This window comes from Nocardia sp. NPDC046763, from assembly GCF_040645495.1.
GTDB lineage: Bacteria > Actinomycetota > Actinomycetes > Mycobacteriales > Mycobacteriaceae > Nocardia.
Genome location: NZ_JBEYYI010000006.1, coordinates 226,964 through 283,183, shown reverse-complemented (window position 1 = coordinate 283,183; position 56,220 = coordinate 226,964). Strand labels below are relative to the sequence as shown.

Below are 56,220 nucleotides of genomic sequence, written 5' to 3'. Positions count from 1 at the left end.
TCGTCGCGCCCTCCGGCAGATCCGAGGAGCGGGCGATCGGCAACCACGCGCCGGTATTGGGGGACAGCGGGGCCTGCTTCGCGGCGGGCGGGGAGCCCGGCTGCCCGTGCCCGATCAGGGTCCGATCCACCACCGCCCCGACCGTGGCGGCGGCCGCAGCCGCGGAGGTGCCGATCAGCAGGTTCCGGCGGCGGTAACCGTTCGTCGAGTGCAAGGGAGTCGGCTCATCGTCCATCTCGGCCGCGAGCCGGCGCTGCAGACTGCTCAGGAACTCCTCGCTGGGCGCGTCACTGCCCAGGCGCGCGGCCCGCAGTTCGATGGCCGTGCGCATCTCCTCGGCCTCGGCCTCATCGGGCCGGAAGCCCGTGGACTTCTTGCCGGCCAGTAGTTCGTCGACGAACCGCCGCACTTCCCGCCCGCTCACCGCACACCTCGCTCATTCAGCTGGGACGCCATCTGCAACGCCCGATGCTGCAACACCTTCGCATTCGCCACCGTCACTCCGAGGCTCTGCGCCGACTCCCGGACCGAAAGTCCCTGGAGAAAGCGCAGTTCCAGAATGCGGCGGTAGCGGTCCGGGAGTTCGGCCAGCACCGCCTTGGCGCGGGCCTCCGCCCCGGAGTCGTGGAACTCCTCGGGCGGTTCATCGGGGATATCGCCCTCGATGGCGGTGATCTCCCGGCCCATCCGCGCCTTCCAGTGCGCGGCCAGCACCGTGCGCGCGGTGGCGCGCAGGTAGGCCCGCACCTCGGGTGCGCTCGCCGTGATGCGCAGCGGTTTGAGCGCTGCCGTGAATACCTCGGCGGTGAGATCCTCGGCGTCGGCCCGGTTGCCGACCTTGCCGAACATCAACGCGTACACCCAGGTGACATTGTCCCGGTACACCGCTTCCCAGCTGGCGTAGCTGTCACCGGACACCAGCCGCAACTCCCGACCCGAGCTCGAGCTCGTGACAGGCTGCGTCCGGTGCTCGGATTCGACCCGTCGCACCATGAACCGCCGCTTCCTGCATCCAACGAATACATCGACGCGTGTTCACGTCTGTCAGTAGATAGCGGCCGGGGTTACAGCGGAGACGTTTCAGCGGTATCGGAACGAATTCGTCCCGGGTGGATCCGGCCGGATCCACCCGGGACGAGGCTGACCGCGCCGTCACCGCACGGGTCGCAGCAGATCGCCCCGCAGCACGCCGTGCACGGTCTTGGCGGTGACCACGGCCCACGCGGCGACCAGCAGGGCGTACAGGCCCACGGCGGTGACGGCGAACAGGTCGGCGCCGGTGTGCTGGTAGAGGGCGGTGCTGCCGGTGACACAGCAGCCGAGCGGGAAGGTGAAGCCCCACCAGGTCAGGTTGAACGGCATGGAGGTGCGGGCGTGCCGGGTGACGGCAATGGCCAGTGCCAGCCACAGCATGGCGAATCCCCAGGTGGGAACGCCGTAGAGGACGGCGAAGACATCGAGCCCGGCGGCGATGCGCTCATCCACGACGCCGGGGGCGACATTGGCCAGGCTGCCCGCGGCGGTCACCGACTGGCCCAGGGGACCGAGAACCAGCCAGACGGTGGCGACCATCCCGGCCGGCAGCAGGCCGTGATGCAGCAGCCGCGACCAGATCAGGGTGATGGTGACCAGCGAGGCGATCAGGCTCAGTCCGAACATGGCCAGACAGGCCACGAACAGGGTCAGCCGCAGCTGCCCGGCCGGAGCGTGCGGCACCAGCAGTGCGCCCAGCGCGGCGGACACCATCGGCGGCACCACGGGCATCAACCAGCCGCCGAAGGCCGAGTCGGGATCGAAAGTGTGCCGGGTGATCATCCGGTAGGGAATGGCGGCGGCGGTCATCAGGCCGAAAACCGTTCCGGCCGACCACAACACCCAGTCGACGGTCACGGCGGCGGTCAGCCCGATGACGTCCTTGCCGAGCATCAGGGTGCCCGCGCCGACGGTGAGCAGGGCCATGGGCAGCGCGCCGTAGAACTGCATCATGATCGGGTGCAGCCCGTGCCCGCGCGCTTCCTCGGGATACCGCCGCCAGTGCAGGACCCATGCTCCGGCCAGCACGGTCAGCAGCAGCGCGGCCAGCGCCCACACCACGGTGCCGGCGGCCCGCAAGCCCGGGAACTGCAACGGCAGCGTCGCGGCGGCATTGCCGATGATGCCGGTACCCATCACCACGGCGAACCAGTTCGGCGCCAGGTACCGCAGCGGCTCCCGCTGACCCGCCCGCGCCGCGGTGGAGGCGTCCACCCGCGCGGCGGAAGCAGCATCGGCGGTCCTGCGAAAGGTCACTGTGGTCATGCCTCAACCCTCGCGTGACCGGCTTTCCCCCGGTAGCGCCCACAATCCGATGCATCCATAGACCTGTTCTATGCCCCACAGGTCGGGCCTATGACCCTCGCCGGCCGTTCCGGTGTGGACGACCGCGACCCGGTGGCCGCCCCATCGACCGGACCTGCGCCTCGCCGGAGGTGCCACTGCTGAGACGGGATCGCACAACCTCAGCGTGCAGCTACGGCGGTCAGGCGGTGGGCGGTGCGGATTTACGCAGGACGTCGAGGAAGGCGCGCATCCACTGCGGATGGTCGGGCCACGCGCGCCCGGTGATCAGATTGCCGTCGACATGGTCCGGGCTGTCGACCCATTGCCCTCCGGCCGCCACCACATCGGGTTCGAGCGCCGGGTAGCTGCTCGAGGACCGATCCCGCAGCACCCCCGCTGCGGCCAGGATCAGCGGTCCATGACACAGCGCCGCGATCGGCTTGTCCGTTTCCGCGAAGTGCTGGACGATCCGCCGACAGTCCCGATCCCCGCGCAAGTACTCCGGTGCCCGCCCACCCGGAATCACCAGCGCCGCATACCGACTCGGATCAACCTCCGCGAACGCCAGGTCGGCGGGCCAGGTCCGCCCCAGCTTCTCGGTGTAGGTGTCGAACCCCTCGGTGAAGTCATGAACCACGAACTGCAGCCGTTTCCGAGCTGGAGCCGCGATATCGACCTCGTACCCCTCTTCCAGCAGTCGCTGATAGGGATACATCACCTCGAGGTCCTCGGCGGCATCCCCGGTGATCAAGAGCACCTTCGTCATGGCGCACCTCCCAGAGAATGGTATCGACACCGTTGATCCCCCAGCCCTCTTTTCGCGACACGAGGTGGTGTACGGGATCTGGCTGATCGGTATCGACATGAACCGGAGATGCCCGGGAAGTGCGCTGATAATTAGCTACCGTGCGAGCATGGCCTTTTCGGGTTCTCACACGGACAGGAGCGGCAATCATGCCCGATAGTGTTCCCGGTCTATCGATGTCGCGACGTGGATTGTTCGGCGCCGCAGCCGGATTGGCGGCCACCGCCGCGCTGGCGGCGTGCAGCAGCTCGAAGAATTCCTCCTCCTCGTCCACCACGACCAGCGCGGGCGGTAGCGATCCGAAGTCGATCGCGACCGACGCCTACATCTTCGGCTACCCACTGGTCCTCATGGACGCCACCCGCGCGACCGCCGCGCCGACCAACACCCTGCTGCGTTTCGACAGGACACCCAGCCCCGACGACAAGACCGTCGTCACCCCGAACGTCGACACCCTCTACAGCCAGACCTGGCTGGATCTGCGCGCCGAGCCGATGGTGTTGCAGATTCCGGTCATGCCCGACCGCTACTGGCTGGCCCAGATGATGGACGCCTGGACCAACACCGTCCACAACCCCTCCAGCGTGCACCCGCAGATATCCGGCGGCGGTCGGTCCGGCCCGTTCACCTATGCCGTCACAGGCCCCGGCTGGAACGGGCAGCTCCCCGATGGACTCACCCGCCTGGACATGCCCACCGGCACGACATGGATCATCATCCGTTTCGCTCTCAACAGCCCGAACGACCACGACGCGGTCGTCGCCCTGCAGAACCAGATCAAGCTCATGCCACTGAGCGCATGGACCGCCAACCCGGACACTCCCACGCCCAACGGTGTACCGGGCAATCCGACCGACAGCCCCACCGCGCAGGTCCAAAAGATGGACGGCGCAGCCTTTTTCGCCAAGCTCAATGAGCTGATGGCCGCCGATGCCCCCGCACCCGCCGACGCCGACGCGCTCGCCCGGTTCGCCACCCTGGGTATCAAGCCCGGCGGCTCGGTCACCGGCATCGACGCCGACACCCTGAACGCCGCGGTCCACGACGCCCAGCAGCGGATCCACGACTACGAGAACCCGGGTGCGAAGGAGGTCAACGGCTGGAGCTATGCCACCGACCTCGGCGCCTACGGCACCGATTACCCGTTGCGTGCCAACACGGCATTGACGGCACTCGGCGCGAATCTGCCCGCCGACGCGATCTATCCCATGATGGCCGATGTCCCCGCCGAGTCCGGCGGCGCCCCCCGCACCTACCGATGCCACTTTCCGGCAGGCCAGCTGCCGCCCGCGGACGCGTTCTGGTCGCTGACCGCCTATACCGCCGACCATTTCCTGGTCCCCAACCCGGACAACATCTACTCCGTCGGCCATCAGCCCGCCGCCACCCCGAACCCCGATGGTTCGGTGGATCTCGTCCTGCAGGCCGCGGAGCCCGGACCCGAAGTCCCCCGGGGCAACTGGCTGCCGATCCCATCTTCCGGGACGTTCAATCTCGCCATGCGCCTGTACGCACCGCGCGACAATGCCGCCAATGGAAGCTGGCAGCCGCCCGTGCTCACCCCGGCCAGCTGAACCAGCGAGCATGCGGGGATGAGCGCAGGCCAGGAGTCTCGTTCATGCCGGCCTCGCGCACAGTCGGGCCACCGAGGCGCGAGACCCGTTGCGATGGCGGGGAATCGCGCCGCGCAGCCCGTGGTGTCGCCGGGGAGTTCAGCCGACAATCGAGGCGCGGCGATCCGGCGGCGCCGGCCGCAGGTGACGGACGACTGCCAGGTCGGTGGGCTGGGCGTGGCGGGTGTCGTAGCGGTCGAAGACCGCGGCCAATTCCGGTGACCAGCGGGCGAATTCGGCGCGGATGGGCCCGTCGGTCTCCAATTGGCACACCACGCCCAGCGCGGTCAGAAAACAGCGCGCGAAAGGGGTGAAGTACGCGGGCATGTCCAGTTGCCGGTGGACATTGGACAACCGCGGTGCCAGCACCGAGCGGACGTGGCCGCGCAGCCAGGCGGTGGTCAGCCGGAAGGTCGGCACGGTGAGCGGTTCGCCGACCGCGTCGAGACCCTCGGCCAGGGCGGCCACGTCGTAGTTGCGTCCGGGCCGCACGAATCCGTGTCGCCGCACTGCCGCGTCCAATTCCGCTATGCCGCCGTTGAACGCGGCCTCCATCACCCCGCCCACCAGTTCCTCGAAGCCCGGGGGCGGCCAGGGCGTGCAGGCCCCGAAATCCACCACGCCCAGCCGCCCGTCGGGCAGCACCCGGAAGTTGCCCGGGTGCGGGTCGCAGTACAGCAGGCCGGTGCGCGACCAGGTCGACAGCAGGAAGCGGATGATGAGCATCCCGACCCGGCTGCGCTCCTCGGGCGTACCGGATTCGATGATCCGCGAAACCGGTGTGCCGGTGAGCCATTCGGTCACGATCACATCGCCACGCTGCGTGATCACGCCGGGCACCACGAAATCCGGATCGTCCGCGTACGCCTCGGCGAAACGCCGTTGATGGTCGGCCTCGGCCGCATAGTCGAGTTCGTCGGCCACGCAGGTGCAGATGGCCTCGGTCACCGCGGGCACGTCCGCGCCGGGCGCGAACACCGTGGCCAGCACCGAAAGTCGGCGCAGCTGTTCCAGATCGGCGAGCACCGCCTGGTGCGCGCCCTGATACATGACCTTGACCGCCACCGGCCGCCCGTCGCGCCACACCGCGCGATGCACCTGTCCGATGGAGGCCGCCGCGGCCCGCCGATCGTCGAATTCGGTGAAGTGCCAGCGCCAGTTCTCGCCCATGCCCGCGGCCATGGCCTCGTACACGGTGCCGGGCAGCATGATGGGCACCGCATCCTGCAGCTGGGTGAGCGCGGTCCGGTACGGCGATGCGATCTCCGAGGGCAGCGCGAGTTCGTAGAGCGAGAGCAGCTGCCCGAGTTTGGTGGCGCAGCCCTTCAATTCGCCGAGCACCTCGAAAATGTGCTGGGCGGTGCGCATTCGGATGTCGAAGTCCACCTCGGCCGCGGATCGGCCGAGGGCCCGCTTGCCGACCCCGGCGGCCTGCCGGCCCGCGAATGCGACCGGAAGGCTGGCGATTCGCGCATTGCGGACCGCGCCGCGAACCGGCGGCCTGCCCCCGTCGCCCCCCGACCGTTCCCCGATACGCCGAATCGACATTGCTCACCTCGTCGTGTGCGCGGCACCGCGCCGGCGTCCGGTGTGGCCCTCACCAGGTCCGATGAGTGGCCCGCCACGGCGCATGCACGTGCAGTTTGGCACACGAAAGTCTAAACTGTCTGGGACGTATCCGAAAGTTGTCGAAAGGTGACAGGATGGGTGCCCAGACGGTCGTGTCCGATGTCGCGGACGAGCTCGCTCGCCGCGTCGCGACCGGTGAGTACGCGCCCGGTGATCTGATGCCATCGGTCCGCCAGGTCGCCGAGGAATTCGATATGAACCGGGCCACAGCGCAATTGGTGCTGGGCCGTCTGGAGTCCTACGGCTTCGTGGACGCGCATCGCGGCCGCGGTTTCACTGTCCGGGATGTGCGCCGCGCGGGCGGGGTGGATGTGTATCGGCGGTTGTTCCGGCTGTCCATGCACGTGCCCGGGGTGGCGGTGGAGATGTTCGGCAATATTGTGGCGGCCGAGCGCGCCATCGTGCTGGAGGCACTGCTCGACTACACCGCCGCCGTGCACGGCATCGAGCCCGCGGTGCTGACCGCCGCGGTCGATGAACTCGAAACCCAGGCCCGCAGCGCCGAACCCGATCACACCCGCATGCTCGAGCTCGAGGCCGGCCTGGTGCGCCTGGTGCTCACCGATCTGGGCCACACCATGCAGCGCGCGGTGCTCAATTCGGTGGGGGAGATGCTGTTCGAGGTGCCGAAGGCGGTGGAGGCGTACTTCGCGGTCTCCGCCGATCTGCACGTACTGGTGTGGCGGGCGCTGCTGGCGGTGTGGGAATCCACGGCCGGTCCGTCCCAGGCGCAGCTGGCGCTGTTCGAGGATCTGTTCGCCATGTACCACGAGAAGGTGCTGGCCAGATTCGACGAATTGCTGGGTATGGGCCTGGATTCCGCAGTGCACCGGCAGAGCGCGTCCGCCTGATCAGACGGCGGTCGCCATGGCCGCCGCCACGAGCGCACCGATGATGGCCAGCGCTAGCACCGCCAGGATCACCCGGTTGCCTTTGGTGGGTGGCTCGGCGGGCGGATGGACGGTCATGGATCTGTCTCCTCATCGATATGGGTTGTGGAGGCCATCGTATTCCGGCGGCTCCCAATATGTTTGGAGTCCTCGACGTTGAGGCACGATCGCGGCCGCTTTTCGGGCCGCACCGAGGAAAACATGGTGGTCGATGACGAACCGCACCACAAGCTACGAGGACGGCGAAGGCGCGGACGCTCCCGCGCGGAGTGGACCGGCGCACCGCCCTGCCGCGGCGATCGCTCCCACTGCGACGACGACGATAACGATGATGGTGGCGAGCATGATGGACTCTCTTCCCGGGGATTGTCCCAGACGAAATAGCGACGGGATCTGGTCCCGGCTGGTCCACTCCGCTGGCGGAACTGCGCGGTCCCGCGTTACCAGGTACATTGTCTCAGACGGAAATTCGAGGAGGAGAACGACCGTATGACCGAGGCGCTGCCCGACCGGCCGACCGTGACCAGCCCGCCCCTGCTCGCCCGCCGCTGGACCATCGACGACATCCCCGACCAGACCGGCCGGACCGCCGTGGTCACCGGCGCCAACAGCGGACTCGGCCTGCGCACCGCGGAAGCCCTGGCCGCCAAGGGCGCCCACGTACTGCTCGCCTGCCGCAACGAGCTCAAGGCCGCAACGGCGCTGGAGCAGGTGAGCGCCGCGGCCACCGGCACCGAACCCGAAGTGCTGCCGCTGGATCTGGCCGACCTGGCCTCCATCCGCCGCGCCGCCGACCACCTCGACGTACGTGGCACACCCATCGACATCCTGGTCAACAATGCGGGCGTAATGGCCCTGCCGCGGCATCAGCGCACCGCCGACGGCTTCGACGCGCAGTTCGGCACCAATCACCTGGGCCACTACGCATTGACCGGACTACTGCTGCCCCAGTTGCTGCGCGCGCCCGAAGCTCGCGTGGTGACCGTGTCGTCCATCGCCGCCTGGGGCGGCCTGATCAACTGGCTCGATCCGAATTGGCGTGTGGTGTACAGCCGTTGGCTGGCCTACAGCCAATCCAAACTCGCCAACCTCCTGTTCACCGCCGAATTGCAGCGTAGGGCCCGCGCGGCCGGGTCGACGCTGACCGCAGTGGCCGCGCATCCGGGTCTGTCGGCGACGAATCTCTACGATTCCGGTCCGGAAAAAGGTGTGGCGGCGGCTTTCGCGGCCATCCAGCAGCGAATGCTGTTCTCGCTGGGGCAATCCGACGCCAAGGGCGCCCTGCCGCAACTGTATGCGGCGACCATGCCCGGCCTGGCCGGCAACTCCTACTGCGGCCCGGCCTTCGAGGCCTTCGGGTATCCCCGTCGCACCCTACGAAATCCCCTCGCCTACAGCAGATTCCAGGCCCGCAAGCTCTGGGAGCTCAGCGCCGAGCTGACCGGCGTCGACTACCGGTGGGCCTGAGGGGCGGCCGGGGCTAGGACGGGTAGACCGCGATCTCGATGAGATTCCCGTCGAGATCGCGGCAGTAGTGCGAGACCATCTCGCCCAGCGCGCCGATCTTGACCACCGGGCCGTTGACGATCTCGACCCCGCACGCGGTCAGGTGCTCCGCGACCGCCTCGGGCGCGGCCGTGGTCACGAAGCAGAGGTCCTGTGCCCCAGCGGCTTCGGTGGCCCCGGTGGTCCAGTTCGGGTCGGTGTCCAGCGCGCCGACCGGCCGGAGATTGATCTTCTGATTCCCGAAGGTGAGCGCGAGCCGCCCGGCGGGGCCGAACCGCTCCACGCTCATGCCCAGCACGCGGGCATACCAGTCGGCTGTCGCCACCGGGTCGAGACAGTTGATGACCACATGATCGAAACGGTCCACGGTGAATGCCATATTCGCATTCTCCGTGGGTTCCGGAACAAGATCAACGGCGGCGCAACAGCATTCCGCGAATGTACGCCGCCTGACCGGAATGCTGGATGTCGTCGTCGACCACGCTGATCAAGCGGACTCCCAGGGTGACCGGCGGATCCCAGCGGGTGTCGACGATGCGGGGGAGATCGGCGTCGGTGAGCGTGGACACGTACCCGATGGTCTGGTCGTGCACCGCGTCGAAGTAGCCGAGCAGCAGGTCGGCGGAAACGCCGTCCAGCCGCGCCACTTCGGCGGAACTGTGCGCGTATCCGGTGGCGGAATCGTCGAAGGGCAGGTCGAATCGCTTCACCCAACCCTGGGCCGTCCATACCTGTTCGAGGCCCGCCACGTCCGCGATGTGATCGTCCTGCACGCGGGTCAGATGCCAGATCAGCCAGGCGATGGAATTGGAATCCCCGTCCGGCCGCGCGGCCAGTTCGACCGGGGTGAGCCCGGCCACCGCGCCGTGCACGTTCTCCTTGATCCGCCCGAATGCGTCCACCAGCAAGTCAGCGCTCGTCATGCCCTCATCCAATCACCACGGGCCGGAGGTTATTCCGAGGCGCGCGCCCAGTCCGGAACCCAAGTGCCGGGACGGTCCACGACCGCGCCGGCCAGATGGCCGTGCAGCGCGGCCAGGGTGGGATGAGGGTCCGCGGTGCGCTGGAGCAGGGAGTGCGGATAGACGGGCGTGGGGTCACGCAGCGGCACCCGCCGTAGACCGTGGGTGTCCGGCCAGAGGAAACGGGTGTCCTCGCCGACCAGCGTCGCGACCTCCGGGGAATCGGCGACCGCGTCCAGGAGCGGCTCCAGGCCGAAATTCGGGCCGACCGAATCGATGGTGAGATCGAAGGCCGCGGCGAGTGACGTGTAATAGGCGGACCATTCGGTACCGCTCACCAGGCTCGGCATCCAGATGCGATGGCCGGCCAGATCTTCCGGCGACAAGGTCCGCGCCTTGGCCAGCCGGTGGGCCGGGCCGACGAGCAGCTCCAGCGGCTCGTCGAAGATCGGCGTGGCCTGCAGGCCCTCGGGCAGCGCGTGCCCCGGCGCGGGCACACAGCGGAACGCGGCGTCGACCGAGCCTTCCAGCAGCGCCTCCATGGCCGCGCCGGCGTGCGGGAGCCGCACCACGTCCAGTTCGAAATCGGGATGGGCGCGGTGGAAGTCGCGCAGCAGCCCGGCCGGGGCGAGCTGGCGACCCACCACATCCACGCGCAGCGCCCGCCGGCCCGGGCTCACCGAGGCCAGGGCGCGTTCGGCGCTGTGGAGCAGGGTGCGGGCATGAGGAAGGAAGGCCTGCCCGTCGAGGGTCAGGCGGGCGCCGCGCGCCGTGCGGGTGAACAACCGGGCGCCCAACATCTTCTCCAGGGCCGCAATGCGTTTCGAGACCGCCTGCTGGCTGATGGACAGATCCGTGGCGGCGTCCTGGAAACGTTCCGCGTCCGCCACCGCGACGAAGGTGCGCACGGCCTCGAGATCCATGCGACGAGAGTATGCGCACAACGTCCGGTTGTGGCTCGCGGGCGGCTCGGTTGTTTGATCCCGAGGTCGCGGGTCTGCTTCGATCTTGCCGGACAACGACGGCGGGACAGCACGAGGCGGGCGGTATGACGGGCAGACGGTCACTGGGACGCGGGTTCGGCTGGTTGTGGACGGCCTTCGCGGTGAGCACGGCGGGATCGTGGCTGGCCTTCGACGCCTTCCCCTTGATCGCGGTGCTGGTCCTGCACGCCGGGCCCGGGCAGGTGTCGCTACTGGCGGCCGCCGGACTGGCGGTGGGCGCGGTGGTGGCGATACCGCTGGGACCGTGGATGGAATTCCGACGCAAACGGCCGGTCATGATCGCCACCGATGTGGCGCGCTTCGCGGTGGTGCTGAGCGTGCCGCTGGCATTCGTGGCGGGCGTGCTGAGTTTCGCACAGCTGGTGGTGGTTTCGGTGATCGTCGCGGCCTCGGACATCGCATTCCGGGCGGCGTCGGGGGCATACCTGAAAACCCTGCTGCCCAAGGAGGACCTGCTCCTGGCGAACGGGCGATTCGAATCGACCATGTGGACGGCGAGCGTGCTGGGACCGCCGCTCGGGGGAGCGGCGATCGGGATCTTCGGACCGGTGGTCACCGTGGCGGCCAATGCCGTCAGCTTCCTGTTGTCCGCGTTGGGAATTCGGGCCATCGGCGGCGGTGAGCCGCAGCCCGCGCCGAGCGGAAGCGGCGGCTTCCGGATGGGCGATCTGGTCGAGGGCTGGCGATACATCCTGACCCACCGCGTGCTGCGGCCGCTGTTCGTCAACACGGTCCTGGTCAACGGCCTGATCCTGGCGACCTCACCGCTGTTGGCCGTCATCATGCTGCGCGATCTCGGCTTCGCGCCCTGGCAGTACGGGCTCGCGTTCGGCATTCCCTGCCTCGGTGGCCTGATCGGCTCGCGGCTGGCGGCACCGCTGGTCGGCCGGTTCGGTCAGCGCCGGGTGCTGGTCGCCGCCGGGATCCTGCGTGCCTGCTGGGTGCCCGCCCTCGCCGGCATCGGCCCCGGGCTCGCCGGCCTGCTGGTGGTGATCGTGGTGGAATTCGGCCTCATCACCTGCTGCGGAGTCTTCAACCCGGTCTATGCGACCTTCCGCCTCGAACACGCCGTACCCGACCGCACCACGCGCATGCTCTCGGCCTGGTCGATCACCAGCAACATGAATACCGCGGCAATGACGGCCCTCTGGGGCCTACTCGCCGCCCTCACCGGCCCCCGCACGGCCATCGCTCTCGCCGGCCTACTCATGCTCGCCACAATTCCGCTGTTGCGCCCCAAGCGTTTTCCCGACCTCCCCGTCGCCGAGCCCGTGGCCGCCGCTACAAGCTGAAGGCGATCGCGCGCAGCACGAGGACCGCGATGAACACCACGGTGAAGGCGAGATCGATCGAGACGCCGCCGAGCCGGACCGGCTTCAGGACCTTGCGTACCGGCGCGATCACCGGCTCGGTGAGGCGATGGACGATGTCCCGAGCCTTCCGCAGGGCCGGTGGGGTGTCGCCGAGCACACCGATCCAGTCGATGATGAGGCGGGCTATCAGCAGCAGCATGAACAGCGTCAGAGCGAGCCCGAGCAGGGAACCGAGCAATGACATGGCGAACTCCTTCGTAGTGGCCGCCCTCAGGCTGATCAACGCCGCAACGTCGTCGAAAGTGCCCTCATCGTCGACCATGATCGGAAGGTTCGGCGGCGGGCTCGCCGCAGCCGTGCGAGAATCTGGGCTGCTGCTCGCCCAGCTCACCCCGAGATCGCACAAGGAGTCGCCGTGAGCAAGAAGTATCTGGCCGGTCTGCCCCTGGCCGTCGCCGCGATGTCATCGGCCCTGGCGTCTGTCGATGCCGCGCCCGCCCAGGCCGCCGTCCCGACCTACACATGTACCGCGCAGACGTGGGCGGGAGACCAACTGCCCGCGGTGACGGTCCAGGCCAAACACGGGAAGTATCAGGCGCAGGGCGTCGCGCAGACCACGTGGGGCGGGGTCGCCAAGTTCGCGACCATCGACTGCAAGATCGACAACTGATGCCGCGAGATCGGTGACTGATTCCGGGCCGCGCTCAAATGGCGCGGCGATGGTTCAGATAGGCGAAGGAAGCGAGGCCCAGCGGGATCTGGCACCAGAAGGTGAGGAGCCGGAATCCCAGGGCCGCGCCGACCGCCACCCCACCGGTCAGGCCCGCGACGGCGGTGAGACCTGCCGCAATGGTGATCTCCTTGGTGGCGACCCCGTTGGGGGAGGGCAGCAGCGGGGCCAGCGCCACGGTCACCAGTTCCACCACGAAAGTGTCGTGCAGACTGAGGTTCGCGCCGACCGCGTGCAGCACCGCCCACAGCGCCACCACCATGAGCAGCGGCTGGATCAGCGCACAGATCCATAGGGCGGCCGCACGGCGGGGACGGACAGCGGTGGCCGCCACCGATTTCCAGGCCAGTTCGGCATCCGAGCACGCGTGCCGCATGCGGGCCGGTAGCTGCCGCCAGCCGCCGTGCGCCTGCATCCGGCGGTTCATGGCCCGGCCGGTCACCGCCAGAACGATGCCTCCCATGAGTACGGCGATGATCATGATCGCGGCGGTGTGCCAGAGATTTCCCCCGATCAGGTGGTGCCACCACGCCGAAGCGCGGGTACCCAGGTCGTGCCACGGGGGTTGCGCGCCATTGCGGCTCATCAGGCCCGGCGCGGCCAGCGCCGCGATCACCACCAGCGGAACCCGCACCATCAGCGCGGCGAATCCCATCAGCGCGATGGACGCCACCGCGCCGGTATGACTGAGTCCGGTGCGGCGCAGAAACCGCATCCGCAGCAGCAGTGAGGCCGCGGGCACCAGGCCGATGGCGGGTACCGCGAGCTGGAGGGCGAACAGCTGCCGGGCGGAGGTGTCGGCGGGTATCGAACCGCGCAGCATGAAAACCGAGGTGGGCCAGAGGGCGAGGGTGGCGAGTGCGGCCAGGAGCAGCCAGCGCGGGTCGGCTCCGGCGAGGGCGTGGACTCCGGTCAGGACCGCATTGCGCTGCCAGACCGCCGCGGCCATCACCAGCGCGGTGAAGACGATGGTGGGTAGTGCCTTTCTCGCAGATGCGGGAACGGCCGCCATCTGCCCTCCTCAGGTATCGCAGATATCTTTTTCGCCGGTGAATCGCATTTGCGCAGATCAACATTAATGCGGTCGGTGGCGCGTGGATTCGCGTTGCCCGATTGGTCCGTGGCGTGTTGCCGGGGATCCGCCTCCTGATCACGGCGCTGCCGGATCCGGCGTTTCCTATCGGACTGGTTGTTCTGCTGGCGTTGGGTGTAGCCGGCACCTGGCGGGCGAGGACTACCTGGTCCGGACCGCAGTCGCGGACCATCGGTGATTCGAACCGAAGGCAATGGGATTGCCGGGTTCATTGAACACGATTTTAAGATCGAAAACGAGTCCGGTGTCGTAGACGGAGAAAATCTGGCCTGCCCACCGGTGTCGGTCACCCGGATGCTGGCAATCGACAGAACGGTCGTCTTCCAAGAGCGCCACGGCGATTCGCCGCGGATCCGGGTAGGCTCGCTGGCAATGGGGAGAGCCGAGATCAAATCGTAGGGCAGGTACACGCCGTGGCGAATTCCATGACCGCGAGCGAAGTGCTTGCCGAACTCGAACCGGTGGCGGAAGCGAATCTCAACCGCCACCTCTCGCTGGCCAAGGAGTGGCACCCGCACGACTATGTGCCCTGGGACGAGGGGCGCAACTTCGCCGCCCTGGGCGGAATCGACTGGGAACCCGGGCAATCCCGGCTCAGCGAGGCGGCGCGGGCCGCCATGATCACCAACCTGCTCACCGAGGACAATCTGCCCTCCTACCACCGGCTCATCTCCGAATCGTTCACCCGCGAGCGCGCCTGGGGTACCTGGGTGGATCGCTGGACCGCCGAGGAGAACCGGCACGGGATCGCCATCCGCGACTACCTGGTGGTCACCCGCGGCGTCGATCCGGTGGCGCTCGAGCACGCCCGCATGATCTGCGTCGGGACCGGCGTCGACAACCCCACCGGCACCGGTGACCACGCCGTTCTGCACGGCGTCGCCTACGTGACGTTCCAGGAGCTGGCCACCCGTGTCTCCCACCGCAATACGGGCAAGGCCTGTCGCGATCCCGTGGCCGACCGCCTGCTCGCCCGTATCGCCACCGACGAGAACCTGCACATGGTCTTCTACCGCAATATCTGCGGCGCGGCCCTGGACCTGGTCCCCGACGACGCACTGGCGGCGATCACCGCGGTCATCGAGAACTTCCGCATGCCGGGCGCCGGCATGCCCGACTTCCGCCGCAACAGCGTCCTGATCGCCAAGCACGGCATCTACGATCTGCGCCAGCACCTCGACGAGGTGATCCTCCCGGTGCTACGCATATGGAATATCTTCGAGCGCACCGACTTCACCGCGCGTGGCGAGCAGATCCGTGACAGTCTGGCCACGTACCTGGACAAACTCGGCAAGGATGTGGTCCGGTTCGAAGAGCAGCGCGATCGCGCGCTTGCCCGTGATGCCGCCCGCCGGGCCGCCGCCACCTGACCCACACCACATGTGAACAGCCACCGCGCTGTCCACAGCCCCCGCATTTTCGCCGAGCCCTCCCGCCCCGCCGCAGCTAGGGTGTGGTCCACACGAAGGGGGAGACATGACAGACATGCTGCGCGCCGACATCACGGCGCTTCGAATCATGGCGGCGGGCATCCACTCCGAAGCCGCGGCCATCTCGGCCATCGACCCGGTCGACCTGATCGCGAAAGTCGGTCGGGCCATGCCGAATTCCGCGATCGGCGCGGCGGCCGTCACCGTCGGCGATCCACTCCTCGCCGCCCTCCGTAGGCTGGCCACCCACCTCCGCACCTTCGCCGACACCACTGCCCACACCGCAACCACCTATGAGGCCAGCGAACTAGCCCTCCGAACCCAGCTGGACGGCTACCTGCACGACGCTTCCTGACCGGCCCCACCCGGTCCGGCACCCGCACGAACAACGAACTCGCCTCCTGCTGAACGGTATTCGCCGTTGGCGCCTACCGATGCGGCGTTCGTCGCCGAGGGGTGACCAGTGACGTGCCGCGCGGGCCGGGTGCCCGGTGCGGGGACGCTTGCGCATGTGACCGTCCGGGTATCGCGCCGTGCGCCCGGTTTCGCGAGCGGCCGCGGACGGTGCGGGATGGTGATACCGCGGGACATCACAAGCCATTGGGCGGACACCGTGTGCTTCGCCGGCCGTCGGAATGGGGGCTCGGCCCGGCCATCGTGTGATCCGGGTGCGTCGGTCGTGCGGCAGTGCGGATTTCGCGAAATCGGAACGGATTGCGTGGGGAGGCGCGATGGTACGGGCGGGGTTTTCGCAAGTGCGGGGGTGGGAGCCGGGAGCTGCGATCCGCGCCAGTTCGGGTGTGGCGGTGGCTGATTCGGCGTTCTCCGGGGCCATGACACGGGTGGGGCGCCTGGCCGATGTCACGGTTGGCGGGTGGCAGGGGGCGGCGGGGACGGTGGCCGCGCTGCGGGCATGGGAGTCGCAGCTGGTCGCGAACCATCTCGGTGCGGCACTGCTCGATATCGCCGACGCGTTCGCCGAGGCGGGCGCGCTCGAGCGGGTGTGCGCGCTGGTCGGGCAGCTCGCCGACGAGGCCCGGGCCACCGGCTGCCGGATCGCGGAGGACGGCACGGTCCGCGGGCCACGCTCCGATACCGGGAACCCGGCGCTGGACTTGATCTTCCAGGCGGGTTTCGACGCGAAGGCGGAGCAGGTGCGGGCCCGGCTGGTGCCCCTGCTGGATCTCGCGGGGGAGATCGACGAGCGGGTCGGGGCCCGCCTCGGCGCGGTGGCGGAGGCGCTGGCCGGGTTGGCCGCGGATCCGACGGGTGGCGGGCCGAGCACGCGGGTCGCCGGGATTCTCGACGGGACCGCGAGACTTCCGGAAGATCCGAAAGCGCTCTGTGCGCTGTGGAAGTCGCTCGCGCCCGCGGATCAGGACGCGCTGTTCGCTGCCGATCCGTTGCTCGGGGACCGCGACGGGATGCCGGCGTTGGCCCGCGACCACTACAACCGGATCGCCTTACGACGGTTGCGAGCCGAGGCCGCGGCGGAGGATCGGCGGCTGGCCGACCGGCACCGGGACTGGACGCGTCACGAGAACCTGCCGACCACCAGCGCGGGCTGGATTCGGTTGCGGGAGTGGGAAGCCGCGCGGGAGGAGGTGCGGACGCGCGACGCCGGGTACGCGGCGCTCGCCGAGCGAGCAGCGGACGCGGGCTCGGGGCGACTTGTGCTGGCGGTGGACCGGAACGGGCACGGCGCGATCGCACTGAACAATCCGGACACCGCGGTGAATGTCGCGACGTTCGTTCCCGGTACCGGATCGTCGCTGACCGATATCGGTATCGGGGTGGACCGCGTGCAGGCGCTGCTCGATGCGGCGGAGCGGGCCGATCCGGCCGCGCGGACGTCGGTCATCGCGTGGTACGGGTACGACGCACCGCCGGATCTGGCCCAGGCGGCGCGCGATCGCCGGGCTCGGGCGGGCGCGCCCGCGCTGGATCGGTTCGAGAGTGGCCTGCGGGCCGGCCACCCGGGGCTCGCGGCCCATCAGACGGTCGTCGGGCACAGCTACGGGAGCACTCTCATCGGAGCGGCGGCCAGTGGAGCGAACTCCTTGGCGGCCGACGATGTGGTGTTCGTGGGAAGTCCTGGGGTCGGTGTTGATGATGTTTCGAAATTGCGTTTGTCGGGTATTCCCGCGGGCCACAACGGTGCGCATGTCTATGCCACTGCCGACCCCGCCGATCCGGTGCCCAGGTTCGGACAGTTTCTCCATGGGGTCGATCCGGTCGATCGCGAATTTCGCGCAACGGTTTTCACTTCTTCGGGGGCCTCTATCGATCTTCCCGTGTTGCGGGCCCTGCCGTTCGATGTCGTGTCACACGGAAACTACTGGGAGCCTGCGAATCCGGGCCTGCGGCATCAGGGGGAAATCATCGCCGGACGCTATGGCAAATGATCCCGAACGGGCGGTTCGTTGCGTCGTGATAGCCGTTACTACTGGTTGCGGATTCGTTGCGGGAGTGCCTGTACCACGGCTCTGGGCGGCCGACCAAACTGGTTTGAAACGGTCTGGTTCATGCTAGGGTTCCGTGAGGTTGGAATGGGAAGTCGGAGACAAATGCGCACTGAGAACATCAATAGGAAGTTCAAACTGCACGACGAGCGCAGGATCGCAGCCCAACTTCCGGAGCAACTTCTTGGTTTAGATGTCGTGGGTTTTGGGAAGTTAGAAGAGTTTCCGGGTGAGTTGCTGAACTCCTTCGGGGAATTCGCGAAGGGTTCCGTGCCCCCGGAGTCCCGCATCTATCGCAATGCCCAGCCCAATCTCATCGACGCCTGGCTGCTGGAGCTGCTGCGCGGTGCGCGCATCGGAGACCGCTTCTACCTCCGCACCGGGCTGGAATACTTCCCCTGGGCCGACTGCCGCGTCCTCGACCACCGCTGGCTGGAGTCGCTGCGCCGCGTCATGGGCACCAACCAGGGATACATTGCGCACGACAAGAACTCGGCCGTCATGACGATCGGCACGCAGTACGAGGTGCTCGGCTTCGCCGCCGGCTCCGGCCTGCCGAGCGAGGCCGAGGCCGCGCCGGTCGAGGACGTCCCGACCCGCCGTATCGTCCACGCCCCCGCCGGATCGCCGGATCAGGGGACCACGGCGCTGAGCGGCGACCTGCGGGCCCGCCGTCTGGCCGCGCTGAACTCCGACGCGCCCGTCGCCCGCGATCTGGACCCGGCCGCCGCCCTGGCCTCCATGCCGGATCTGCCCGCGACGCCGGCCCAGGACAAACCGGCCCCCCAGATCGTGGATGTGCTCCCGGTGCCCGCGCCGGAGGCGGTCGCCGCCCCCGGGCCCGCGGCGCTCGAACCTGCTGCTGCGTTCGCGGCACCCGAGACCATCGCCCCGAAGGGCGCCGCGCCCGGGGGTGCCGAGCCGGTCGCCCCCCAGTCGATGCCCGGGCGCGACGAGGCGCCCACCCAGCTCATCTCTCGCATCGTGGTGCCCACCGAAACCGACTGATTGCTCGCACGACCCACGGTCTCGATCCGAACTCGCCGTACGACCGTGGGTCCGAAGCGAACCGGCAGGGCCCGGCTTACGTTGTTCTGATACGCCGGGCTTCGTTCGCCGAGTTCGAAAGAGCCGATATATGTCGACATTCAATGGGCTGCCCGCCCATGTCCTGCTGGTGCATGTGATTGTCGTGCTGGTCCCGCTGACCGCGGGGCTGCTGATCCTGTGCGCACTGTGGCCCGCGGCCCGCAGCCGGTTGATCTGGCCGACGTCCGTGCTGGCAGTGCTGGTGACGGCATTGACGCCGGTGACCGTGGATGCGGGGGAGTGGTTCCAGCGGCAGCTCGGTAATCCCCCGGTGGTGGACGAGCACGCGCGGCTCGGCCATCAGATGCTGTATTTCGTTGCGCCGCTGCTGGTTTCGGCCGTGCTGCTGGTCTTCGTACAGCTGCGGCGCGGACGTGAGAAGCCGGTGGGCCGGGCGGTGCTGGCGGTGATCGCACTACTGGTGATCGCGAGCGGCGCGGCGGCCGGGTGGCAGACCTACCGGGTCGGGGACTCGGGGGCGCACGCGGTGTGGAACGGCGTGCTCAACCACTGACGGAGACGACTGTCGTGACCCGGCGGCCGGTCTGCGGGGCGGTCACCGGGCCACGGCAGTGCGGGCACGGTCAGATCTTGCGGATGACCGTGACGACCTTGCCGAGAATCTGGGCGTCATTGCCCGGAATCGGCTCGAACAGGGGGTTGTGCGGCATCAGCCACACCTGGGAACCGGTGCGCTTGAAGGTCTTCACGGTGGCCTCGCCGTCGATCATGGCGGCCACGATGTCCCCGTTGTCGGCCACGTTCTGCTGACGCACGACCACCCAGTCGCCGTCGCAGATGGCGGCGTCGATCATGGACTGACCGACGACCTTCAGCAGGAACAGCGAACCCTCGCCGACCAGTTCGCGCGGCAGCGGGAAGACATCCTCCACCGCCTGCTCGGCCAGGATCGGGCCACCGGCGGCGATCCGGCCCAGCACCGGAACGTAGGTCGGGATGGGGTGCTCGCCGGAGGCGTCGGCCTCGGTATTGACCGCGCGCAGCTGCGACACGCCGGCGGTGGCGCGCATCGCCGTCTCGTCCAGGCCCCGGACGTCCACGGCGCGTGGGCGATTGGGGTCGCGACGTAGATAGCCCTTGCGCTCGAGCGCCCGGAGCTGGTGTGCCACCGAGGAAGTCGAGGTGAGGCCGACGGCATCGCCGATCTCGCGAATGCTGGGCGGATAGCCGCGGTCGTGCACCGAGGTGCGGATGACCTCCAGCACCCTGCGCTGGCGCGCGGTCAGATCGGCGCCGACACCGGACGATTCGGACAGGGGGCCATCACCGTCGGGACCAAGGGGTCCGTTCTCACCATCCGCGCCGCCGTGTTCGCTCACCGCCGCCGTCCTCCGTTCACTGCTGTCGCTCACCGGAATTCGTTCCCGGATGCGGTCCGTGGTGCGTCCGGGGAACTCGTGTCTCGACTGTAGTCCGTGTGACGCGTGTGATCAAACATCTGTTCGACGCATGTCGGGGAAATCAGTGACATTGTCGGTGGGCCGTGGTAGAAATTCGAACATCAGTTCTTCGAACACATGATCGAGTCAGTTGTCCAGCATCATTCGGTCCGCCCTACTTTGGAGGTTTCTTCGATGCGCGCCGTGGTCAGCGAAATCGACACTCTGGGAAGCGATCTGGGATTCGGCAGTATCCCCTGGGAGCTGCGTTCCGATCGGTTCCGGCCCCGGACGCCCGCGGCTGCGGGCCGTCCCGCCGTGGACCGCCGCCCCTGCCGCGCACGGGTCCGGCCCGTCGCCGGCGCAGGTGTTCGACGCGACCATGTCGTTGTGCGATACGCGGCCCGGCGCGCCCGGGGCGCGCATCCGCTGGATCGGGTGCAGCGCGCCCAGATCGGTCTCGCGGCCCTCGCCGTCGCCGCGCTGATGAGCGCACTGGCCGTGGCCGGTCTGATCGCCCTGGCCCACTTGCGTTCCGGCGACTTCGATTCGCAGACCGCCCCGCCCTCGGTCCAGATGGTCCAGCCGCCGGTGCGATAGCGAGCTCGCTGCTGCGGTAGTTGCCCGGTCATAGCCGCTATTCGGGATAGAGCTCGACGGCCATGAGCGTGGCCGAAAATGCAGATTGAAAACTGAAACGTGTTGCTAGCGTCCCCCTGGATGTGACAGAGGCTACATCCGCGCGGTCGGTGCTCCGGCCCGCGCGCACAGCGACAGGGGGGCGTCAATGCCGAGAGTTCGAGGGCTGATCCGGGCGGCCGGTGTCCTCACCTGCCTGATGATCGGGCTGGTGACCGCACCGGCCGCGCATGCGGAGTCCGCCTATGCCGAGTATCTGGATCTGCCGTCGGTCGATGGTGACGGCGCGGGCGGCGGCGGATTGAATCCCGTACTGCCCCTGGATCCGGACACCCTGCGCGCCGCGCTCGACGACGCGCGCGCCGCGGGTGTCGAACCGCGGCACTACGCGACCCTGCTGCATCAGTACTGGCTGGTCACCGCGACCCGGAATGCCGATATCGATCTGGCGGCCTGGGATCCCGGGCTCGGCGTCGCGGCCAATACCCGGACCTTCACCCAGGTCTACGTGAACTACCTGCGGCTCAACAACGCTCACCCGGACTACTGGTGGACCGGTCTGGCCGGGCTGGCCGGCGGGTCGTTCGCGTCGGGCTTCTTCGACATGGGCGATGTGTCGGCCATTCTCACCGTGCCGGGCATCCATCAGCTCGGTGACTCGGTGGCCGATCTGCTGCGCGGCACCCCGCCGCAGCTGCTCGATATCCTGTCCGCCGACATCCGCACCCTCGGCACCGCGGGCGAGCGGCTCACCGCCGACGATCTGGCCTGGTACCAGACCCGGCTGATGATCATGCAGAAGCACATCTTCATCGACCAGGTGCCCATGCACGAGGCCTACGCGGCCGCGGGCCTGGCCGGTGTCGAGGAGATGTACCGGGCCGGCGTGCTCGACGAGAACGCCATGACCGCCTGGCGCGAGCTCGACGCGGGCACCCCCGACGGCCTGGCCGACGCCGCGCTGCGCATGACCGACCGGGAACAGAACCAGATCATCGCCGACCAGTGGGACGTCACCTCGCACGGCCGCGGCGACATGGGCCGGGTCATGACCTACGTGAGCACGATCGCGGGCAAGGCCGCCGTTCCCGGCGTGCGCGCGCCCGGCGTCTTCGCGCCCACCACCCTCACCGCGGGCGCGATGTCCTTGCGCGCCCCGCTGCCCGACTTCAACTGGGCCGACCGCGACACGCGGTGGAGCTACATCACCCACGATCTGCTGCCGCGCTACCTGGAGCTGTGCGCGAATCCGGCCGCCGCGAGACCGGTTCTGGCCGTACCGTTCCCGGTCACGCTGGCCAATGGACGGCTCGTGCAGCGGTTGCCGGATCTGCTGGCCGACCTCACTTCGCAGTGGCGGGTGACCACCTGATTCGGGCCTGTGGACACGGGCGGACGCCGCCGATCGGGTCCGCCACGGTATCCTCGAGATTGCTCGAGGTTGCTGTGGAAGCCCAGGCGTCGACGAAGGATCCCGGATGCATTGTCCGTACTGTCGTCATCCCGATTCGAGGGTGGTCGACTCGCGTGAGGCCGAGGAAGGCACCGCCATCAGGAGGCGACGTGCCTGCCCGGAGTGTGGGCGCAGGTTCACGACGGTCGAAACGGCGATCCTGTCGGTCGTGAAACGTAGCGGTGTCACCGAGCCGTTCAGCCGCGAGAAGGTCATCCGCGGTGTCAGCCGCGCCTGCCAGGGCCGCGAGGTCGATTCCGACGCGCTGAACCTGCTCGCTCAGCAGGTGGAGGATGCGGTGCGCGCCAAGGGTTCCCCCGAGGTGCCCAGCCACGAGGTCGGCCTCGCCATCCTCGGCCCGCTGCGCGACCTCGACGAGGTCGCCTACCTCCGCTTCGCCTCGGTCTACCGATCCTTCAGCTCCGCCGAGGATTTCGAACGCGAGATCGCCGACCTGCGCAAGCACCGCGCCGATCACACCGTGGGTGTGGCGACCAAGTAACCGGGCGGCCGCTATCGGTCCCCCTCGATTTCCGGTCCGGCTCCGAGCAATTCGGAGCCGGACCGCTTCGTTTCCGGCGTCTCATGCCTTGCCGCCGCCGGGCGATGCGCTGGCCCGCAACCGTTTCCGAGAAGGCATGTGACCGGTGCATGCGCGCGGAGGTAGCGCGTCGTCAGCGCTTTTGCTGGGGTGGGCGGCGGGCGATGTCGATCGCCTTCTCGATGCGCTTCGCCGACACGGGGTAGGGCGTGCCGAGTTGCTGGGCGAACAGGCTGACGCGGAGTTCCTCGATCATCCACCAGATTTCGACGATGTCGCGGCCGCCCCGGCGGGACTCGGGGAGATTGCTGACCAGGCGATCGTAGGCGGCGTGGACGCGGTCGAGTTCGGCCAGGCCAGCGCGGTCGCGGTTGGCGGACGCGGGGAGCGCCTCCAGGCGCAGGCGGGCGGCTTCCAGATAGCGGGGGAGTTCCCGCAGCCGCCCGCTGCCCCATTCGGCGATGAATCCGGGGAAGATCAGATCGTCGAGCTGGTGCGTGACATCGTCGGTGGCGTCGCGGTCGCGGGATTCGGCGAGGGCGGCGCGCAGCCGGTGCGCCTCGGCGAGGACCGGGACGACCGAGCGGACGATGGTCGCGACGGCCGTGGTGAACTGCGGGCGGACCTTCTCCACCAGCGCCTGGAATTGCTCGGGGCTGCGCACCGGTCCGCCGTTGGCTGCGATGAGTTCGTCGGCGGCGCAGGCGCGGCAGTCCTCGACCAGGGCGTCGAGGGTGCCGTACGGATTCTGGCTCAGCGCAAGGCGATCGGTGGGCGGCAGGCCCGCGGTGACGGCGCGGGTATTGGTGGTGATCGCCCCCAGCAGCAGGGCACGGGTGCCGGTGCGCATGGCGGTGGCCTGGGCGGCGGGGGAGCTGAGGACGCGCACCGCCACGCCGTCCGGTTCGGCGACCAGGGCCGGATAGCCGGTAATGGTCTGGCCGCTGACCTGGCGCTTCACCGAGGACGGCAGGGTGCCCAGGGATTCGGAGGTCCACACCGTGGACGGGGCTCGCTCGGCGGCATTGTTGGCGCGCGCCACCGACTTCGAGACCTGTTCCGCCAGGGTGGATTTCAGCTCGGCCAGGCTCTTGCTGCGGGCCACGACGGCGCCCGTCGGGTCGGTGGCGGCGAAGGTCATGCGCAGGTGGTCGGGCAGGCCCGCCGGATCGAGTATGGCGGCGGCGATGGTCACCGAGCCGAGCTGCGACAGCTCCCGGGCCAGCCCGGTGCGCAGTGGTTCGGCACGCGGGGTGAGGCGGTCCAGGGCGGCCTTGGCGAAGTCGGGTGCGGGAACCACGGTGCGGCGCAGTTGTTTCGGCAGCGTCTTGATGAACGCGGCGGCCAGTTCCTCGCGCATGCCCGGGACCAGCCAGTCGAAGCCGACCGAGCGCACGTGCGCAAGCTGGGCGATCGGAATGTGCACGGTGACACCGTCGTCGGCCTGACCGGGCTCGAATTGGTAGGTGAGCGGGAAGGTCAGTTCGCCCTGCCGCCAGCTGTCGGGGTAAGCGGTCGGATCCAGCAGCGCCGCATCCTCGTTCACCACCGTGGAGGCGGTGAAGTCCAGCAGGTTCGGATCGGTGCGCTGGGTCTTGCGCCACCAGCTGTCGAAGTGCCGCACCGACACGATGTCCGACGGAATGCGCTGGTCGTAGAAGTCGAACAGCACCTGATCGTCGACCAGGATGTCGCGCCGTCGCGCCCGATGCTCCAGATCCGCGACGTCGTCGAGCAATTCGCGGTTCCGCGCAAAGAAGTCGTGCTGGGTCTGCCACTCGCCCTGCACCAGCGCGTGCCGGATGAACAGCTCCCGAGACAACTCCGGATCGATCCGCCCGAAGTCCACCCGCCGCTGCGTTACCAGCGGAATGCCGTACAGCGTCACCCGCTCGTAGGCCGCCGCCGCACCCCGTTTCGCCGACCAATGCGGTTCGGAATATGTGCGTTTCACCAGGTCCCCGGCCAGCCGCTCGGCCCACTCGGGTTCGATCCGGGCCGCCGTCCGCCCCCACAACCGCGAGGTCTCCACCAGCTCGGCCGCCATCACCCAGCGCGGCGGCTTCTTGGCCAGCGACGATCCCGGGAAGATCATGAACTTGGCATTGCGCGCCCCCAGGAACTCCCGGGTCTCCGCCTCCCGCACGCCGATATGCGACAGCATGCCCGCCAGCAGCGCCTGATGAATCGACGTCACATCCCACGGCAGCGAGTCGTTGTCCAACCCCGCTTTCGCCGCGAGAGTCTCGGCCAACTCCGTCCTGCTGCTGTCCGATGCCGAACCGCGTGTGCTGCCGCGCCCACCCTGAGAGCGGCTCGCACGGCCCGAGTCGTTGCCGTCCGCTGCGGGTGCGGCGCGGTTGGACGCGTCGCTCTGCCGGGGCTGCCCGCCGCGGTCGGAAGAATTGCCGCGGTTCGAGTTACGACCCTGCCCCGGGTCGCCGGCGTGCGCAGCGCCGCTACCTCGCCGGTTTCGTCCGGTATGACCGTCGCGAGCGTCATTGGTGGCCGTATGGTCGCCCGATCCGGTTCCAGCTCTGCTCTCGATGCGATCGGCGCGGCTCGCACTCCGGCTGCGGCGGTTGCGCGAGGCGTCGTCGGAAGGCGCTGCGGTGCGGTCGAATTGGGCGTCCGAGCCCTCGGTGTTCCAGCCGAGGCCGCGGGTGATGGTGCGGAGTTGGCCGTGCAGGTCCTGCCATTCGCGAATGCGGAGGTAGTGCAGGAACTCGTCGCGGCACAGACGGCGGAACTGGTTGGAGGACAGGGCATTCCGCTGTTCGCGGAGGTAATCCCAGAGGCGCAGGTAGGCCAGGAAGTCGGAGCCCTCGATAGTGAAGCGTGCGTGTTTGGTGTCGGCGGCCTGCTGGTGTTCGACGGGACGTTCGCGGACGTCCTGGATGGACAGGGCCGCGACGATGATGAGGACCTCGGCGAGGCAGCCGCCCCGGTTCGCCTCGACCAGCATGCGGGCCATGCGCGGATCAACCGGGATCTGCGCCATTTCGCGGCCGATGGGGGTGAGGATCAGACCGGCGTCGGGAATGTCCTTGCGCGTACCGGCTTCGGCCTCCGCCCGGGCCAGCGCGCCGAGCTCCTCGAGCAGCGCGATGCCGTCGCGAATGGCGCGGGCGTCGGGGGCTTCGACGAACGGGAAGCTCTCGATATCGCCGAGACCGAGCGCGGTCATCTGGAGAATGACGGCGGCCAGGTTGGTGCGCAGGATCTCGGGTTCGGTGAACTGCGACCGGGATTCGAAGTCGTCCTCGGAATACAGCCGGATGGCGATACCGTCCGCGACACGGCCGCAGCGACCGGACCGCTGCCGCGCCGACGCCTGCGAGATGGACTCGATGGGCAGCCGCTGCACCTTCGTACGCATGGAGTAGCGCGAAATGCGTGCGGTGCCAGGGTCGATCACGTACCGGATGCCTGGCACCGTGAGCGAGGTCTCGGCCACATTGGTGGCGAGCACCACGCGCCGGCCGGTGTGCGACTCGAACACCCGGTGCTGCTCGGCCGCCGACAGCCGCGCGTACAGCGGCAGAATCTCGGTGCGCGGCAGCCGCATATCCCGCAGCGAGTCCGCGGTATCGCGGATCTCGCGCTCGCCGGAGAGGAAGACCAGGATGTCGCCGTCGCCCTCGGCCTGCAGTTCCCGCACCGCGTCGCCGATGGCGTCGGTGGGGTCCCGGTCGACGATCCGGGTGTCCTCGTCGTCGGGGTCCTCGGAGGTGACCGGCAGCTCGAGCGACAGCGGGCGGTATCGGACCTCCACCGGATACGACCGCCCCGACACCTCGACAATCGGTGCGGGAGTGCCGTTCTCGTCGGAGAAGTGCCGGGCGAACAGCTCCGGGTCGATGGTTGCGGAGGTGATGACGATCTTCAGATCCGGCCGCTTCGGCAGCAGCTGCTTGAGATACCCGAGCAGGAAGTCGATATTGAGGCTGCGCTCGTGCGCCTCGTCGATGATGATCGTGTCGTAGCGGCGCAGCAGCCGGTCGCGCTGGATCTCGGCGAGCAGGATGCCGTCGGTCATGAGCTTGACCAGCGTGCGGTCCGACGCCTGATCGGTGAAGCGGACCGTGTAGCCGACCACATCGCCCAGTTCGGTGCCGAGTTCCTCGGCGATGCGCTCGGCCACGGTGCGGGCGGCCAGTCGCCGCGGCTGGGTGTGGCCGACCGTGCCGCGGATCCCGCGCCCGAGCTCGAGGCAGATCTTGGGGATCTGGGTGGTCTTGCCGGAGCCGGTCTCACCGGCCACGATCACGACCTGGTGGGCGGCGATGGCCGCGGCGATGTCGTCGCGGCGCGCGGACACCGGTAGCTGCTCGGGATACCGGATGGTCGGGACGGCGGCGCGGCGGGCATCCACCCGGCGCTGCGCGGCGTCGATATCTGCTTCGAGGTCGGTGAGATCGCCGCCGCGGGCCTTGTCGAGCCTGCGACGTAACCGGTGCTCGTCGCGGATCGAGAGATCGGCCAGGCGGGAACGAAGCTCGCGAGAGGTGGCGGCGGTCCTGGTCATTGCATCGTCAACGATAGCGAAGAGTCGGTCCGGGCCGGTCGGCGCGGTGTCCGGCGCCCCGATGTCGCGCTTGCCGGAAGTGTGCCGCACCGGCATATCGTCCGCATTCGGGTGGTTCGGCATGCGACCACCGGGCCATGGTCGTCAGAGGCCGAACGCCCGTGCGGATCCGGGTCCTGCGCATCGTTTTCGAAATCCTGGGCTCGGTGGCGCTGGTCTGGATTCCGCTGCGCAACGTGGGCAACCCGAACTATTCGTATCTCAACTTCCATCGATGTGCGGCTGACCGGGCGGTGGATCAACGACAGCCCGCACCGGGTGATCCCGATCCTGCTGATCGCGGACTGGTTGCTGGTGGCCGCCGGGCCCCGAGCCCACCGCTCGGCTCATCCTGGGCTGGCTGGCCCACCCGCTGGCCTACGGCGCGTACGCGCTGCCCGGCGCTGGTGAGCGTGGCCGTGGTCTTTCGTCATCCTGGGCGTGATCGTGGCGGCGCTGAACGGCCTGGTACCCGGTGCCGTCGGCCGCTGACTCCGGCTCAGACCGCCCGGGTCATGAAGACACTGTGCGGGTCCGGCGTGTACTCCGCGAACGGCCCGCACTGCTCGAATCCGTAGCGCTCGTACAACCGCACCGCGGGCCGATAGAACTCCGACGCCCCGGTCTCCAGGCTCAACCGCGCGTATCCGCGCGCGGCGGCCTCGGCGAGGATGTGCCGCAACAACTGTGACCCCACCCCGCGCCCCTGGTGGCCCGTCGCGGTCCGCATGGACTTGATCTCGCCGTGCACCGGATCCAGCTCCTCGAGTGCCCCGCACCCGGCCAGTTCCGTGCCCTCCCACGCCGACCAGAAGGTGATCTCCGGTTTGCGCAGCGCGGTCAGATCGAGCGCGTGCATGCTGTCTTCGGGCGAGTTCGCCAGCATCTCGGCAACGTGGGCCTCGAGCAGTCCGATCACCTCGTCCCCCCGCAGATCGTCGATCACAATGCGCATGACGCCAGGCTATCCGCCGATCTCGACAGCGTGACGGTATGGGGCGCGCCGCCGGTTCCGGGGACTGACCGCCCGCGCCAACCCGCCGACGTACCGTGCCGTCCGTTCCGGTGTGATGCGTGTGTACTCCCGGGACCGGTGAGACTCGGTGTGGTCGGGCGGGTTTCGTGATCATTTCGGGTTATCCGGCCCGGCGGTTCGGGCCGTCGTGGGGCGAACCGCAACGGCACGATTCCGAGGGTGCTACCGCGGGGCGTCGGATACGTGCACGCCGACTCGAAGCGTGAAGACGGCCCGGAAGCCGCAAGGCTCCGGGCCGTTGCCATTCGGCCGGCCTCACATACCGCGCAGCACCTGAAAACCCGCGTGCTGCACCACGACCGGAATGCGCCGCGCCGCCTGCAGATGCCTGATCCGGGCGGCGTCCGGGAGTTCGTCCCAGGGCAGCGGTTCGGCGTCGTCGTGGTCTTCGGGGCCCGGGGGTTCGGCAGCGCGGCGGGCGATGCGATCGGTGATCCAGCGCTGGTATTCGAGGCAGGCCAGCGCCCGGACCTCCGTGTCGGTGAGGGCCGCGCTCTGCTCCGGGTCGAAGGCGGGCACCATGAAACAGCCGATGGCAGCGAGGTTTTCGCCGATCCGGCGGGCCTGCACGCGATGCGAGGCGCGCTGCCGCTCCGGCAGTTGGTCCCAGCCGCGCAGGGCGTGGGCGTCGGGCGGGACCTCGCCTGTGGTCATGGCGGCATGCACGCGGGCCTGATGCTCGAGGCGCTCGCGGGTCTCGTGCACCGCCTGCGCGAGCAGTTCGGTGACCTGGGCGGTGACGTAGCCGGTGAGGCTGTCGAGCACCCGATCCTGCGCATCCAGCCGCGCCTCCATCCGCCGGCATTCGTGCAGGATGGCCTGGGCGTCGAGGTAGGTCTGCTGGGATCGGCGGTCGCCGGTGCGGCCCAGCACGTCCTGGCCGACCATGATCACGATCATGAACACCAGCTGGGCCAGGGTGGACAGGAACGACATGAACGCGAACGGGTAGGGGTCGATGCGCTGGATTCCGGTCTCCGCCAGCAGGATCCACACCGCCTGGGAGCCGAGTGCCAGATAGAACCCCCACACGCTGCCGAGTTTCACGGTCAGCCAGGCCGCGATCCGGCCGTTCACGCCGACCGCCTGATCGGCGGCCTGCGGCGGATTCTGCACCCGGTGGCGCTCGATCCAGGGATGCTCGGTGGTCTCGAGCAGGCTCAGCCCGCGGCTGAGCACCCGGTCCTGACGGTCCAGGTGCGCCTGCAGATCGGCCACCTGATTGAAGATCGCCTCGGCGTTCTCGTAGGTCTGCACCGACCGGCGGTCGGCCGCGCCGCTGAGCACGCGCTGACCGACCAGAATGACCAGGCACAACACCAGCTGCGTGACATTGTTCAGAAACAGCAGGAACGGAAAGGGATACGGGTCGACGTGCCGCAGCGGACCCCAGACGGCCAGGGCCATGTACACGGTGAACACCGCCAGCACCGTGTACAGCGCGGGCATCGACCCCACCCATCGGGTCAGCACCGCCGCGACGGCGTCGTTCACGCCGACCCGTTCGTCGGCGATCGTCACCGGTGCGGCACGCATCTCCTCGACACGGCTGTCGATGGTCACGTCGTCGGTTCCTCCCACCCGCAATCCTGTGGCCGCCACTGTAGTTCGGGCGGGCGGGAAACTCGAAAGGGCCATTCCGGATGAGGAGTTCCGGAATGGCCCCGATCGGGGAGGGTCAGCGTTCGTGGGTTTCCTCCAGGACGGTCCGCCCGACCCGCGCGTACCGGGCGGGGGAGCGACGTTTCAGATATTCGGCGAAACCGAAGCCGCCCACGGCGATTGCGGCGACCAGCCACGGGGTGGCCTTCAAGACCAGGGAGCTGGATTCGGCGCCCGCGGCGGTACCCATATTGAGAACCAGCAACCCGACCACGCCGGCCATCGCGAGGCCGCCCAGCAGCGGAGCCACCACGGTGCGGAACCAGTGCCGGCTCTCGGGGTGATGGGTGCGGAAGTAATTGAGCACCGCGAAGGAGCAGGCGGCCTGGACCACCAGGATGGCCATGGTGCCGAGAATCGCCAGCAGCGTGTAGGTGCCGGAATAGGGATCCTTGCCCGCGATTCCGAAGCCCGCGACCAGCGCGCAGGCGATGACCGTCTGGACCACGCCCGCGATGTGCGGTGACCCGTGCCGGGGATGGGTGCGGCCGACGGTGCGCTCCAGCACGGGGAAGACGCCCTCCCGGCCGAGTGCGTAGAGGTAGCGGGCGGCGCAGTTGTGGAATGCCATGCCGCAGGCCAGGGATCCGGTCATCATGAGCCACTGCATGGCGCTCACCGCCCAATGCCCGACATAGGTCTGGGTGGGGTGGAAGAAGAGGTCCATCGGGTTGTCGGAGGCCGCCAGCGCCGCCGATTCGCCGATGCCGTTGCCGGACATGGCCATCCACGACACGAGGACATAGAACACCCCGACGCCGATGACCGCGATCATGGTGGCCTTGGGGATGATCCGCTTGGGATCACGGGATTCCTCGCCGTACATGGCCGTCGACTCGAATCCGACCCACGACCAGAACGCGAAGAACAGGCCCAGCCCTGCCGACGGCCCGGTGAAGGCATTGACCGGATTCAGCGGCGCGAACGAGAACCCGTGCGGCCCACCGCCGTGCAGCGCCACCGCGATACCCATGATGGCCAGCACCGCGCACTCGGTGCCCAGCAGCACGACCAGGAACTTCTCCGCGACAGCCACCCCGAACCAGGTGCCCAGGGCATTGATCGCCAGCATGACGATCGCGAACACCCACCAGGGCACGTGCACGTCGAACTGTGCCGCAACGGTATTCGTGCCGAAGCTGGAGAAGATCCCGACCAGCGACCCCTCGAACACCATGTACGCGAAGGTGGCCAGCAGTCCCGCCGCCAGCCCGGCGGAGCGGCCCAGTCCGAACGAGATGAACCCGTAGAACGCGCCGGTCGCGGTGATGTGCTTGGACATGGTGGTGAAGCCCACCGAGAACACCGCGAGCACCACCATGGCGATCAGGAACGCGGCGGGCGTGCCCGTCCCGGTCCCGGCCGAGATCATGAACGGCACATTGCCGGTCATGGCGGTGATCGGCGCGGCGGTGGCGATGGCCATGAACACCACCCCGAGCAAACCCACGGCATTGGCTTTGAGGCGGTGCACCCCGTCGGGTGGATTGGCGCCGGGCGGCGCGGCGGTGGCGCGTTCGATCTGCTGCGTCATGGATCCGTCTCTCTGCTGCGCCCGCCCCGGAATCACCGGGTGGCGGGGTCTTTTCCGATGGCGCGGAACGCTATAGACGGTCTGTAACAACGACGGGCGTGTGACGGTGACCGTCGGCGGGAAAGCCGCAGGACTTTTCTCTCGCCTCGAGACAAGCCGTTGTTACCTACGTTTACGCCCGTGCAATACGGATCGGCGACGCTGTGGCAACCCGTTGTCAGGGAACCGGACCAGAGAGAGGCGCACTCATGAGATCTGCCGCGCCGAGTCGGCCCCCGGTGTCCGGACGTTCGCCGGTGCGCGGATTGACCCGGCGCGAACTGCCTTTCGTGCCGGTGTTCGCGCAGTCGGTCGCGGCCATCGCCCCATCGGGGACGGCCGTGGTCACCCCGGCGTTCGTGATCGGCGCGGCCGGCGGCGGGGCGAGCGTGGCCGCGTTCCTGGCGGCGGCGCTGCTGGCCTGGGGTGTGGCGCTGGTGATCCGGCCGATGGCGCAGCGGCTCGCGGTGACGGGCGGGCTGTACACGTATGTGGCCAAGGGACTCGGCCCCGCTGTGGCCGTGCCGGTCGGCTGGTCGGCGATCGCCGGGTACGCGAGCGTCAGCGTGGCGGGGCTGATCGCGGTAGGCACGTATCTCGACCAGGTCGCGGTGACCGCCGGACTCGGCGGATTCGGCGGGACCGCAACGATTGTCGCGCTGCTGCTGATCGCGGCTGCGGCCGCGGCGGTGCTCATGGTGCGGGGGATTCGGCTGTCCGCCTCGGTGACCCTGCTGATCGAATGCCTCTCGGTGGTCACGGTCCTGGCCCTGATGGGCTACCTGCTGACCCGCGACGGCGTCGGCGCGCAGGCCGGCCGCGCCTTCGAATGGCACGGCGGCACCGGCGGTCTCGCCATGAGCGCGGTGGTGGCCATCAGCGCGTTCGTCGGGTTCGAGAGTGCGACAACGCTGTCCGCCGAGGCCTATCGGCCCTTCCGATCGGTGCCGCGCACGCTGGCGTGGACGCCGGTCGCCGCCGCGGTCATCTATCTGATCACGGTGTCCGCGCAGGCGGTGGCGCTGGCTGCCGCGCCACCGGGCCTCGCTGCCGGTTCCACGCCGGTGACCGACCTGGTGTTGCAGGACAATTCGCGATTTCTGAGCGCGGTGCTGGATCTCGGGGTGGCGTCGTCGTTCTTCGCGTGCACAGTCGCCTCGATCAATGCCCTGGTCCGCGTGCTGTTCACCATGGGGCGCGAGGGCATCGCCCCGGCCGCGGCCGGTCGCACGCACCCGCGTTTCCACACGCCCGCGCCCGCGATCGTCGCGGCGGTCGGCGCGGTGACAGCCTGCGCGGTCTGGTATCTGCTGTCGGGAGCCGAACCGCAGGACGGGATTCGGAGCTTCCTCACCCTGAGCGCGCTCGGCTACCTGGGCTCGTATCTGCCCGCCTGCCTGGCCACCCCGGCGCTGCTGCGCCGCATCGGCGAACCCAGCCGCGGCATGGCACTGCTCGGCACGGTCACCGCGACCCTGCTCGGGATCCTCATGGTCGCCGCCGCGGTATCGGCCCGCAACGACAATGTCACCGTGGTGATCGCCTACGCCGCGGTGCTGACGGCCGCCGCGCTCTTCACCGTCGCGCTGCGGGTCTGTGCGCCGGATCGGCTGCGCGGCCTCGGCATCTACGACGAACCGCAGCGCGCGGACCTGCTGCCCACCGCGACCTTCCGGTAGGCGCGATGAAGGACTCCCGCCGCACCACCACCGTCTCCAACTCCATCGCCATTCTCGAGGCGGTCGCCGACTGCGGGGTGGGTGTCACCGCCAAGGAGATCGCCGAACGGCTCGGCCTGGCGCCCGCGACCACCTACCGGCTGCTGAACTCCCTCGTCGCGGACGAATATCTGGTTCGCACCGCCGATCTGCGGGGCTTCGCGCTGGGTGCGCGGCTGCACGGGTTCGCCGCCGCCATCCGGGTGCCGGTGGTGCCTGCCGCGGCGAGCGGGCTGCTCGGCGAATTCCGTGCTTCCACCCGATTCGCGGTGCACCTCATGAACTTCCGCCCGGCCGCGGTCCAGGTGCTCAGCGAGGACCCGGACCATCCGATTCCGGGCGAGCGGGAGCTGTCGCGGCATCTGCACGCCTCCGCCGCGGGCAAACTGCTGCTCGCCGCACGGACCGAATGGCGCACCCTGGTCGCGCACCCGGTGCGTATCGCGGCGCGCACCAAGATCGATCACACCGCCCTCGCCGAGGATCTGCGGACCGTCCGCGAGTCCGGATATGCCAGGGCCGCAGACGAACTCGTGCCCGGTATCGCCTGTCTGGCCCTGCCCATCTACAACGCCCTGGGCAGCCTCGCGGGTGCGCTGTGCCTGAGCGGCCCGAGCAACCGGCTGCCGGCGCTCGAGACCCACCGCGACCCGGCCCGTGACTGCGCCGCCCGCCTGGGCCCACTGCTCTACTGACTCGCCCCGCTGTTCAATCGACGTCGTTCGGCGCCGAAAATCATTGGCCGCGCTCGGGTATGCGCTCTTAACCTGGGTCCACATCCGACCTGAAAGGACGATTTGGAAGCGACTGTCACGGTGACTCCGGACCAGTTGCCGGAGCTGCTGCTGCACGTCGCGGTGGTGCGTCCGGTATTTCTGTGGGGAGCGCCCGGAATCGGGAAGAGCTCGCTGGTGCGCAGTTTCGCCGCGGCCCTCGGCCTGGACTGCGTCACCCTGCTGGGCACGCAGCTGGCTCCCGAGGACCTCATCGGTGTGCCGCAGATCGTCGAGAACCGTAGCCGGTTCGCGCCACCGGAGATGATCGCCCGCGACCAGCCGTACTGCCTGTTCCTCGATGAGCTCAATGCCGCGCCCGCGGAAGTCCAGAAGTCGTTCTACTCACTGATTCTCGACCGGCGCGTGGGCGCCTACGAGCTGCCCGCCGGATCGGTCGTGATCGGTGCGGGCAACCGCGCCACCGACAACGCCCTCGCCCGCCCCATGGCCTCCGCGCTGGTCAACCGCATGGTGCACGTGCATTTGCGTGCGGACGTCGACGACTGGCTGAAATGGGCCGCCGGCAATGACATTCACCCCTGGGTGATCGAGTACGTCATGCAGCGCCCCGACCACCTGTGGGCGCAGCCGCCCAAGACCGAACAGCCCTTCTCCACCCCGCGCGGCTGGCACATGCTCTCCGACACCCTGCACTCCTACGGCGACGACATCGACGACACCACCCTGGCGGTACTGTCGTCCGGAATCCTCACGGCCGCACACGCTTCCGGCTTCCGCGCCTTCGTCAAGACCGTGCGGCACGCCTACGACCTGGAGGCGGTCGTCAAGGGCGACGCGGGCTGGCCTCGCAATCCCGCCGACCGTGACCTGCTGTACTTCCTGTCGGAGGCGTTCCGGGCCCGGCTCGTCAAGGAACTTCCCGCATCCCGCGAGCACGCCTCGCCCGGGGTGAAACGGTTCTCGCTGCGTGCCAAGACCATGCTCACCGAACTGGCCGAGATCTCGGTCGAGTGCGCGCAGCTGGTCATCGCCGCGGACGACAACGGGCTGCCGGTCCTGCCGTCCTGGTTCTTGGTCGAGGTCACCCGCGATCTGCCGCGGCTGGCGGCGCGGCGGTAGCCCGTGGCCGGACGCTCGAATCGCAAGCGCGGCATGGTGGTCGACCCATGGCGGGAGAATCTCGATGCCGGGTGGCGGCAGGTGTGTCAGCATCCGATGTTCCGGCGGATCCAGAACGGGTCCATCGACATCGACGGTCGCCTGCCCGATGACTCATGGGCGGTCATATCACCATGGGGCACGGTCTATTACGACTCGAAGCGGCGTGGCTCCGCCGAGGAATGGGCGTGGGTCTTCGCGCATCTGCTGCTGCACGCCGGGTTCGGTCACCTCGATCCACGCGGCCTACAGGAGCGCGCCCTGGAGCCGAATGCCCACGCGCGCACCTGGATCACGGCGTCGAGTCAGCCCCATCCGGTCTATCGAGCCGCCTGCTGCGCGGTGGTCGACCAGTATCTGCTGACCCTGAAGATCGGCCGCCCACCGCACGAGTTGCCGCCCCCGCCCGGCGGGTCGGATGAACGTGGCCTGGCCGTGCGCTGGTGGCAGTCGAGCGTCCCGGAGCCCTACCGCCGCACCGAGTTCCCGGACTTCTTCGTCGACACGGCCGAGACGGCCGGCAAGCGCGATCATCAGTCACGCTTCGCCGCCGGTATCGGCGAGGCGGCCCGGGAAGCGCTGGCCGAGGCCGGCCGCGATGTCACGCGCGGGCAGGCCGCGACCCTGCGGGTCTGGGACCGGGCGCTCAACTGGTTCGTCTCGTCCTACCCACTGCTGGGCGCGCTGGCCGCGGGCATGAAAATCGTCGCCGACGCGGATCTCGCTCGCGGCTGGGACATTTCGATCGCCGCGGTCAACGCCGAAGCGGCCGAGATCTACATCAATCCGTTCGCGTCGCTCTCCGGTGAAGAGTGGCGCTTCGTTCTCGCACACGAAATGCTGCACGCGGCGTTGCGACACGGTGACCGCGCGGGCTGGCGTGACCACTACCTGTTCAATGTCGCCTGCGATTACGTGGTCAACGGCTGGCTCGTCGAGATGGGCGTGGGGGAGCTGCCCGAGGGGCTGCTGTACGACCCCCAGCTGAAAGGTCTTTCGGCCGAACAGGTCTACGACCGCATCGCGACCGACATGCGCCGCCTGCGCAAGATCGCCACCCTACGCGGGCGCGGTAAGAGCGACATCCTCGGAGAACCGCTGCCGCACAGCCACACTCCGGGCCGCTACCTGGACCTGGACGAGTACTACCGCAATGCCCTGCACACCGGCCTGGCCTACCACCAGTCCAGCGGCCGCGGACTGCTCCCGGCCGGACTGGAACAGGAGATCCGCGCGCTCGACCAGCCCCCGCTGCCCTGGGATGCCCAACTGGCGCAATGGTTCGACGAGCACGTCCCGGCCGTCGAGAAGCGCCGCAGCTACGCCCGCGCCTCACGCCGCCAGTCCGCGACCCCCGACATTCCGCGCCCGGCGTGGGCGCGTCCGGATGAATCGGTACGGCTGCCCACCTTCGGCGTAGTACTCGATACCTCGGGCTCGATGTCGGAGGAGCTGATGGGCAAGGGACTGGGCGCCATCGCGTCCTACGCCCTCGCCCGCGACGTGCCGCGCGCGCGAGTCGTGTGCTGCGACGCGGCCGCCCACGATGCCGGATACCTGCCGGTCGACGAGATCGCCTCCCGCGTCCGCGTCCGCGGTCGCGGCGGCACCGTGCTGCAACCGGGCATCCGGCTGCTCGAACGCGCCGACGACTTCCCGGCCGACGGACCGATTCTGGTCATCACCGACGGCATGATCGATGTCCTGCGCATCCGCCACGAACACGCCTTCCTGATCCCCGCGGGCGCCGCGCTGCCGTTCCGCCCCCACGGACCGGTGTTCCGGATTCGCTGACCCCCAACCCTTCTCGAATCGGCTCCGGACTTCAGAAGGTGAACTGACTGCCGTAGGCGGTGGTCTGCACCACCCCCTGCGCGGAACTCACCGTGGTCGTGACGAAGGGGACGGCCGACACCGGCGAGGCGCATTGGGCGACGTTCAACGCGGCGTTGTTGAACGTGATGTGGTACGGGAACACGGTGCTGTTGTCCAGGGCTGCCGTGGCCGTTGTCGCGGTGGTGACCTGGCCGGGCCCCAGAGTGGCCGTCAAGACTTCTGTCAGACCCAGTGCCCCACCGACGCTGGGTCCGAGGCTGAAAGTGGGTGGGGTGACGGAGGCGCTGGGCGTCGGTATGGGCGTGACCGTCCCACTCGGCGGCACACTCGGCGGGCTGACGGAGATGGTCGGAGGGGTCACTGTCGGGGAAATGGCGCCGGCAAAGCCTTGATTGGGCTCGATTCCGACGGTGACGCCGCCGGCCACACTGATCCCGCAGCCGAGGATGAACCCTGCGACGGCCTGACCGGACGTGATCGGGTCACCCTCCACATTGACCGAGTAATGGCCGGACATCTGCGCGGCATGCGAGAACGTCATGAGGAAGTTCGGAGTCCGGTCGCCGGGTGGATTCGCCCCGACGCTGTCGACCGACGCCGTCAGATGAACTCCCGAACCGGTTACATCCGCGCCGGGCGGCGGCTGGGCGCGGCCCAGTTCGGTACCCCAGGCCCACACGCCCAGGACGGCCAAGGTTGCCACGGCCGTACCCGCCGCGGCGACGATGAGTAGACGCCGCAAACCTGGATCCTTTCTCGAAGATATGCGTAAGCGTTCTTCCAGAGTTCGATATCGCAGGAACCGCCGCTATGGCTTGGCAATCAAGCCTATCGGAGACAGCGGGTCCGGTTGCGTACGCGGCGGTAAGGCGTGTCGACCGGGGCATCCCTTGCCGGTCGGCCGACGTCGCCGGGAAAGGCATTGGCGGAGAACAGGTTTCGAGCTGCATTACCTCTGGTTCGCTGCCGAGCCGCCGAGACCGGCCTCCAGGGTGCTCAGCCGCGCGTCGAAGCTCCGCACCTCGTGGAGGATTCCTGCCATCGCCCCGGTCATCTGCTCGACCGAACAGCGCAGCAGGTTCAGGTTCTCGCGCAGGCCGGCGATCGGGTCGACGGGGTCGTCGGTCCGGCTCGGGCGCATGGGTGACTCCTCTGTTCAATCGCTCGACACGAACGTTTCAGGGGTGCGCGCGGAGTGAATCGGCCGGGTAATCGGTCACCCAGTGGCGGTGCCCGGGCAGGGGAAAGGCGGGGAGCCGGGGCCGGATGGTGTCAGCATGGAAGGAGGGAGCCGGTCGCCGCGGTGAGAGGTGGTGGGGTGTGGGGGTATTCGTGGAGCAGTACGGGGCGGTGCGGTGGGTCGCGGTGATGGCCTTCTGCCTGACCGCCGCCCTGGTGGGCGCCAGGCTGGGCACGATGCGCCCGGGCGCGTGCGCCGGGCTACGCGCGGATCGGGAGTCGGATGCCGCGCACCTGGTGATGTGCCTGGTCATGCTGGGAATGCTGGTGTTTCCGACGGTCGCCGACCCGCATGCGGTGCGCGGGGTGCTGACGGCCATGGTGGTCGTGTACACGCTGTTGCTGGGAGATCGGATGCTGCGGTGGCGCAGCGGGTTTTCGGACGTGGGCACCGGGGGAGGCAAGGTCGGCGCCTTCGCGTATCACGTACTCGCGGCCGCGGCGATGCTGTACGCGATGAGCGGGCACGGGCCGCCCGAGCACGGTGGGCACGGACACGCGGGGACCGCGTCCGGTCCGGTGCTGGTGCTGGCGGCGCTGTTCGCGGCGGACGCGGCGGTCATGGCGGTGCCGGCGCTGCGCCGCCGGTTGCCACGGGTGTTCCCGCATCCCATGGGCGCGGCCGGATCGCTGGCCGTGGTGCCGCACCTGGTGATGGATCTCGGCACCGCCTACATGCTCGTCGCCGCCGCGGCCGGGTGACCCGGGGGGCCGTTCGACCTGTTCACCGTCGTGATGGTGAGATGGTGAGGAAAGGTCGGTTCGCCCGGATGGGCGTGGCCGGTATCGGGTGATGGAGGTGCTCTGGATGGGTTCGCTGTGGCATGGCTTCGCCGATATGGGTGCGGTCGAGCGTGACGGGGCGTTCATGGTGGCGCGCGGCGAGGGCGCGTACATCTGGGACGAGAGCGGGACGCAGTACCTCGACGCCACCGGCGGCCTCTGGTTCGCCAATATCGGGCACGGCCGCCGCGAGATCGCCGACGCGGTCGCCGCGCAGCTGACCCAGGTCGCGCACTACTCCAACTTCGGCGATCTGGCCTCACCGGTGACCCGCGATCTGGCCGAGCGGCTCTCGGCCCTGGCGCCGGTGCCCGGCAGCAAGATCTTCTTCACCTCCGGCGGCTCCGACGGCATCGACACCGCCGCCAAGCTGGCCCGCCGGTACTGGCAGGAGCTGGGTCGCCCGGAAAAGACCATCCTGGTCGGCCGCCAGAAGGCGTACCACGGCATGCATGTCGGCGGCACCGCGCTGGCCGGCATCCCGGTCAATGCCGAGGGCTACACCGGGGTCTTCATGCCCGACACCCGCACCATCGAATGGGATCAGGCCAAGGCACTGACCGCCCTCATCGAAGAGGTCGGCGCGGACCGGATCGCGGCGTTCTTCGCCGAGCCCATCATCGGCGCGGGCGGGGTGTACCTGCCGCCGGAGGGCTACCTCACCGAGGTCCGGCGGATCTGCCGCGACAACGACATCCTCTTCGTCGCCGACGAGGTCGTCACCGGCTTCGGCCGCATCGGCGGATCCTGGTTCGCCTCCTCGCGTTTCGGCCTGGAGCCGGATCTCATGACCACCGCCAAGGGCCTCACCTCGGGGTACGTCCCGATGGGCGCGGTCTTCGTCGCGCCCCGCGTCGCCGAGCCGTTCTTCGCCGGCGGCGTCTGGTGGCGGCACGGCTACACCTACGGCGGTCACGCCGGCGCGGCCGCCGCGGCCATGGCCAACCTCGACATCGTCGAGCGTGAGCACCTGCTGGACGCCAGCAAGAACCTGGAATCCCTGCTGCACCAGTACTTCTCGCCGCTGGCCGAGCACCCGCGGGTCGCCGAGGTCCGCAGCGGCCTGGGCGCGGTCGCCGCGGTCCAGCTGGCCGACCCGGCCGAGGCCCTCGCCATGGTGAAAACCCTGCGCGCCCACGGTGTCTCGACTCGCGCCGCCGGTCAGGGCGCCCTGCAGATCTCGCCGTCGTTCGTCATGACCGAGGCCCAGGTCGCGGAAATGGCCGACCGTTTCGCCCGCGCCCTGGGTTGAGCCGGACCGGGCGGAGTGCCCGAACATCAGTGCCCGTGTCCGCCGGAGAGTTCACCGGCGGGCACGTGGCGTAGCTTGGCCACGGCCAGCACACCCACGAGGAGCGCGCCCACGGCCGCGACTCCCGCCGTGATGTGCACGCTGTGGATGAAGGCCGTACGGGCCGCCGTCAGGACCTCAGAACCCCGCGCACTGCGTGCGCCACGGCGGCGAGATCACCACCGAGCTCACCGAGCACCCTTGGGGGCTGCGGGATTTCGTGCTGCGCAGCCCGGGCGGCCATCGGCTCGCCTTCTGCCAGCGCATCGGCCCGGCGGCCCAGGCCGTCCGGGTAGATCGGGTCACAGTGTGCCGAAAGGGTTTTGCCGCTAGATCAGGATCGGGTGATCGGCGACCACCCGGCCGCCGACCCGGGCCCAGCCGTCGGAATCCCATTCGGTGAAGATCTGCGAGCCCTCGCCCTGCGTGATGTTCAGGCCGCGGGTGAGCAGAGCCGTCAGCGCGATGGCGGCCGCACCGGTGGCCTGGTCCTCGGGAACTCCCATGGCGGGGGCGAACATTCGCGCGCGGATCGCGCCGCGCGGCTCGTCGGTCCAGGCCCAGCAGTAGTGCTGGCCTTCCGGGAAGTCGGCCGGATCCAGGGTAGCGATCTCGGCCGGATCCTCGAACTGGTGGAATTCGAAGGTCGGGGCCCATTCGGCCCGGGCGCGGGCCCAGGTCAGGCCCTCGGAGAGGGTCACCTCGACCGGCCCGGCGGGCACGTCGATGATCTTCACGGGTTGCTGCTGATCATTGAGCCACCACGCGGTGCCGACCGTGGGGTGCCCGGCGAAGGGCAGCTCGATGGCGGGGGTGTAGATACGCATTTTCACTCGCCCGTCGACCGGGTCGTCGACCACCACGGTCTCGCTGTAGCCAACGCGGGCCGCCAGCGCCTGATGGTCGGCATTTTCGACGGCGGAGCGGCGGACGATGCCGAGCAGATTGCCGAAACGCCCGGCCGCGTCGGTGAACACGCGCACGACTTCGATTTGAGCGCCATCACTTTCCGGAACGGTCATGTCATGCGAGCTTACCGACAGTTATCGAATCGCGGGAGGCCCGCAGACGCCGAGCTTGTCGGCCAGGGGGCTCTTCTGGGCGCACCGGCGACGATGTTGCGGCAATCGACAAGCAAATACAGATAAGGGCTGTACACCCGCAGGTGTACAGCCCTTTCGGCTGGACTCGACTAGACGGTGGCGGTGGCCAGCGCCTCGGTCGACGTCACGGCCTGGCCCACGCCCGCCACGATCGCGGCCGCGCGCAGCGCCTCGAAGATCACCTCGCGCGATACGCCCGCCTCACGCAGCGTGTGCTCGTGCGCCTCCAGGCAGTGCTGGCATCCGTTGATCGAGGAGACCGCGAACGACCACAGCTCGAAATCGGCCTTGTCCACGCCCGGCGTGCCGATGATCTGCATGCGCAGGCCCGCGCGCAGATCGTCGTAGCGGCCCTCCAGGAACGCCTTGCCGCGGTAGAACACATTGTTCATGCCCATGATCGACGCGGCGCCGAGCGCGGCGTTGTATGCCTCGCCCGACAGCACGCCGGCCGCCTCCTCGGCGATCTCGCGCAGCGTGGTCGCCGAGCGGGTGGCCGCGGCCGACGCCAGCAGGGTGCCCCACAGCTGCTGCTCGTTGAGCACGGTGGTGCGCGCCAGCGAGGACAGGTTGAGCTTCAGATCCTTCGCGTACTCGGGTAGCGAGTTCTTGAGATTCTCGATGGTCACGACGAATTCCCTTGTGAGCCTTGTTACACCGACGCCGTCATGAGCTCGCCGGCCTGGATGGTCGGGTCGCCCTTCTTCCAGTTGCAGGCGCACAGCTCGTCGGACTGCAGCGCGTCCAGCACCCGCAGCACCTCGTCGACATTGCGGCCCACCGAACCGGCGGTGACCGACACGAACTGGATCTCGTTGTTCGGGTCGACGATGAAGGTGGCGCGGTCGGCGACGCCGTCGGCATTGAGAACGCCGGTGGCGGTGGCCAGTTCGCGCTTGAGGTCGCTCAGCATCGGGAACGGGAGGGTCTTGAGGTCCTCGTGCTGGGCGCGCCACTGGAAGTGGACGAACTCGTTGTCGACCGAGGCGCCCAGCACCTGCGCGTCGCGGTCGGCGAACTCCTCGTTCAGCTTGCCGAAGGCGGCGATCTCGGTCGGGCACACGAAGGTGAAGTCCTTGGGCCAGAAGAAGACGATGCGCCACTTGCCGGCGTAATCGTCGCTCGAGATCTGGGTGAAGTAGTCGTCGGGCTGCTGAGCGTTCACCTTCGAGAGATCGCCGCCGATGACAGCCTTCAGGTTGTAGGCGGGGAACTGATCGCCGATGGTCAGCAGGGCCATGCTTGCTCTCCTAAATATGTAGTCGTACCGATTGTGTCGAGACGTATATACGATCTTTGCCGAACTGCGGTGAGAGGTAAACGTGATCGGTCGCACTACACTGATAGGCGTGACTGATCAAACTTATCAGCCCACCCTGTCACAGCTGCGTGCGTTCGCTGCCATCGCGGAATACCGGCACTTCGGCACCGCGGCGTCGCGGCTCGGCGTGAGCCAGCCCACGCTATCGCAGGCACTGGCATCATTGGAAAACGGACTGGGGCTCCAGTTGATCGAGCGCAGTACCCGCCGGGTCCTGGTCACCGCCGACGGCAAACGGCTACTGCCGCAAGCCATTGCCACCCTCGAGGCCGCTGACCGATTTGTCGCCTCCGCTGCTGGTGAGGGGCTACGCGGCACCCTGCGGCTCGGCATCATCCCGACCATCGCGCCGTACGTGCTGCCCCGGCTGCTGCCCGAATTGCGTACACGGGTGCCCGCTCTGGCGCCGCACGTCATCGAGGACCAGACTGCCCGGCTGCTCGACGGGCTCCGCTCGGGTGCCCTGGACGTGGCGCTACTGGCGCTGCCCACCGATTTCGCCGGACTGGTCGAGATACCGCTCTACACCGAGGAGTTCGTGCTGGTGCTGCCGCGCGAGCACGAACTGGCCGGTCGCACCGACCTGACACCGGCCGACCTGGACGCACAGCCGCTGCTGCTGCTCGACGAGGGCCACTGCCTGCGCGACCAGACCCTGGAACTGTGCCGGGCGCACGACGCGCAGCCGGGCGCGGTCGGCGACACTCGCGCGGCCTCGCTGACCACGGTGGTGCAGTGCGTCGCGGGCGATCTCGGCGTCACGCTGATCCCGGCCATGGCGGTGGCCGCCGAAACCGCGCGCGGCACCTTGGACATCGCGACCTTCGCTGAGCCCGCGCCGGGCCGGACGGTCGGGCTGGCGTTCCGCTCGTCCACCGCCCGGGGCGACGACTACGACCAGCTCGCCGAGATCATCCGGGAATGCCGGCCGCGCTGACCCCTCGTGCGGTGCGCGGCGATGACCCCCCGTGCGGTGCGCGGCGATGACCCCCCGTGCGGTGCGCGGCGATGACCCCCCGTGCGGTGCGCGGCGATGACCCCTGTGCGGTGCACGGCGATGACACCGACAATTCCGGCAACCTGCGCGGTTGCGTCACCACAGGGTGTCTGAAACGCTCGGGCCTATGCGGATTCACCACCTGAACTGCGGCACCATGGGATTCGGCCTGATCGATCACTGCCTGCTCATCGAGACCCGGGACGCGCTCGTGCTCGTCGACACCGGGTTCGGGCTGGAGGCCGTGCGGCAGCCCGGCAAGATGGTGGGTGCCAGCCGTTTCCTGCTGGGGGCGAAGCCGACCGAGGCCGAGACGGCGGTGCGCCAGATCCAGCGGCTGGGCTATGACCCGCGCGATGTCCGCCACGTCATCCTGACCCACCTCGACCTGGACCACTCCGGCGGGCTGTCGGACTTCCCCGAGGCCACCGTGCACGTCCACGGACCCGAATTTCGTGCCGCCACCGCCACTCCCACCCTGTCCGAGCGGTTGCGCTACCGGGCCGCGCAGTGGGCGCACGGGCCCAAGTGGATGGTGAACGAGGTCGAGGGCGCCGAGGACTGGTTCGGGTTCACCGCGGTGCGCGACCTGCCCGGGCTGCCGCCGGAGATCCTGGTGGTGCCGCTGGCCGGGCACACCCGCGGGCACGCCGGGGTCGCGATCGACCACGGCAACGGATGGTTGCTGCACGCGGGTGACTCGTTCTTCGCGGAGTCCAGCATCCATCCCGAGGAGCCGTTCACGCCGTTCTGGTTGAAGGTGTACGAGACCGGAGCCATTGCGGGCGAGGCGTACCGGACCAATCAGCGGCGGCTGCGGGAACTCAGAAAGAAGCACGGGCACCAGGTGACCATCGTCAACTCGCACGACGCGGGCATTTTCGCCCGTACGGTCGGCAGATGACCAGCCCCGCCGCTCGGGAGCTCCCCACTCCGCCTCGCCGTGGTTCGCGGTGGAGCCGATCGCGGTTACCGGCGGGCGAGCCCCTGTTCGTCTACGGGACTCTGCAATTCGGCCCGGTGCTGACCGAATTGATCGGGCGGGTACCGGCGATGGAGCCCGCGCGCTTGATCGGGCGGCGCGCGGCCGCGCTGCCCGGCCGACCGTATCCGGGACTGGTGACCGCGACCGGCTCCGTGACCGCGGGATACCTGCTCACCGGGCTCACCGCCGACGACTGGCGGGTGCTCGACGTCTTCGAGGGCGACGAATACGATCTGCGTCCGGTGTCGGTGCAGGCGGGGGAGCGGGTCGGCTACGCGTGGACCTATGCCTGGACCGCCGAGGTCGAGGACTTCGAGTGGTCGCCCGCGGCGTTCGCCTCCGAGCACCTGCCGCGCTACGTGGGGAAATGCGCTGCGTGGCGGCGAAATCTGGTCCTGCTCAGCGAGACTGTATGACGCCGGACACATTCGTGCGGTAGAAGTTGATCGCATGGATGCAGAGGGCACTGAGCTAACAGTGGCGAGCGCGCGGTCGCAGGCGCTCGGAGATCTCCTGCGGCGCAGCGCCGCCCGGGTCCCGGACAAGACCGCGCTGGTCTGGCGGGAGCGGCGGGAAAGCTACGCCGATCTCGACGCGGCGGTGAACCGGGTCGCGCACAGCCTGGCCGATCGCGGTGTGATGCAGGGTGATCGGGTCGCGATCTACTCGCACAACTGCCGTGAGTTCGTGCTCGTGTACTTCGCGCTGGCGCGGCTGGGCGCGATCTCGGTGCCGATCAACTTCATGCTCACCGCCGACGAGGTCGCGTTCATCCTCGAACACTCCGGGGCCGTCGCGCTGATCACCGAGGACAGGCTGGCCGGCGAGGCCGAGGCCGCGGTGAAACAGCTGGGCGACAGCGAGATCCGGCTGTTCGGCTGGATCGGGCTGGGCGGGCTGCCCGCGACGGCCGGATGGGAAGACGTGAGCGCGTGGGAGCACCACCCCGACGCCTCGGCGCCGCAGGTGTTCGTCGACGACGACGATCCCATCCAGATCATGTACACCTCCGGCACCGAGTCCCGCCCCAAGGGCGCGGTGCTGTCCAGCCGCGGGCTCATCGCGCAGTACACCAGCGTGGTGGTGGACGGGCGGATGAGCGCCGACGACATCGAGGTGCACGCGCTGCCGCTGTACCACTGCGCCCAGCTGCACTGCTTCCTCACGCCCGACCTGTGGCTCGGCGCGACCAGCATCCTGTTGCCGGGCCCCGATCCCGCGACGATCCTGCGCACCATCGAAACCGAGCGCGCCACCAAACTGTTCTGCCCGCCCACCGTGTGGGTGTCGCTGCTGCGGCATCCCGACTTCGACAGCTACGACCTGTCGTCCCTGCGCAAGGGCTACTACGGCGCCAGCATCATGCCTGTCGAGGTGCTGGTCGAACTCTCCGAGCGGCTACCGGGGGTGGGGCTCACCAACTTCTACGGCCAGACCGAACTCGCGCCGCTGGCGACGGTCCTCGCGCCCGAGGACCAGCTGACCAAGCCCGGTTCGGCGGGCCGCCCGGCCCTCAATGTCGAGACCCGCGTGGTCGATGACGACGACATCCCGGTCGGTGTCGGCGTGGTCGGCGAGATCGTGCACCGCTCCCCGCAGGCCATGCTCCGCTACTGGAACGACCCCGCGAAAACCGCGGAAGCCTTCCGCAACGGCTGGTTCCACAGCGGCGACCTCGGTGTCCTGGACGCCGACGGCTACCTCAGCGTCGTCGACCGCAAGAAGGACATGATCAAGACCGGCGGCGAGAACGTCGCCAGCCGTGAGGTCGAAGAGGTCCTCTACGAGCACCCCGAAATCTCCGAGGCCGCCGTGGTGGGCATCCCGCACCCGCACTGGATCGAAGCCGTCACCGCGATCGTGGTGGCGCGCATCGGAACCGACCCGGACGCCGGCGCCGTCATCGCCCACTGCAAGCAGCGGCTCGCCGGCTACAAGGTTCCCAAGTACGTGACCTTCGTCGAGGCCCTCCCCAAGAACCCCAGCGGCAAGATCCTCAAACGCGAACTGCGTACCGCGCACGCCCATCTCGCCGCCGAGGCCTGATCACCGGATCCCGTCCACGTGCGCGACGTTCGCGCGATCGCCGGGGTCCGCACTCGCGGCCCCGGCGAACCAGGCATCCAGAATCTCGGTCAGCTGCGCCCGGGAGGTGAGCCGCAGACTCAACGCCAGCACATTGGCGTCATTCCACTTCCGTGCTCCCTCAGCGGAATACGCGTCCACGCAGAGTGCCGCTCGCACCCCCGGCACCTTGTTCGCCGCAATGGAAGCGCCGGTTCCGGTCCAGCAGCACACCACCGCCTGCTCGGCCCGTCCCTCCGCGACATCCCGCGCGGCCGCCTCACTGGCCCAAGCCCAGTCGTCGCGCTCCTCCGCCTCCAGCGCCCCGTGCACGATCACTTCGTGCCCACGCCGCCGCAACTCCTCGACCACATCCCCTGCGACCCCTGTGTCCTCGTCAGCAGCTATCGAAATCCGCATAGTGGCTCACGCGAACACATCGGCGACATCGTCGGCGGCAACAGCTCGCAGCAGCCACGTTCGAAGAAGGCCCAGGTCGTCACATATTTCTACACGGCTTCGGGTCGTCGGAGTGAGCTCGAATCCACGAGCCTCGAGCACTGCGATGAGGCTGGTGATGGCTTGCTGTACCTGCCCCTGTTCCAAGCCCTGTTCCAAGCCTTGTTCCAAGCCTTGTTCCAAGCCCCGTTCCAAGCCTTGTTCCAAGCCCCGTTCTAAGCCTTGTTCCAAGCCCCGTTCCAAGCCTTGTTCCATGCCCTGCGCCATGCCCTGTTCCCGAGCCTCGGCCGCCAGTTTCCGAAACATGTCGCTCATGTATTCGCGGTGTGGTGCTGTGGTCATCAATGCCTCCAGGGAAGATTTGGCCGCACCGTTGAGCTGGGAATAAACGAAGTCGAGGTAAATCCTAGCGCGCTCGGATCCGATGCTGTCCGGGTTCTTGGCGAGATCATCGATCGAGGTCAGCATGGCCTCCAGAATTCGGGCGTGTTCCGTCCGGTCAGGATGTGCGAGCGCCGAGAGAACAGCGAGCTCGGGCATTCGGACGGCGGCCTCGGGATCGGTGATGATCGGAACTTGACTCGGGCCGAGCACCAGCGGATGCAGCATGGCGAGACCGAAACCCATATCGATCGGTTCCGACGCCCACCTGGTGATCTCGGTATCTGGCACCAGCACCAATAGCACTACGGGGCAACGCAACCGGGCTCGAAGGGTCGCGGTGTACACCGGCCAGCTCCACCGTTTGCCCGCATCCCGACGTAGTTGCACCTCGAGCACGACCGCTGCTACCCGTTTCTTGTCGGTCGACAAGACGATGACTCGGTCGGCTCGATACTCGGTCGGATTCGTATCGGTGAGGTCGGCGCAAGCGGTCTCTGCTCGTTCGTAGGCCGGCAGTTTCACGCCGAGCGTGGTCAGGAGGCTGGCTGCCAGTTCGGGTTGGTTTTCGAAGAGCTCCAGCAGCTTTTCGTGTAGCTGTGAGGGCATGGCTCGACGGTAGGGTGCACGGCGAAATACGTTGGCGTGTCGCGCATTTCTGTCCGACTTGTACATGTTTCGTCGCGCGGCGCGCCGGGTGTTGGTCGCAAATCCCGTGGGCCGGGCAAGGTTTGGGGCTGGAGGTGTCGTCGCTGTGGCTAGATGCCGAGGCCCTGGGCGAGGGTGGGCCAGGAATCGTGGAGGGGTTGTTGCCAGTAGGGCCAGGAGTGGGTGCCGAAGGGGTAGTAGGTCACGGTGGCGGGGACGCCTTGGAGGTGCAGTTGAGTGTCGAGGGTTTTCGTGCAGGTGAGGGAGCCGGTTTCGAGGGTGGTGGCCTCGGCGGCGGTGCTGGGCCAGGACCAGGTCGGGTCGAAGCCGATATCGTCGGGGCGCGGGATGCCGCTGCCGACCGAGAGGAAGACGGGTTTGCCCGCGAAGCCGGCGGCGTGCAGGCTCGGGTCGTGGGCGTCCCACTGCGGGTCGAGTTCGGTGCCCCACATATTGTCGGCATTGCCGCCGCGTTGGGCGACCGCCGCGCGGACGACCGTCTGTCCGAACGTCGCGGTGTACATGCACCCGCTGTAGGCGGCGACCGCCCGGTACAACGAGGGATTGCGGAAGGTCAGGGCCATGGCCGCCATTCCGCCCATCGAAACACCGGCGGCGGCATTGCGACCATTGCCGTGGAAGGTCGCATCGATCAGCGGTGGCAGTTCCTGGGCGAAGAAGGTCTCGAACCTGATGTGCCCCAGGCCCGGATCGTCACGCTCCCAGTCGGTGTAGAAAGTGCCGCCGCCACCGACCGCCAGGACGACATTGACCGGCTTGTCGGCGAAGAAGTTCACCGCATCTGTCCGCATGGTCCAGGTGCTCTGCCCCTCGGATACATCGGACCCATTGCCGTCGTACACGTACAGCGACGGATGTGGGGTGGCGGTATCACTCGGCAGCAGCACGTCGACCTGCACGATTCGTTGCATCGCAGGCGAATTCACGAAGACCTGCACCCACCGCGGCGTTCGGTAGGTCATGTGGTCGATGGTCGCCTGTGCGTGGGCGGCGGGCGCGGCCACCAGCATCGAACCGATCAGGCCCAACGCGGCAAGGAGCAGCAACCTGCCCCGGATTCCGCCGCGTCCGCCGCGCGCATGCCAGAAGTCGAACCACATGGTGAACCCCATCTCGCCACCCGAAACCGACAGTTCCGCCACGGTAGGTCGAACCGCCGCCTGCGCAAGGTGAAATGGCAGATTCAGCTACCGCCCGGTGGCGCGGGCCAGGCCTTCCGGATAGCGGGCGCCGGCGATGGCCTCGGCGGGCGCGGCCGCTTCGATTCGGGTCAAATCCTCAGGGGTGAGCGTGATCTCGGTGGCCGCCACGTTCTGTTCCAGATAGGTGCGGCGCTTCGTGCCTGGGATCGGGACAACGTCATCGCCCCGGGACTGGACCCAGGCCAGCGCCAATTGACCGGGGGTGACGCCCTTTTCGTCGGCGAGGCTGCGCAGCGCCGCGACGATGGCGAGATTGGCGTCGAAGTTGCCCTCGGCGAAGCGGGGCAGGCGGTGGCGCATGTCGTCGGCCGGGAGGTCGGTGGTGGAGGTGATCGCGCCGGTGAGGAAGCCACGACCCAGCGGGGAGAAGGGAACGATACCGATGCCGAGTTCGCGGCAGGCGGGGAGGATCTCGGCTTCGATGTCGCGGGTCCACAGCGACCATTCGCTCTGGAGGGCGGTCACCGGGTGGACGGCGTGGGCGCGGCGGATGCTTTCCACCGATGCTTCGGAGATGCCGAGGTAGCGGACCTTGCCCTCCTGGACCAGTTCCGACAGGGCGCCCCAGGTCTCCTCGACGGGGATGGTCGGGTCGACGCGGTGCTGGTAGTAGAGGTCGATGTGGTCGACGCCCAGGCGGGTCAGGGATTCGTCGCAGGACTGCTTGACGTAGGCGGCGTCGCCGCGAGCGCCCATCGCGCCCTTCTCACCCCAGACGATGCCGAACTTGGTGGCGAGGACGACCTGGTCGCGGCGGTCGGCGATGGCGCGGCCGACCAGGCGCTCATTGGTCTCGGGGCCGTACACGTTGGCAGTGTCGAGCAGGGTGATACCGAGGTCCAGGGCGCGGTGGATGGTGGCGATGGATTCGGCGTCATTGTCCTGCACGCCGTAGGCGCTGCTCATGCCCATGCAGCCGAGGCCCTGCGCGCTGACGGTCAGTTCGCCGAGCTTCCTGGTCGCGATCATGCGGTGAATCCTCCTCGGTAGCGCTGGAATTCGCGGCGGGGGCCGCGTACGGACACGACGCTACGACTTGGAGTGTGCTCCAAGTCAACCGCGAATACGGGCGGAGATTCAGCGGCGGTTCGGCATGTGATGGCGGAGCAGGACGGTGAGCTGGGTGCCCGCGTCGATGAAGGGCAGGGCGGATTTCAGTGCCCGGCTCTGCACGATCGCGCCCTCGATCACCGACAGTGCGAAACCCGACAGCGAGCATGCTGTCGCCCGTTCGACCCCGGCCGCCACCAACCCGTCGGCCAGCCGCGCGGTCCATTCGGAGAACGCCTGCCCGGCCGCCGACTGCAGTGTCGGGTCGAGTTCGTCGAGAGCGGCAGCCATCATGAACGAGCCCGCTCGGAACTCGCTGGTTTCCAGTTGGCCGCGCCAGAAGCCGAGTAGTTCGTCCACCCACGCCTCCAGTGAGGGCGCGCTCGGCAGCGTGTCGGACATGCGGCTCACGTGCGAGTAGACCATGCGGGACACGATGCGGGCGGCGGTCGCCACCAATTCGCTCTTGCCGGACGGGAAGTGCTGGTAGAGCGAGTTTCTGGAGGCATTGCTGCGCTTGAGCAGCTCGTTCAGACCGGCCGCGTGCACACCTTGCTCCTGGACGGTGGTGATGGTGCTCGCGATCAATCGGGCGCGCGGTCCCGCCGTCATTGCAAATCCCTCCAGCCCTTGTGTGAACCGATCGGTCCATGTTAAACCTTTCCCATGTGGACCGATCGGTTCATATGGGAAAAGAGGAACTCCGCGCATGTCAGCCCAGATCGCCACCGTCACCCCGGTCGCCCACGCCGCGTTGCTCGGCCTGGGCGTGTACCGACCACGCCGGGTGGTCCCCAATGCCGAGATCGTCGACCGCATCAACTCCTCGGACGAATGGATCCGGACCCGCTCCGGCATCGAGGCCCGCCACTGGGCCGAAGCGGACGAGACCATCGTCAGCATGAGCACCGCCGCCGCCGCCGGCGCGCTCGAGGCCGCGGGCGTCACGGCGCAGCAGATCGACGCGGTCATCCTGGCCACGTCCTCCCAGATGGTGCTGGGACCGTCGGCCGGTGCCGTGGTCGCCACCGAACTCGGCATGCACGACACCGCCGCCTTCGACGTGTCGGCCGGCTGCGCCGGCTTCTGCTACGCGCTGGCCAATGCCGCCAACCTGGTGCGCGCCGGACAGGCCCGGCACGTGCTGGTGATCGGTGTGGAACGGCTCTCGGACCTGCTCGACCAGGACGACCGCACCTGCGCGTTCATCTTCGCCGACGGCGCGGGCGCGGTCGTGGTGGGACCCTCGGAGGCCGAGGGCATCGGGCCGGTGGCCTGGGGTTCGGACGGCAGCCAGACCGCGGCGATCAAGCAGGACAAGGACTTTCAGCAGTACTTCGCCGAGGTCGCCGAGGCCGAGGCGACGGGCGGCACCACGGTGCGGCCGTACATCCGCATGAACGGTACGGCCGTATTCCGTTGGGCCGTCACGTTCTTGGAGAAGGCGTGCCGCGACGCGCTGGATCGGGCCGGCGTCACCGTCGAGGATCTGAACGCGTTCGTGCCGCATCAGGCCAACAGCCGCATCACCGATGCGCTGGTGCGCACCCTGCACATGCCCGAAAGCATCGCTGTCGCAAGGGATATCGCCGAGACTGGTAATACCAGCGCCGCCTCGATCCCGATGGCCATGGAGCAGCTGCTGCGCTCCGGCGCGTCCAAGCCGGGCGACACCGCGCTGCTGCTGGGCTTCGGTGCCGGCCTGGCCTACGCCGGTCAGGTGGTCAAACTCCCCGCCATCGCCTGACGGTCGGCCCGCAGACAACGAAATCCGTTGTGTGAAACGACGGAAACCGTAGCAATGAGAAGCGCCCCCGCACGGAAGAGTCCGTGCGGGGGCGCTTCGGGGTGGAGCTGATCGACTAGACGCTCACGCCCACACGCAGCGCGTGCGGCTCGATCGCGCCGCGGACCAGGGCCTGCGCGTCGATGGTCTCGGCCCGGTAGGGCAGGTTCGCGAGGGTGGCGGTCATCTTGGCCACCGGATCCGCGATCGCCTTCGGGGTGCCGAAGATGAAGGTCCACTCGTGCTCGTCGCTGACGTAAGGCACGACGGTCTCGAACAGGTTGTGGAAACGGGTCCACGAGCGCTTCAGGGTCTCGTTGCGCCACATGGTCTGACAGCCGGCCTGCGCGGCGAGCACGCCGCCCTCGGCCAGCAGCGCCTTACAGCGGTTGAGGAAGTCGTCCTCGTAGAGGCGGTTGTGCTGCGCGTCCTCGACCCGCTCGTCCGGCAGGTCGATGCAGATCATGTCGTAGCGCACGCCCGCGGCCTCGGCCTTGGCCAGGAAGTCCCAGCCGTCGGCGTAGTGCATCTTGATCGGGCCGGTCTGCGCGACCGCCTCGGCCAGATCGGCCTGGCTGTAGCCGTAGGGGAGGTGCTCGGCGCACAGCTCCACCTCCAGCTGGTCGATGTCGACATGGTCGACGAGCGAGGCGCCCGCGGCCACCGACATCTGCGAGGCGACGCCCTCACCGGAACCGATGATCAGCACCTTGTCCAGCTTCTCGGCCAGCGCGTAACCCGGGACCAGCATGGCCTCGTGGTAGGTGAGCTGCGAGAACTCGGTGGACTGGCGGTCGTCGTCGGAGAACAGGGAGATGCCCTGCTCGGTGCGCGCGATCACCATGTGCTGGAACGGGGTGTTGGTGTCCACGATGGTTTCCGTGGTGTTCCACACCCGGGTCAGGCCCTCGCCGACCGGCTCGTGGATCCGGCGGGCGGTGTGGCCGCGCTGGATGACCTCGATATTGACCGAACCCGGAGACAGTTCCTGCTGCAGCAGCTCGACGGCCTTGGTGGCGCCGGAACCGATGCTGCCGCAAGTGAATACGTCGACGAAGATGTCGCCAGACTCAGGGTAGGTGTGGATCGAGGCATGCGACTCGGCCAGGAGTGCCAGGATGGTGACACCCTGCGGCTCGAACTTCTTGCTCACGACATCGCAGATGGTCACCCCCGCGGCGACCAACGATTTTCGAAGCGCGGTTTCGAGTCGTTCGAGGTCGTCGCAGAGGCTGGCGTCGACACCACCGAACTCGGCCAGCACGTGCCAGCCGGTGAATTCTGCCGTGATCATGGCTAAAACTCACTCTCGCTCAGCGCCAGTGACATGAACAGTCAAAGGCGGAAAACCGTTGAAGGACACCGACGAATAGCTCGCCGTATAGGCGCCGGTTTCGAGGATCCGAACGGGATCACCGGCTCGCAACGTGGTCGGAAGGAGGACACGCGTGCGTTGATAGAGTACATCGTCGCCGTCACACGTAGGACCGGCTACCACAGCTTCGTCCTTCGGATCCGTGTCCCGATCGGTTTGGAATCGGTAGGCGATGTACTCGTTCTCGGTTTCGGCCATGCCGTTGTAGCGGCCGATATCGAGGTATACCCAGCGCCGCCCGTCCGGCGCGATGCGAACATTCACCACTTCGGCGTGAATCACACCGGTGTTGCCCACCAGGGCGCGACCGGGTTCCACGACGAGTTCGGTGTGTTCCGGGAGATAGCGGCCCGCCGCCTCGGCGATGGCCGCGCCCAGCTCCGCGAGTCCGGGAGCCGGATCGGCGTACGAAATCGGAAGTCCCCCACCGATATTCACCGCCGTGACTGGAATGTCCTTGATCGCCAACGCTTCCGCGATGGCACCCGCCTGCTCGATGCCGATGCCCCAGGCCTTCGGGTCCAGCTGCTGCGAGCCGACGTGGAAGTAGGGGCCGACCACGGTCAGCCCGAGATCGTGCGCGCGCACCAGCAGCCGCTTGGCCTCACCGGGAGCGCAGCCGAACTTGGTCCCGAACGGGGTCTGTGACTGCGGGGCCGACGACAGGAACCGGCACTCGACCTCGGAGCCGGGCGCGTGCTCGGCGATGCGTTCCAGGTCGTCCTCGGTGTCGAAGGCGTAGCGCCGCACGCCCGCCGCGTAGGCGGTGGCGATCTGGGAAGCCTTCTTGATCGGGTTGCCGTAGCACATGACGGCCGGATCGACACCTTGCGCCAGGCAGAGTTCGATCTCACCGACGCTGGCGACGTCGAACTCCGCGCCCTCGTCGTTCAGCAGCCGGATGATCTCCGGCACGGGACTCGCCTTGACGGCGAAGCGGATTCGTGCCGCGGGAAGTGCGGCGTGCAGTGCGCGATAGTTCGCGCGGACCTTGTCGAGGTCGATGACCAGACAGGGTGACTCGGGCAGGTTTCGACCGGGCAATCTAAGGGAACTCTTTTCTGTCGGCCGCAACGGCTGGGACTCAGGCAACCTGCGAGACGATACACGCGTTGGGCCTCGAAAAACGAACCGGTGGACGATCGATTACGTCACTCTAACGCCGGGATTCGTTCATCTCCCACCCGCGACGTCTTACCGGAGTGTGACCTCGGACCGCAGGGAGCGGCTCGCCGCTCAGCCCGCGGTGACCGAAGTCAGCCGGCGGTGACCGAAAGGTCGTCGAACACCACTTCACCCGCGGCATCGGACTCGGCCAGATCCACGATGGCGTCGATGGACCAGCCGTGGTCGCCGTTGGGGTCGTCGAGCACCTGCCGGACATCCCAGAATCCCGGCCGCTGCTCGACCCGGAAGAGCTGTGGTCCACGGGCATTCGGACCGGTCCCGATGGTCTCGTATTCGTCGAAATAGGGGCCGAGTTCGGCCGCCCAGTCCAGATCGTCGCCCATCTCGGCCAGCGTGTCCCAGCGCCGCAGCGCGGCCAGGTCCACCCGCCGGAACATGGCATTGCGCACCAGCACCCGGAACGCGCGCTCATTGGCGGTGATCGGCCGCACGGTCTCGGCCCCGAACGCCACCTGCTGATCGTCGGACTCCGCACCGGGATTGGTGAGCTGCTCCCACTCGTCGAGCAGGCTGGAGTCGACCTGCCTGATGAGTTCGCCGAGCCATTCGGTGATGTCGTCGAGTTCCTCGGTGCGCGCCTGCTCGGGCACGGTCCGCCGCAGTGCGCGATACGCGTCGGCCAGATACCGCAGCACCACGCCCTCGGAGCGGGCCAGCTCGTAGCCCGACACCAATTCGGCGAAGGTCATGGACCGCTCGACCATCTCGCGGACCACGGATTTGGGGGAGGGCTCGAACTCCGACACCCAGGGGTGCCCGGCCTTGTAGGTCTCGAACGCGGGCTCGATGAGCTCGGCGGCCAGGGGCTTGGGCCAGGTGACCTCTTCGAGGAGTTCCATGCGCTCCTCGTATTCGATCCCGTCGGCCTTCATCTCCGCAACCGCCTCGCCGCGCGCCTTGTGCTGCTGGGCCATGAGCAGCTGGCGCGGATCCTCGAGGGTGGACTCGATGAGTGAGATCACATCGAGGGTGTAGGTCTGCGACTCCTTGTCGAGCAGTTCCAGTGCCGCCAGTGCGAACGGCGAGAGCGGCTGGTCGAGCGCGAAATCGCGCTGCAGGTCGACCATGAGCCGGGCATGGCGTCCGTACCGATCGGGTTCGTCGAGTTGCTGGACCACGCCCGCGTCCCGCAGCGCCCGATACAGCCGGATCGCCTTGAGGA

Annotated in this window: 53 protein-coding genes (2 of these 53 only partly in view); 25 read left to right on the top strand and 28 right to left on the bottom strand. The window is 68.4% G+C overall.

The annotated features are described in order from the left end of the window. From ABZ909_RS12860 to ABZ909_RS12845, 4 genes are all read right to left on the bottom strand, one after another. A protein-coding gene (locus ABZ909_RS12860; RefSeq protein ID WP_356998312.1) for a Rieske 2Fe-2S domain-containing protein crosses the window boundary here: on the bottom strand, positions 1–424 show its 5' portion. Its footprint begins 272 nt before the window's first position; 424 of the gene's 696 nt are visible here — the first part of the coding sequence; its start codon is at positions 422–424; the stop codon falls past the left edge of the window. After that, positions 421–993: a sigma-70 family RNA polymerase sigma factor gene (locus ABZ909_RS12855; RefSeq protein WP_356998311.1), complete on the bottom strand. Its 573-nt coding sequence runs from the start codon at positions 991–993 to the stop codon at positions 421–423. Before ABZ909_RS12855 ends, ABZ909_RS12860 begins: the two co-directional genes overlap by 4 nt. A 159-nt stretch (positions 994–1,152) precedes the next feature. After that, the gene (locus ABZ909_RS12850) at positions 1,153–2,298 is read right to left on the bottom strand and encodes a TDT family transporter (protein ID WP_356998309.1); all 1,146 of its coding nucleotides are present in this window, start codon (positions 2,296–2,298) and stop codon (positions 1,153–1,155) included. 220 nt (positions 2,299–2,518) lie between these two features. After that, positions 2,519–3,085, bottom strand: a complete 567-nt coding sequence (locus ABZ909_RS12845; RefSeq protein WP_356998307.1) for a DJ-1/PfpI family protein — start codon at positions 3,083–3,085, stop codon at positions 2,519–2,521. Between the two features lie 188 nt (positions 3,086–3,273). Between ABZ909_RS12845 and ABZ909_RS12840 the strand changes: the two genes are divergently transcribed. Beyond that, complete coding sequence (locus ABZ909_RS12840; protein ID WP_356998306.1) at positions 3,274–4,698, top strand: DUF1254 domain-containing protein; 1,425 nt, start codon at positions 3,274–3,276, stop codon at positions 4,696–4,698. 138 nt (positions 4,699–4,836) lie between these two features. Here the strand turns inward: ABZ909_RS12840 and ABZ909_RS12835 are convergent, their stop codons facing one another. Further along, entirely contained in the window at positions 4,837–6,285 is a 1,449-nt protein-coding gene (locus tag ABZ909_RS12835; protein ID WP_356998304.1) for an AarF/ABC1/UbiB kinase family protein, read from the bottom strand. A gap of 155 nt (positions 6,286–6,440) precedes the next feature. Here ABZ909_RS12835 and ABZ909_RS12830 point away from each other — a divergent pair, with 155 nt between their 5' ends. Both ABZ909_RS12830 and ABZ909_RS12825 read left to right on the top strand, forming a co-directional pair. Beyond that, positions 6,441–7,217 (top strand): winged helix-turn-helix domain-containing protein, encoded by a 777-nt coding sequence (locus tag ABZ909_RS12830; protein WP_356998302.1) that lies wholly within the window; start codon positions 6,441–6,443, stop codon positions 7,215–7,217. Between the two features lie 528 nt (positions 7,218–7,745). Then, positions 7,746–8,723, top strand: a complete 978-nt coding sequence (locus tag ABZ909_RS12825) for an oxidoreductase (protein ID WP_356998300.1) — start codon at positions 7,746–7,748, stop codon at positions 8,721–8,723. 13 nt (positions 8,724–8,736) lie between these two features. On the opposite strand, the gene ABZ909_RS12820 is transcribed toward ABZ909_RS12825, so the two are convergent. From ABZ909_RS12820 to ABZ909_RS12810, 3 genes are read right to left on the bottom strand one after another with little or no spacing between them, the layout of a single operon-like run. Further along, positions 8,737–9,141 (bottom strand): VOC family protein, encoded by a 405-nt coding sequence (locus tag ABZ909_RS12820; RefSeq protein WP_356998299.1) that lies wholly within the window; start codon positions 9,139–9,141, stop codon positions 8,737–8,739. Positions 9,142–9,172: 31 nt separating this feature from the next. Next, on the bottom strand, positions 9,173–9,685 hold the full coding sequence (locus tag ABZ909_RS12815; protein WP_356998297.1) for a DUF664 domain-containing protein: 513 nt from the start codon (positions 9,683–9,685) through the stop codon (positions 9,173–9,175). A 29-nt stretch (positions 9,686–9,714) separates the two neighbouring features. Next, positions 9,715–10,647, bottom strand: a complete 933-nt coding sequence (locus ABZ909_RS12810; protein ID WP_356998295.1) for a LysR family transcriptional regulator — start codon at positions 10,645–10,647, stop codon at positions 9,715–9,717. 125 nt (positions 10,648–10,772) lie between these two features. Here ABZ909_RS12810 and ABZ909_RS12805 point away from each other — a divergent pair, with 125 nt between their 5' ends. Then, complete coding sequence (locus ABZ909_RS12805; protein WP_356998294.1) at positions 10,773–12,020, top strand: MFS transporter; 1,248 nt, start codon at positions 10,773–10,775, stop codon at positions 12,018–12,020. On the opposite strand, the gene ABZ909_RS12800 is transcribed toward ABZ909_RS12805, so the two are convergent. After that, complete coding sequence (locus tag ABZ909_RS12800; RefSeq protein ID WP_356998292.1) at positions 12,010–12,363, bottom strand: YggT family protein; 354 nt, start codon at positions 12,361–12,363, stop codon at positions 12,010–12,012. The two genes, ABZ909_RS12805 and ABZ909_RS12800, sit on opposite strands and share 11 nt — an antisense overlap. Before the next feature lie 93 nt (positions 12,364–12,456). Here ABZ909_RS12800 and ABZ909_RS12795 point away from each other — a divergent pair, with 93 nt between their 5' ends. Beyond that, a complete protein-coding gene (locus ABZ909_RS12795; protein ID WP_356998291.1) occupies positions 12,457–12,711 on the top strand; it encodes a hypothetical protein in 255 nt (84 codons plus the stop codon). A gap of 34 nt (positions 12,712–12,745) precedes the next feature. On the opposite strand, the gene ABZ909_RS12790 is transcribed toward ABZ909_RS12795, so the two are convergent. After that, positions 12,746–13,783 (bottom strand): lysylphosphatidylglycerol synthase domain-containing protein, encoded by a 1,038-nt coding sequence (locus ABZ909_RS12790; RefSeq protein ID WP_356998290.1) that lies wholly within the window; start codon positions 13,781–13,783, stop codon positions 12,746–12,748. 255 nt (positions 13,784–14,038) lie between these two features. Between ABZ909_RS12790 and ABZ909_RS12785 the strand changes: the two genes are divergently transcribed. From ABZ909_RS12785 to ABZ909_RS12760, 6 genes are all read left to right on the top strand, one after another. Next, positions 14,039–14,263 carry a hypothetical protein gene (locus ABZ909_RS12785; protein WP_356998288.1) on the top strand — a complete coding sequence of 75 codons (225 nt, stop codon included), beginning with the start codon at positions 14,039–14,041 and terminating at the stop codon, positions 14,261–14,263. 14 nt (positions 14,264–14,277) lie between these two features. Beyond that, a complete protein-coding gene (locus tag ABZ909_RS12780; RefSeq protein WP_356998286.1) occupies positions 14,278–15,234 on the top strand; it encodes an acyl-ACP desaturase in 957 nt (318 codons plus the stop codon). Between the two features lie 106 nt (positions 15,235–15,340). Next, positions 15,341–15,649, top strand: a complete 309-nt coding sequence (locus tag ABZ909_RS12775; protein ID WP_356998284.1) for a hypothetical protein — start codon at positions 15,341–15,343, stop codon at positions 15,647–15,649. Between the two features lie 451 nt (positions 15,650–16,100). Then, positions 16,101–17,699 carry an alpha/beta hydrolase gene (locus tag ABZ909_RS12770; protein WP_356998282.1) on the top strand — a complete coding sequence of 533 codons (1,599 nt, stop codon included), beginning with the start codon at positions 16,101–16,103 and terminating at the stop codon, positions 17,697–17,699. Between the two features lie 255 nt (positions 17,700–17,954). Then, on the top strand, positions 17,955–18,764 hold the full coding sequence (locus tag ABZ909_RS12765; protein WP_356998281.1) for a hypothetical protein: 810 nt from the start codon (positions 17,955–17,957) through the stop codon (positions 18,762–18,764). Between the two features lie 130 nt (positions 18,765–18,894). Continuing rightward, positions 18,895–19,359, top strand: coding sequence for a DUF2231 domain-containing protein (locus tag ABZ909_RS12760; RefSeq protein ID WP_356998280.1), 465 nt, complete (start codon positions 18,895–18,897; stop codon positions 19,357–19,359). Between the two features lie 70 nt (positions 19,360–19,429). On the opposite strand, the gene lexA is transcribed toward ABZ909_RS12760, so the two are convergent. Beyond that, positions 19,430–20,122 (bottom strand): transcriptional repressor LexA, encoded by a 693-nt coding sequence (lexA, locus tag ABZ909_RS12755; RefSeq protein ID WP_356998542.1) that lies wholly within the window; start codon positions 20,120–20,122, stop codon positions 19,430–19,432. 318 nt (positions 20,123–20,440) lie between these two features. On the opposite strand from lexA, the gene ABZ909_RS12750 reads away from it, so the two are divergent. The 3 genes from ABZ909_RS12750 to nrdR all read left to right on the top strand — a co-directional run bounded on the left by ABZ909_RS12750 (position 20,441) and on the right by nrdR (position 22,839). Beyond that, on the top strand, positions 20,441–20,845 hold the full coding sequence (locus ABZ909_RS12750; protein WP_356998278.1) for a hypothetical protein: 405 nt from the start codon (positions 20,441–20,443) through the stop codon (positions 20,843–20,845). Between the two features lie 187 nt (positions 20,846–21,032). Then, positions 21,033–22,256, top strand: a complete 1,224-nt coding sequence (locus ABZ909_RS12745; protein ID WP_356998276.1) for a hypothetical protein — start codon at positions 21,033–21,035, stop codon at positions 22,254–22,256. Between the two features lie 106 nt (positions 22,257–22,362). Next, on the top strand, positions 22,363–22,839 hold the full coding sequence (gene nrdR / locus ABZ909_RS12740; RefSeq protein WP_356998274.1) for a transcriptional regulator NrdR: 477 nt from the start codon (positions 22,363–22,365) through the stop codon (positions 22,837–22,839). A 172-nt stretch (positions 22,840–23,011) separates the two neighbouring features. Here the strand turns inward: nrdR and hrpA are convergent, their stop codons facing one another. From hrpA to ABZ909_RS12720, 4 genes are all read right to left on the bottom strand, one after another. Further along, positions 23,012–27,406, bottom strand: coding sequence for an ATP-dependent RNA helicase HrpA (hrpA, locus tag ABZ909_RS12735; protein WP_356998540.1), 4,395 nt, complete (start codon positions 27,404–27,406; stop codon positions 23,012–23,014). A gap of 538 nt (positions 27,407–27,944) precedes the next feature. Further along, a complete protein-coding gene (locus ABZ909_RS12730; RefSeq protein ID WP_356998272.1) occupies positions 27,945–28,400 on the bottom strand; it encodes a GNAT family N-acetyltransferase in 456 nt (151 codons plus the stop codon). Positions 28,401–28,736: 336 nt separating this feature from the next. Then, the gene (locus ABZ909_RS12725; protein WP_356998271.1) at positions 28,737–30,062 is read right to left on the bottom strand and encodes a DUF1003 domain-containing protein; all 1,326 of its coding nucleotides are present in this window, start codon (positions 30,060–30,062) and stop codon (positions 28,737–28,739) included. A gap of 97 nt (positions 30,063–30,159) precedes the next feature. Continuing rightward, positions 30,160–31,677, bottom strand: coding sequence for an APC family permease (locus ABZ909_RS12720; RefSeq protein ID WP_356998269.1), 1,518 nt, complete (start codon positions 31,675–31,677; stop codon positions 30,160–30,162). A 248-nt stretch (positions 31,678–31,925) separates the two neighbouring features. Here ABZ909_RS12720 and ABZ909_RS12715 point away from each other — a divergent pair, with 248 nt between their 5' ends. The 4 genes from ABZ909_RS12715 (at position 31,926) to ABZ909_RS12700 (ending at position 37,123) form a co-directional block, all read left to right on the top strand. After that, positions 31,926–33,395: an APC family permease gene (locus ABZ909_RS12715; protein WP_356998267.1), complete on the top strand. Its 1,470-nt coding sequence runs from the start codon at positions 31,926–31,928 to the stop codon at positions 33,393–33,395. Positions 33,396–33,400: 5 nt separating this feature from the next. Next, positions 33,401–34,129, top strand: coding sequence for an IclR family transcriptional regulator C-terminal domain-containing protein (locus tag ABZ909_RS12710; protein WP_356998265.1), 729 nt, complete (start codon positions 33,401–33,403; stop codon positions 34,127–34,129). Between the two features lie 102 nt (positions 34,130–34,231). Beyond that, on the top strand, positions 34,232–35,290 hold the full coding sequence (locus tag ABZ909_RS12705) for a MoxR family ATPase (protein WP_356998263.1): 1,059 nt from the start codon (positions 34,232–34,234) through the stop codon (positions 35,288–35,290). 3 nt (positions 35,291–35,293) lie between these two features. Next, positions 35,294–37,123: a hypothetical protein gene (locus ABZ909_RS12700; protein ID WP_356998261.1), complete on the top strand. Its 1,830-nt coding sequence runs from the start codon at positions 35,294–35,296 to the stop codon at positions 37,121–37,123. 31 nt (positions 37,124–37,154) lie between these two features. Here the strand turns inward: ABZ909_RS12700 and ABZ909_RS12695 are convergent, their stop codons facing one another. Together ABZ909_RS12695 and ABZ909_RS12690 are read right to left on the bottom strand one after the other, a co-directional pair. Next, positions 37,155–37,907, bottom strand: coding sequence for an MspA family porin (locus ABZ909_RS12695; RefSeq protein WP_356998260.1), 753 nt, complete (start codon positions 37,905–37,907; stop codon positions 37,155–37,157). Positions 37,908–38,114: 207 nt separating this feature from the next. Further along, the gene (locus ABZ909_RS12690) at positions 38,115–38,306 is read right to left on the bottom strand and encodes a hypothetical protein (RefSeq protein WP_356998259.1); all 192 of its coding nucleotides are present in this window, start codon (positions 38,304–38,306) and stop codon (positions 38,115–38,117) included. Positions 38,307–38,485: 179 nt separating this feature from the next. On the opposite strand from ABZ909_RS12690, the gene ABZ909_RS12685 reads away from it, so the two are divergent. Beyond that, a complete protein-coding gene (locus tag ABZ909_RS12685) occupies positions 38,486–39,106 on the top strand; it encodes a DUF5134 domain-containing protein (RefSeq protein ID WP_356998257.1) in 621 nt (206 codons plus the stop codon). A gap of 106 nt (positions 39,107–39,212) precedes the next feature. Next, positions 39,213–40,439 carry an aminotransferase class III-fold pyridoxal phosphate-dependent enzyme gene (locus ABZ909_RS12680; protein ID WP_356998255.1) on the top strand — a complete coding sequence of 409 codons (1,227 nt, stop codon included), beginning with the start codon at positions 39,213–39,215 and terminating at the stop codon, positions 40,437–40,439. A 368-nt stretch (positions 40,440–40,807) separates the two neighbouring features. On the opposite strand, the gene ABZ909_RS12675 is transcribed toward ABZ909_RS12680, so the two are convergent. The 3 genes from ABZ909_RS12675 to ABZ909_RS12665 all read right to left on the bottom strand — a co-directional run bounded on the left by ABZ909_RS12675 (position 40,808) and on the right by ABZ909_RS12665 (position 42,821). Next, positions 40,808–41,500, bottom strand: a complete 693-nt coding sequence (locus ABZ909_RS12675) for a PhzF family phenazine biosynthesis protein (RefSeq protein WP_356998253.1) — start codon at positions 41,498–41,500, stop codon at positions 40,808–40,810. A gap of 170 nt (positions 41,501–41,670) precedes the next feature. Continuing rightward, positions 41,671–42,210, bottom strand: a complete 540-nt coding sequence (locus ABZ909_RS12670; RefSeq protein ID WP_356998252.1) for a carboxymuconolactone decarboxylase family protein — start codon at positions 42,208–42,210, stop codon at positions 41,671–41,673. 23 nt (positions 42,211–42,233) lie between these two features. Then, positions 42,234–42,821: a peroxiredoxin gene (locus ABZ909_RS12665; protein ID WP_356998251.1), complete on the bottom strand. Its 588-nt coding sequence runs from the start codon at positions 42,819–42,821 to the stop codon at positions 42,234–42,236. Between the two features lie 109 nt (positions 42,822–42,930). Here ABZ909_RS12665 and ABZ909_RS12660 point away from each other — a divergent pair, with 109 nt between their 5' ends. From ABZ909_RS12660 to ABZ909_RS12645, 4 genes are all read left to right on the top strand, one after another. Further along, on the top strand, positions 42,931–43,839 hold the full coding sequence (locus ABZ909_RS12660) for a hydrogen peroxide-inducible genes activator (protein ID WP_356998250.1): 909 nt from the start codon (positions 42,931–42,933) through the stop codon (positions 43,837–43,839). A 187-nt stretch (positions 43,840–44,026) separates the two neighbouring features. After that, entirely contained in the window at positions 44,027–44,803 is a 777-nt protein-coding gene (locus ABZ909_RS12655; RefSeq protein ID WP_356998248.1) for an MBL fold metallo-hydrolase, read from the top strand. Then, a complete protein-coding gene (locus tag ABZ909_RS12650; protein WP_356998247.1) occupies positions 44,800–45,300 on the top strand; it encodes a gamma-glutamylcyclotransferase family protein in 501 nt (166 codons plus the stop codon). The genes ABZ909_RS12655 and ABZ909_RS12650 overlap by 4 nt, the downstream gene beginning before the upstream one ends. Before the next feature lie 34 nt (positions 45,301–45,334). Then, positions 45,335–46,930, top strand: coding sequence for an acyl-CoA synthetase (locus tag ABZ909_RS12645; RefSeq protein WP_356998245.1), 1,596 nt, complete (start codon positions 45,335–45,337; stop codon positions 46,928–46,930). Here ABZ909_RS12645 and ABZ909_RS12640 read toward each other — a convergent pair whose 3' ends face one another. The 5 genes from ABZ909_RS12640 to ABZ909_RS12620 all read right to left on the bottom strand — a co-directional run bounded on the left by ABZ909_RS12640 (position 46,931) and on the right by ABZ909_RS12620 (position 51,321). Further along, a complete protein-coding gene (locus ABZ909_RS12640; RefSeq protein WP_356998243.1) occupies positions 46,931–47,368 on the bottom strand; it encodes an RpiB/LacA/LacB family sugar-phosphate isomerase in 438 nt (145 codons plus the stop codon). 6 nt (positions 47,369–47,374) lie between these two features. Further along, positions 47,375–48,397: a hypothetical protein gene (locus ABZ909_RS12635; RefSeq protein ID WP_356998241.1), complete on the bottom strand. Its 1,023-nt coding sequence runs from the start codon at positions 48,395–48,397 to the stop codon at positions 47,375–47,377. A gap of 149 nt (positions 48,398–48,546) precedes the next feature. Continuing rightward, entirely contained in the window at positions 48,547–49,569 is a 1,023-nt protein-coding gene (locus ABZ909_RS12630; RefSeq protein ID WP_356998239.1) for an alpha/beta hydrolase family protein, read from the bottom strand. Positions 49,570–49,644: 75 nt separating this feature from the next. Further along, positions 49,645–50,628, bottom strand: coding sequence for an aldo/keto reductase (locus ABZ909_RS12625; protein WP_356998237.1), 984 nt, complete (start codon positions 50,626–50,628; stop codon positions 49,645–49,647). A gap of 108 nt (positions 50,629–50,736) precedes the next feature. Further along, positions 50,737–51,321, bottom strand: coding sequence for a TetR/AcrR family transcriptional regulator (locus ABZ909_RS12620; RefSeq protein WP_356998236.1), 585 nt, complete (start codon positions 51,319–51,321; stop codon positions 50,737–50,739). A gap of 97 nt (positions 51,322–51,418) precedes the next feature. Here ABZ909_RS12620 and ABZ909_RS12615 point away from each other — a divergent pair, with 97 nt between their 5' ends. Further along, complete coding sequence (locus ABZ909_RS12615; RefSeq protein ID WP_356998234.1) at positions 51,419–52,456, top strand: beta-ketoacyl-ACP synthase III; 1,038 nt, start codon at positions 51,419–51,421, stop codon at positions 52,454–52,456. A 115-nt stretch (positions 52,457–52,571) separates the two neighbouring features. On the opposite strand, the gene speD is transcribed toward ABZ909_RS12615, so the two are convergent. The 3 genes from speD to ABZ909_RS12600 all read right to left on the bottom strand — a co-directional run. Beyond that, the gene (gene speD / locus ABZ909_RS12610) at positions 52,572–53,786 is read right to left on the bottom strand and encodes an adenosylmethionine decarboxylase (RefSeq protein WP_356998538.1); all 1,215 of its coding nucleotides are present in this window, start codon (positions 53,784–53,786) and stop codon (positions 52,572–52,574) included. A 12-nt stretch (positions 53,787–53,798) separates the two neighbouring features. Next, positions 53,799–54,899: a type III PLP-dependent enzyme gene (locus ABZ909_RS12605; protein ID WP_356998537.1), complete on the bottom strand. Its 1,101-nt coding sequence runs from the start codon at positions 54,897–54,899 to the stop codon at positions 53,799–53,801. Positions 54,900–55,126: 227 nt separating this feature from the next. After that, a protein-coding gene (locus ABZ909_RS12600; protein WP_356998233.1) for a DUF3516 domain-containing protein crosses the window boundary here: on the bottom strand, positions 55,127–56,220 show its 3' portion. Its footprint extends 1,417 nt past the window's final position; the window shows 1,094 of its 2,511 coding nt (coding positions 1,418–2,511); its start codon lies beyond the right edge, outside the window; its stop codon occupies positions 55,127–55,129.

What these genes read in the sequence shown, in the direction of transcription:
- ABZ909_RS12675 (WP_356998253.1), bottom strand. Translation starts at nt 41,500, where the DNA reads ATGACCGTTCCGGAAAGTGATGGCGCTCAAATCGAAGTCGTGCGCGTG.
- ABZ909_RS12635 (WP_356998241.1), bottom strand. Translation starts at nt 48,397, where the DNA reads ATGCCCTCACAGCTACACGAAAAGCTGCTGGAGCTCTTCGAAAACCAA.
- ABZ909_RS12760 (WP_356998280.1), top strand. Translation starts at nt 18,895, where the DNA reads ATGTCGACATTCAATGGGCTGCCCGCCCATGTCCTGCTGGTGCATGTG.
- ABZ909_RS12640 (WP_356998243.1), bottom strand. Translation starts at nt 47,368, where the DNA reads ATGCGGATTTCGATAGCTGCTGACGAGGACACAGGGGTCGCAGGGGAT.
- ABZ909_RS12680 (WP_356998255.1), top strand. Translation starts at nt 39,213, where the DNA reads ATGGGTTCGCTGTGGCATGGCTTCGCCGATATGGGTGCGGTCGAGCGT.
- ABZ909_RS12630 (WP_356998239.1), bottom strand. Translation starts at nt 49,569, where the DNA reads ATGGGGTTCACCATGTGGTTCGACTTCTGGCATGCGCGCGGCGGACGC.
- ABZ909_RS12805 (WP_356998294.1), top strand. Translation starts at nt 10,773, where the DNA reads ATGACGGGCAGACGGTCACTGGGACGCGGGTTCGGCTGGTTGTGGACG.
- ABZ909_RS12620 (WP_356998236.1), bottom strand. Translation starts at nt 51,321, where the DNA reads ATGACGGCGGGACCGCGCGCCCGATTGATCGCGAGCACCATCACCACC.
- ABZ909_RS12850 (WP_356998309.1), bottom strand. Translation starts at nt 2,298, where the DNA reads ATGACCACAGTGACCTTTCGCAGGACCGCCGATGCTGCTTCCGCCGCG.
- ABZ909_RS12715 (WP_356998267.1), top strand. Translation starts at nt 31,926, where the DNA reads ATGAGATCTGCCGCGCCGAGTCGGCCCCCGGTGTCCGGACGTTCGCCG.
- ABZ909_RS12815 (WP_356998297.1), bottom strand. Translation starts at nt 9,685, where the DNA reads ATGACGAGCGCTGACTTGCTGGTGGACGCATTCGGGCGGATCAAGGAG.
- ABZ909_RS12855 (WP_356998311.1), bottom strand. Translation starts at nt 993, where the DNA reads ATGGTGCGACGGGTCGAATCCGAGCACCGGACGCAGCCTGTCACGAGC.
- ABZ909_RS12775 (WP_356998284.1), top strand. Translation starts at nt 15,341, where the DNA reads ATGACAGACATGCTGCGCGCCGACATCACGGCGCTTCGAATCATGGCG.
- ABZ909_RS12820 (WP_356998299.1), bottom strand. Translation starts at nt 9,141, where the DNA reads ATGGCATTCACCGTGGACCGTTTCGATCATGTGGTCATCAACTGTCTC.
- ABZ909_RS12650 (WP_356998247.1), top strand. Translation starts at nt 44,800, where the DNA reads ATGACCAGCCCCGCCGCTCGGGAGCTCCCCACTCCGCCTCGCCGTGGT.
- ABZ909_RS12790 (WP_356998290.1), bottom strand. Translation starts at nt 13,783, where the DNA reads ATGGCGGCCGTTCCCGCATCTGCGAGAAAGGCACTACCCACCATCGTC.
- ABZ909_RS12720 (WP_356998269.1), bottom strand. Translation starts at nt 31,677, where the DNA reads ATGACGCAGCAGATCGAACGCGCCACCGCCGCGCCGCCCGGCGCCAAT.
- ABZ909_RS12730 (WP_356998272.1), bottom strand. Translation starts at nt 28,400, where the DNA reads ATGCGCATTGTGATCGACGATCTGCGGGGGGACGAGGTGATCGGACTG.
- ABZ909_RS12690 (WP_356998259.1), bottom strand. Translation starts at nt 38,306, where the DNA reads ATGCGCCCGAGCCGGACCGACGACCCCGTCGACCCGATCGCCGGCCTG.
- nrdR (WP_356998274.1), top strand. Translation starts at nt 22,363, where the DNA reads ATGCATTGTCCGTACTGTCGTCATCCCGATTCGAGGGTGGTCGACTCG.
- ABZ909_RS12835 (WP_356998304.1), bottom strand. Translation starts at nt 6,285, where the DNA reads ATGTCGATTCGGCGTATCGGGGAACGGTCGGGGGGCGACGGGGGCAGG.
- ABZ909_RS12825 (WP_356998300.1), top strand. Translation starts at nt 7,746, where the DNA reads ATGACCGAGGCGCTGCCCGACCGGCCGACCGTGACCAGCCCGCCCCTG.
- ABZ909_RS12665 (WP_356998251.1), bottom strand. Translation starts at nt 42,821, where the DNA reads ATGGCCCTGCTGACCATCGGCGATCAGTTCCCCGCCTACAACCTGAAG.
- hrpA (WP_356998540.1), bottom strand. Translation starts at nt 27,406, where the DNA reads ATGACCAGGACCGCCGCCACCTCTCGCGAGCTTCGTTCCCGCCTGGCC.
- ABZ909_RS12800 (WP_356998292.1), bottom strand. Translation starts at nt 12,363, where the DNA reads ATGGTCGACGATGAGGGCACTTTCGACGACGTTGCGGCGTTGATCAGC.
- ABZ909_RS12655 (WP_356998248.1), top strand. Translation starts at nt 44,027, where the DNA reads ATGCGGATTCACCACCTGAACTGCGGCACCATGGGATTCGGCCTGATC.
- ABZ909_RS12625 (WP_356998237.1), bottom strand. Translation starts at nt 50,628, where the DNA reads ATGATCGCGACCAGGAAGCTCGGCGAACTGACCGTCAGCGCGCAGGGC.
- ABZ909_RS12840 (WP_356998306.1), top strand. Translation starts at nt 3,274, where the DNA reads ATGCCCGATAGTGTTCCCGGTCTATCGATGTCGCGACGTGGATTGTTC.
- ABZ909_RS12645 (WP_356998245.1), top strand. Translation starts at nt 45,335, where the DNA reads ATGGATGCAGAGGGCACTGAGCTAACAGTGGCGAGCGCGCGGTCGCAG.
- ABZ909_RS12710 (WP_356998265.1), top strand. Translation starts at nt 33,401, where the DNA reads ATGAAGGACTCCCGCCGCACCACCACCGTCTCCAACTCCATCGCCATT.
- ABZ909_RS12810 (WP_356998295.1), bottom strand. Translation starts at nt 10,647, where the DNA reads ATGGATCTCGAGGCCGTGCGCACCTTCGTCGCGGTGGCGGACGCGGAA.
- ABZ909_RS12750 (WP_356998278.1), top strand. Translation starts at nt 20,441, where the DNA reads ATGCGCGCCGTGGTCAGCGAAATCGACACTCTGGGAAGCGATCTGGGA.
- ABZ909_RS12745 (WP_356998276.1), top strand. Translation starts at nt 21,033, where the DNA reads ATGCCGAGAGTTCGAGGGCTGATCCGGGCGGCCGGTGTCCTCACCTGC.
- ABZ909_RS12615 (WP_356998234.1), top strand. Translation starts at nt 51,419, where the DNA reads ATGTCAGCCCAGATCGCCACCGTCACCCCGGTCGCCCACGCCGCGTTG.
- ABZ909_RS12845 (WP_356998307.1), bottom strand. Translation starts at nt 3,085, where the DNA reads ATGACGAAGGTGCTCTTGATCACCGGGGATGCCGCCGAGGACCTCGAG.
- ABZ909_RS12830 (WP_356998302.1), top strand. Translation starts at nt 6,441, where the DNA reads ATGGGTGCCCAGACGGTCGTGTCCGATGTCGCGGACGAGCTCGCTCGC.